Annotated in this window: 36 protein-coding genes; 12 read left to right on the forward strand and 24 right to left on the reverse strand. The window is 60.3% G+C overall.

Going from position 1 to position 57671, the window contains the following annotated elements:
- Positions 1-3 precede the first annotated feature (3 nt).
- Positions 4-1215 carry an ATP-grasp domain-containing protein gene (locus IRZ31_RS00745; RefSeq protein WP_297148479.1) on the reverse strand — a complete coding sequence of 404 codons (1212 nt, stop codon included), beginning with the start codon at positions 1213-1215 and terminating at the stop codon, positions 4-6.
- A gap of 115 nt (positions 1216-1330) precedes the next feature.
- Positions 1331-2503: an FAD-dependent oxidoreductase gene (locus IRZ31_RS00750; RefSeq protein ID WP_297148481.1), complete on the reverse strand. Its 1173-nt coding sequence runs from the start codon at positions 2501-2503 to the stop codon at positions 1331-1333.
- Between the two features lie 478 nt (positions 2504-2981).
- Between IRZ31_RS00750 and IRZ31_RS00755 the strand changes: the two genes are divergently transcribed.
- Together IRZ31_RS00755 and IRZ31_RS00760 are read left to right on the forward strand one after the other, a co-directional pair.
- Positions 2982-4211 carry a glycosyltransferase gene (locus tag IRZ31_RS00755; RefSeq protein WP_297148483.1) on the forward strand — a complete coding sequence of 410 codons (1230 nt, stop codon included), beginning with the start codon at positions 2982-2984 and terminating at the stop codon, positions 4209-4211.
- A gap of 156 nt (positions 4212-4367) precedes the next feature.
- Positions 4368-5423, forward strand: a complete 1056-nt coding sequence (locus IRZ31_RS00760; protein ID WP_297148485.1) for a GNAT family N-acetyltransferase — start codon at positions 4368-4370, stop codon at positions 5421-5423.
- A 368-nt stretch (positions 5424-5791) separates the two neighbouring features.
- On the opposite strand, the gene IRZ31_RS00765 is transcribed toward IRZ31_RS00760, so the two are convergent.
- From IRZ31_RS00765 to IRZ31_RS00790, 6 genes are all read right to left on the reverse strand, one after another.
- Positions 5792-6532: a response regulator transcription factor gene (locus IRZ31_RS00765; RefSeq protein ID WP_297148487.1), complete on the reverse strand. Its 741-nt coding sequence runs from the start codon at positions 6530-6532 to the stop codon at positions 5792-5794.
- Positions 6533-6694: 162 nt separating this feature from the next.
- On the reverse strand, positions 6695-7504 hold the full coding sequence (locus IRZ31_RS00770) for a response regulator transcription factor (protein WP_297148489.1): 810 nt from the start codon (positions 7502-7504) through the stop codon (positions 6695-6697).
- A 247-nt stretch (positions 7505-7751) separates the two neighbouring features.
- On the reverse strand, positions 7752-9110 hold the full coding sequence (locus IRZ31_RS00775) for a polysaccharide deacetylase family protein (protein ID WP_297148491.1): 1359 nt from the start codon (positions 9108-9110) through the stop codon (positions 7752-7754).
- An 81-nt stretch (positions 9111-9191) separates the two neighbouring features.
- On the reverse strand, positions 9192-10205 hold the full coding sequence (locus IRZ31_RS00780; RefSeq protein WP_297148492.1) for a Gfo/Idh/MocA family oxidoreductase: 1014 nt from the start codon (positions 10203-10205) through the stop codon (positions 9192-9194).
- Between the two features lie 287 nt (positions 10206-10492).
- Positions 10493-11617: a DegT/DnrJ/EryC1/StrS family aminotransferase gene (locus IRZ31_RS00785; RefSeq protein WP_297148493.1), complete on the reverse strand. Its 1125-nt coding sequence runs from the start codon at positions 11615-11617 to the stop codon at positions 10493-10495.
- Positions 11618-11811: 194 nt separating this feature from the next.
- Positions 11812-12192: a hypothetical protein gene (locus tag IRZ31_RS00790; RefSeq protein ID WP_297148495.1), complete on the reverse strand. Its 381-nt coding sequence runs from the start codon at positions 12190-12192 to the stop codon at positions 11812-11814.
- 513 nt (positions 12193-12705) lie between these two features.
- On the opposite strand from IRZ31_RS00790, the gene IRZ31_RS00795 reads away from it, so the two are divergent.
- From IRZ31_RS00795 to IRZ31_RS00820, 6 genes are all read left to right on the forward strand, one after another.
- Positions 12706-16086 carry an AAA family ATPase gene (locus IRZ31_RS00795; protein WP_297148497.1) on the forward strand — a complete coding sequence of 1127 codons (3381 nt, stop codon included), beginning with the start codon at positions 12706-12708 and terminating at the stop codon, positions 16084-16086.
- 617 nt (positions 16087-16703) lie between these two features.
- Positions 16704-17285 carry a VOC family protein gene (locus IRZ31_RS00800; protein WP_297148499.1) on the forward strand — a complete coding sequence of 194 codons (582 nt, stop codon included), beginning with the start codon at positions 16704-16706 and terminating at the stop codon, positions 17283-17285.
- Complete coding sequence (locus IRZ31_RS00805) at positions 17282-17935, forward strand: GNAT family N-acetyltransferase (protein WP_297148501.1); 654 nt, start codon at positions 17282-17284, stop codon at positions 17933-17935. The genes IRZ31_RS00800 and IRZ31_RS00805 overlap by 4 nt, the downstream gene beginning before the upstream one ends.
- 99 nt (positions 17936-18034) lie before the next feature.
- Complete coding sequence (locus IRZ31_RS00810) at positions 18035-18676, forward strand: cyclase family protein (protein ID WP_297148503.1); 642 nt, start codon at positions 18035-18037, stop codon at positions 18674-18676.
- A gap of 229 nt (positions 18677-18905) precedes the next feature.
- On the forward strand, positions 18906-20093 hold the full coding sequence (speB, locus tag IRZ31_RS00815) for an agmatinase (protein ID WP_297148505.1): 1188 nt from the start codon (positions 18906-18908) through the stop codon (positions 20091-20093).
- Between the two features lie 772 nt (positions 20094-20865).
- Positions 20866-23052, forward strand: coding sequence for a multicopper oxidase (locus IRZ31_RS00820; protein ID WP_297148508.1), 2187 nt, complete (start codon positions 20866-20868; stop codon positions 23050-23052).
- Between the two features lie 344 nt (positions 23053-23396).
- On the opposite strand, the gene IRZ31_RS00825 is transcribed toward IRZ31_RS00820, so the two are convergent.
- Entirely contained in the window at positions 23397-26000 is a 2604-nt protein-coding gene (locus IRZ31_RS00825; RefSeq protein WP_297148510.1) for a glycoside hydrolase family 15 protein, read from the reverse strand.
- Positions 26001-26426: 426 nt separating this feature from the next.
- On the opposite strand from IRZ31_RS00825, the gene IRZ31_RS00830 reads away from it, so the two are divergent.
- The 3 genes from IRZ31_RS00830 (at position 26427) to IRZ31_RS00840 (ending at position 34056) form a co-directional block, all read left to right on the forward strand.
- Positions 26427-30959: a protein kinase gene (locus tag IRZ31_RS00830; RefSeq protein WP_297148511.1), complete on the forward strand. Its 4533-nt coding sequence runs from the start codon at positions 26427-26429 to the stop codon at positions 30957-30959.
- Between the two features lie 313 nt (positions 30960-31272).
- The gene (locus IRZ31_RS00835; RefSeq protein WP_297148514.1) at positions 31273-32046 is read left to right on the forward strand and encodes a cytidylate kinase-like family protein; all 774 of its coding nucleotides are present in this window, start codon (positions 31273-31275) and stop codon (positions 32044-32046) included.
- Positions 32047-32271: 225 nt separating this feature from the next.
- Positions 32272-34056, forward strand: a complete 1785-nt coding sequence (locus IRZ31_RS00840) for an MFS transporter (RefSeq protein ID WP_297148516.1) — start codon at positions 32272-32274, stop codon at positions 34054-34056.
- A 175-nt stretch (positions 34057-34231) separates the two neighbouring features.
- Here the strand turns inward: IRZ31_RS00840 and IRZ31_RS00845 are convergent, their stop codons facing one another.
- Genes IRZ31_RS00845 through IRZ31_RS00860 form a run of 4 tightly spaced genes read right to left on the reverse strand, consistent with a single transcriptional unit; the run spans position 34232 to position 42213 of the window.
- The gene (locus tag IRZ31_RS00845; RefSeq protein ID WP_297148518.1) at positions 34232-37396 is read right to left on the reverse strand and encodes an ABC transporter permease; all 3165 of its coding nucleotides are present in this window, start codon (positions 37394-37396) and stop codon (positions 34232-34234) included.
- An 18-nt stretch (positions 37397-37414) separates the two neighbouring features.
- Positions 37415-38167 carry an ABC transporter ATP-binding protein gene (locus IRZ31_RS00850; RefSeq protein ID WP_297148520.1) on the reverse strand — a complete coding sequence of 251 codons (753 nt, stop codon included), beginning with the start codon at positions 38165-38167 and terminating at the stop codon, positions 37415-37417.
- Complete coding sequence (locus tag IRZ31_RS00855) at positions 38167-39132, reverse strand: ABC transporter ATP-binding protein (protein ID WP_297148522.1); 966 nt, start codon at positions 39130-39132, stop codon at positions 38167-38169. Before IRZ31_RS00855 ends, IRZ31_RS00850 begins: the two co-directional genes overlap by 1 nt.
- 30 nt (positions 39133-39162) lie before the next feature.
- Positions 39163-42213, reverse strand: coding sequence for an FtsX-like permease family protein (locus IRZ31_RS00860; protein ID WP_297148524.1), 3051 nt, complete (start codon positions 42211-42213; stop codon positions 39163-39165).
- Between the two features lie 769 nt (positions 42214-42982).
- Between IRZ31_RS00860 and pckA the strand changes: the two genes are divergently transcribed.
- Complete coding sequence (gene pckA, locus IRZ31_RS00865; RefSeq protein ID WP_363325619.1) at positions 42983-44557, forward strand: phosphoenolpyruvate carboxykinase (ATP); 1575 nt, start codon at positions 42983-42985, stop codon at positions 44555-44557.
- Positions 44558-44681: 124 nt separating this feature from the next.
- On the opposite strand, the gene murD is transcribed toward pckA, so the two are convergent.
- The 11 genes from murD to IRZ31_RS00920 all read right to left on the reverse strand — a co-directional run bounded on the left by murD (position 44682) and on the right by IRZ31_RS00920 (position 57554).
- Positions 44682-46079 carry a UDP-N-acetylmuramoyl-L-alanine--D-glutamate ligase gene (murD, locus tag IRZ31_RS00870; protein ID WP_297148528.1) on the reverse strand — a complete coding sequence of 466 codons (1398 nt, stop codon included), beginning with the start codon at positions 46077-46079 and terminating at the stop codon, positions 44682-44684.
- 181 nt (positions 46080-46260) lie between these two features.
- Positions 46261-47634 (reverse strand): universal stress protein, encoded by a 1374-nt coding sequence (locus IRZ31_RS00875; protein WP_297148530.1) that lies wholly within the window; start codon positions 47632-47634, stop codon positions 46261-46263.
- Between the two features lie 72 nt (positions 47635-47706).
- Positions 47707-48333, reverse strand: coding sequence for a potassium-transporting ATPase subunit KdpC (kdpC, locus tag IRZ31_RS00880; RefSeq protein ID WP_297148532.1), 627 nt, complete (start codon positions 48331-48333; stop codon positions 47707-47709).
- A 27-nt stretch (positions 48334-48360) separates the two neighbouring features.
- Entirely contained in the window at positions 48361-50574 is a 2214-nt protein-coding gene (gene kdpB, locus IRZ31_RS00885) for a potassium-transporting ATPase subunit KdpB (RefSeq protein ID WP_297148534.1), read from the reverse strand.
- A gap of 3 nt (positions 50575-50577) precedes the next feature.
- Positions 50578-52314: a potassium-transporting ATPase subunit KdpA gene (gene kdpA, locus IRZ31_RS00890; protein ID WP_297148537.1), complete on the reverse strand. Its 1737-nt coding sequence runs from the start codon at positions 52312-52314 to the stop codon at positions 50578-50580.
- Between the two features lie 35 nt (positions 52315-52349).
- Positions 52350-52445: a K(+)-transporting ATPase subunit F gene (kdpF, locus tag IRZ31_RS00895; RefSeq protein ID WP_112427233.1), complete on the reverse strand. Its 96-nt coding sequence runs from the start codon at positions 52443-52445 to the stop codon at positions 52350-52352.
- Between the two features lie 128 nt (positions 52446-52573).
- The gene (locus IRZ31_RS00900; protein WP_297148540.1) at positions 52574-53029 is read right to left on the reverse strand and encodes a hypothetical protein; all 456 of its coding nucleotides are present in this window, start codon (positions 53027-53029) and stop codon (positions 52574-52576) included.
- A gap of 92 nt (positions 53030-53121) precedes the next feature.
- Entirely contained in the window at positions 53122-53622 is a 501-nt protein-coding gene (locus IRZ31_RS00905) for a hypothetical protein (RefSeq protein WP_297148543.1), read from the reverse strand.
- Between the two features lie 183 nt (positions 53623-53805).
- Positions 53806-54540: a response regulator transcription factor gene (locus IRZ31_RS00910; RefSeq protein ID WP_297148545.1), complete on the reverse strand. Its 735-nt coding sequence runs from the start codon at positions 54538-54540 to the stop codon at positions 53806-53808.
- A 475-nt stretch (positions 54541-55015) separates the two neighbouring features.
- Entirely contained in the window at positions 55016-56098 is a 1083-nt protein-coding gene (locus IRZ31_RS00915) for a cobalamin-independent methionine synthase II family protein (protein WP_297148547.1), read from the reverse strand.
- A 442-nt stretch (positions 56099-56540) separates the two neighbouring features.
- The gene (locus IRZ31_RS00920) at positions 56541-57554 is read right to left on the reverse strand and encodes a catechol 2,3-dioxygenase (RefSeq protein WP_297148549.1); all 1014 of its coding nucleotides are present in this window, start codon (positions 57552-57554) and stop codon (positions 56541-56543) included.
- Positions 57555-57671: the final 117 nt, after the last annotated feature.

Below are 57671 nucleotides of genomic sequence, written 5' to 3' on the forward strand. Positions count from 1 at the left end.
GCTTTAGCGTGCTGGGGGCGCTGCCTCTTGAGGGAGAGTGGCGGGAGGACAGGGAGCGGGGTGAGGGGCCTGGAGGCGGCTGACGCGTAGCAAGGCGACGAGCAAATCGCCGACGGCGGGCAAAGGATCGGTCAAAGAGAAGACGGAGAAGGTTGTAGGACCGACCAGTGAACGGAGATAAGCCAGGGGGCTGGAGAGGCCAGCGCGTATCTCCTGGAGGCCGGCGGGCAGGTCGGTCAAGAGGCGCAGCCAGCGAACGCCATAGCGGATAGGGCCGGGAGAATCGCTAGCTTGGCCGATAGCCTGGCAATACTGCAGGTAGGGCAGGTCCAGGCCGCAGGCCACGCAGAGCGTATGCCAGCCCCAGGGGCGCAGATTGATATCGAGCAGCTTATAGCGCTCATCGCGAGGATCAAGCTTAAACTCGACCTCGACCATGCCGCTTGCGCCCATGAAGCGGAGCAGCTTCTCTGCCAAAGGATAGAGAGCTGGGACCTCGACCGCCTCTACGAAGCTAGAGCCAAGGCCATAGTCGATTGGATATTGGCGGCGGCGGCGGGCGGTCAACGCGTAGAGCAGCTGGCCGTTCTCGCAGAAAGCGCCCAGCGAATACTGAAGCTGGCCTCCACCGGGGATAAGCTCCTGAAGCAAGATCTCGTCGGCCTCCAGGACTGTGCGGGCCTGGCGATAGGCGCTTAGCAGCTCAGCATGGCTCCGTGCTTCCAGAGCCTTGAGGCGCAACGTATATTGCAGATGGACCGAGATGGCCGGTTTCACGATCACAGGAAACTGGAGATCGAGGTCTGCCAGGGCCTGCTCATCGGTGGGGTACCAGGTGCGTGGTGCCGGGATATCCAGCTCCTGGGCCATGCGATAAGTCAAGCGTTTATCGAGGGCCCAGCGAGCCACCTCCCAGGGCGGTGTTGTGAGCCGGTAAAGGCGAGCCAGTTCTGTATGGTGGCGGCTAATCAGCTCGACGGCCTCATCCTGCATAGGGAAAAGGACGGCGCCCTGCAGACTGCTGGCGGGTTCAGAGGAAAGCAAGAATGTCAGCAGCCTCTCGTCGCCGAGGGAGCCGGGCCAGCGAATACGCTGGCGCGTATAGCGTGAGAACCACGCAGAGCGTGGCACGGCATCGAGCACTGTGCAAGCGATGCCCCGGCGGCCCAAGCGGCGCGCGACTCCCAGAGCTTTGAAATCGCTTCCCAGGATCAAAACAGGGGGGAGTCTCTTCTCTCCCCCCTCAACAGATCTACCAGGCATCAGCGTACCTACCGACCTAGAATAGCGCGGTGGCCAGCTTCAAGAAAGGCAAGGCACTGAGCCGAAGCTAAGCGAAGCGGCGGTCGCGCTGGACGCAGCGCAAGATCTGGCGAGCGGGGATTTTCGCCCCGGCCACGAAACGGCAGATTGGTCCAAAACTGTGATTGGCCAGTGCGCCAGCGAAGTGGAGGCGAGGCACCGACGACTCGAACCACTCGTTGAGCACGGGATAGCCATCGCGGGCCAGGATCTGCGCCCGCAAAGCTTCGTCAAGGTAAGTCAGCTTATGAATATTCGGGCGATAGCCAGTGCCCAGGAAGAGGTGGTCGACCTGGCGCGTACTCCCGTCGCTGAGCGTCAGCTCCAGGCGCTCGCCGCGAGGAGAGGCCTTCACGACCTCCGCCGTATCCGTGATACGGACATGACCCTCTACCCGTGGGCGCAACCATTCTGCTCCTGCTGGTCGGACTGCACGGCGGTCGAGGGCATAGCGCGTCTTCTCGGGGAAGAGGCGGAAGAGCAGCGGCGAGGCGACTAGCCAGTTGAGGCCCGGGGGTCCGACATCGCTGGGGGGATAAAAGATGCGGCGGGCCGGACCAGTGCGGTGGTAGAGCGCGCGGTTAATCCAAATCACCGGACCGCGGGCGATCAATTCCACGCTGGCTCCTGCCTCATGGAGCAGGGCGGCGCATTCCAGGGCGCTCTGGCCGCGTCCAACGATAGCCACCTCGCGATTCGCAAAGCTGGAGAAATCTCGGTGGGCCTGCGTATGAGAAGCCAGCTCGGGCGGCAGGTGACGAGCGAACTCAGGCACGTAGCAGAACGGGGCAATCCCGCTGGCGACCACAACGCGCCTCGCTCTCAGGGAGCGGCCATCTGCTAGCTCAAGCACGAATGTTTCACCATCGCGAGCCAGCCTGGTGATATAGGTCGGGTCTACATCTGGAACCGCCTGACGCTGGAACCAGCAGCAATAGCTCAGAAAGAGCGTGATCGGCAACGGCTCCTGGCGTGGTGTGCTGGTGGCGGTGCAGTAGCGATCCAGACTATAGCGACCATCCGGGTCGAAGAGCGTCGAGGCGCTCCAGACTGACTTCAGGTGAAAGCCAGTGGGCATTTGCTGCCAAAACTCCATTGTACGGCCAAAGACCAGGGCGGGCTGGGCGCGCCCCTTCAGATAAGCGCCGATCGAGAGCCCGTATGGTCCGGCGCCGATGACGACTGTGGTGTCGTTGCTCACGCAAGCACCCTCCCTCTCTCGCAACTGATCGCCGCAGGCCATCAGTCAATGCGGCCTGCTGGCGAGTGCGGTCTTACTGTCTCTGACAGGATACTGCTTGTGCGTTGGGAAGCGATGTTTCTTCTGGTGAAGAAGATGTCGTGATGGCGAGAAGGGTTATGTGAATTGGTAGAGATAGCAAGCGCTCCTCTTTCGATTGCGAATATGCACTTCCTGGCCTCTTCAGGAACACATTCTTGACCGAAAGGTCAACCGTTCCGCGATCAGCAAGCGCTATCCTTACTGACTGGGCAGGTTCCTTGGCTGATAAGCAACAGCCATGAAAAGGTTGTGGGTGCAGCGGCTCCCGCACCGAGCGCCTGCGTCTCCAGGTGCTCGGTTGCAATGGCAGCCGGCCTGAAAGGAGTATCTACCCGGAGAAGCCAGTGCGCCTTGCCTATAGCGCTGGCCGGCAGCGTCGAGCGAGAGAGGTACCTTGATGAAGCTATTGGCGGTGATCCCTTATATTCCTGCTCCAACCTGGGGGGGTGGAGCGCGCAGCTTCTATGTTTTAAAGGCGCTGGCGAACAAATATTCTGTTTCGCTTATCGCGCTGAGCCGCGGAGAGAAGTCGCAGGAAACAGTGTGCTGCGGGCCGTTGCTAGAGCAGTTGCAGAGTGTCGACCTGGTCGCGTCTCCGGCCTCACGCTGGCGCCGCTGGCGACAGGCGCTTAATGTGGTGCGGGGAGAATCAAGTGCCATCGCTGACCGTTGTCCGCCTGGTTTACAGGCCGCGCTTGATCGTGCCCTGGCCACCGATGCCTATCAGGCGGTCTATGTCGATGGGGCTCTCACCGCGGCTGGCCTGCGTCTTCCTGCTTCTCTGCCCTTGCTTATTTTGCAGCATAACCTTGAGTATGAGCTGCTCTATCGCACCTATCTCGCTGAGAGGAGCTGGTTACGCAGATGGTATAACGGGCGTGAGTATCGCCTGGTCAAGCCACGCGAGCTGGCTTGCTGTCAGCAGGCGGCTGCTGTCTTGGTAGCCAGCGAGCGCGAGCGTCAGCTCTTACAAGAGCTGCTTCCACAAGCTCGTGTTGGAGTCGTTCCCAATGGGGTGGATCTCTCCTTCTTTGCTCCTGCCTCTACGGACGAGGAGGAGGGACAGCGGATCGTTTTCACCGGCTCGCTGGACTATTATCCCAATGAGCAGGCCGTTCTCTGCTTCGCGCGCCAATGCTGGCCGCTCATCCGCGAGCGGATGCCTGCGGCTGAGTGGTGGATTGTGGGGCGCAATCCGCCCCGCTCGGTACAGCGGCTGGCCAGACTGCCCGGGGTGACAGTCACCGGTACAGTACCCGATGTGCGTCCCTATCTCGCTCGCGCCAGTGTTGTCGTGGTGCCATTGCGTATCGGCAGCGGGACGCGGCTCAAAATTCTAGAAGCGCTGGCGATGAAAAAGGCAGTGGTCTCAACGACGTTAGGGGCTGAAGGCCTGGCCGTGGCCTCTGGTCGCCATCTGTTGCTCGCCGATACCCCCGGTGACTTTGTGAGAGCAGTGATCTTGCTCTTGGAAGATGCCAGGCGCCGGCAGGCGTTAGCTGAGTCTGGCAGACGACTGGTGGAGCAGGTTTATTCCTGGGAGCGCTGCCAGGAGCGTCTGACGACCCTCCTTGCTGAGGAGGAGCTTTTAGGGAGAAGGCCGCTCTTACGCGACTCGCTTCTCTAGCCAGATGGCGAGGCCAGCGAGGGAGGCCCTTGTTGTACACGTGCTGGTAGCTGGATGTCTGGCCGGAGATCAAAGTGTGCTCGCACCCACCCCGCTGACTGGTGGCAGTGGGGGCAGAGGGGAAGATGGCTACCAGGCTAGCACGGGCTAGGAGCAATGATGATGACGCAGGCAACGCGCTCTCTTTCGCAGACGTGGTCGCCGGCCTTGGCGCAGGAGGCCAGTGAGACCTTTTATCTCATGCCAGAGTGGCTGGAGTTGATTAGCCGCCTCTATGGCTACAAACTGCTGCCTTTGGAGCTGCGCAATGAGGCTGGCCAGCTCTGCGGCTTTTTGCCTCTCTGTCTCGTGCAGAACCGTCCGGGAAGCCGACGATTAGTGGCCTTCCCTTTTTCGGATTACTGCCCGCTCCTGGCTGACAGCGCGGAGCATGCCCAGGCTCTGCTTGATCAGGCGCTAGCCCTGACTGCGGATCAGAGGGCGGACTGCTTAGAGCTGCGCTGTGGCCCCAGTGAGTTGCTACAGGCGGACAGTCGCTTTGTGACCAGCGATCTCTATGTGCGCTGGCTGCTCCCACTAGCGAGGGATGCCCAGATGATGTGGTCCCAGCTGCGTAAGCCGGTACAGCGTCAAGTACGCAAGGCTGCCCAGTTAGGGGTTCAGGTGCGCCTGGCAGAGCGCCGCGAGGAGATGCTGAGCTATTATCAGCTCCATCTGCGCACGCGCTGTAAGAAACATGGCTTGCCGGCTCAGCCGCGGCGTTTCTTTCTGGAGCTGTGGGAGACTTTTGCACGCAGCGGACGGCTGCGGCTATGGCTGGCGGAGTATGAGGGACAGCCGATCGCTGGCATGATCTTCCTGGCAGCGGGCGGAACGCTGCGCTATGCCTATGGGGCCTCGCACGAAGGCTATCTGCAGCTGGCACCCAATAATCTGTTGATGTGGCAGGCAATTGAGCAGGCGTGCAAAGAGGGATTCAGGGTGCTGGACCTCGGGCGCACAGCCTGTGCGAATCAGGGCTTGATGGAGTTCAAGCGTCGCTGGGGAGCTGAGAAGGTGCCGCTGCCCTATTATTATTACCCGCGCCAGGCCGGTCCGGTTAGTACCTCCGAGGAGAGCCGTGTCTATCGTCTATTGACGAGCTGCTGGCGGGTGCTACCGCTCCGGGTGAGTGGTCCTCTCGGAGGGCTGCTCTATCGCTACCTGGGATAGGGGGCAGGGGAAGAATGCGACAGACCCCAAAGCCCAGGCAAAGATTGCGACCGCACAGGCGCCCTGCGATCGAGTGACAGTGAGACGAGAGGGGCAAGCAGAGGAGCCAGGCAGAGAAAGGTCTCTTTCGATCTATCTCTTTGCTCTCCTGCCTGCCCGGCTGATGCTAAGCGTTCCCTGCTGGCTCTTGGGCCGAGTCGCTAGTGTCCCCCCTGATCCTTTGCCTGGCCTCTGGCCGTGAGACAGCGTGCTTCGAGACACAGCAGGCGAGAGAGGCACCACGCGACTGGCCCAGCTCGCGCGAGGCGGGAAAGCGGGGCCAGCGGGGGCGAGTGTCTCTAGCCAGACAACCGCGGCACCTGGCCGGCTTAGCCGGAGGCTCGTTGTGCGTGTCCAGGAGAGCTAGCCGGGGCCTCGGCCTTGTCAGGGTGGCGTACTAATGTGTAGCCAACACCTGGTACGGTTAGAATGTAGCGCGGATTAGCCGGGTCTGGCTCGATTTTCTGTCGAAGATGGTGAATATGGGCTTTGATCAGACTGGCATCCCCGTCGTTCCCATAGCCCCAGATGTGGGCCACAATCTGCCCTGCTGTACAGACATTATTGGCATTGACTGCTAGAAGATGCAGTAGCTTGCTTTCGGTGGGTGTGAGATGCACTGTTTTACCAGAGATGCGTGCCTCGTTGTGGAGCGAGTCGATGGAAAGGGGGCCAACGGTGATGACAGCCGGGGGGCGTAAGAGAAGGGTTGACCGCCCACGCCGGCTGACAGCTCGAATGCGTGCCAGGAGCTGAGCCGGGAAGAAAGGCTTGCGCAGATAATCATCCGCACCTCCCTCCAGGCACTGGATCTCATTGTGGATGTCCCGCTCTTGGGAGATAACCAGCACAAGGGCATCGTGCCGCGTCCGCATCTCGCGGCACATGGCGAGAGCATCGGTGTCTTTAAGAGCCGTATCCAGAATCACCAGGTCTGGTTTGTGCTCTTCCCACTCACGACGTGCCTGCTCACCGGAATAAGCGCGTCGCACCTCATGCCCCAGTGTCTTTAACCAGCCTGTCAGCATTTCAACAAGATCACGGTCTTCATCAACAATAAGCAATTTCATCAAAATACCCCGTTCTCATAGCTGCCGATACTCTACCGGATTTCGTATAGTAGAAGATTTTGCCTTCTGGGAACGCTTGACTCCCTAATATTAAAACACAATGACCTGTAGGTTTACAACTCCTCAAGTGAAGTATTCTAAAAAGCAGTAACTTGTCAATAATTACTGCTCATCCCTTATTTGAGGCCCCTCAAATGAGGGATGGGAGGCAGCTTGCGTGCGATTGCTGGCCCCGAGCTTGCGCAGAATATGCTGGACATGCTTCCCTACTGTGTAGGGAGAGATCGAGAGGCGGGCGGCGATCTGCTTATTGCTCAGACCGAGTCGCAGGAGGCGAAGAATTTTCTGCTCCTGCTCGGTCAGGTGAGGCAGGGCCGCTGACCTGCGAGATTCTGTGGAAGCTGGCTCGGAGTGGTATTGTGGAGAGCCAGCCTGAGTCTGATCCATAGCGACTGCCGCCGGGCCAGTGGCGGAGGTGGTCGCAGACAAGGTAGCGGCCAGGCGGTAGCACTCCCAGATCAACAGACGGATAGCTGCGCTGGCCACATGGGGGGTCAGTGCCAGCTCGCCCTTGTGCAGTCCTTCCAGACAGGCAAGCACCTGGTGACCAGGGGTATCCTTGGTCAGGTAGCCACTGGCGCCGTTGAGCAAGGCGCGCAGGAGCAATTCATCGTTGATACGGGAGGCGAGCAGAACCACATGAGGAGGTGAGGGTGCTTCATTCAGGCGGCGTGTCAGTTCGATGCAATCGCCATCTGCCAACAGGCAATCGATAAGAACCGTATCCACGGTGGTCGTCGCTACGGTCTCTAGCAGAGCGGCGCAAGAATTAACCTCCGCGAGCACTTCGAACCCCTCACTGGTTGCCAGCAGACTGTGCAGCCCTCGGCAGAAGATATCAGCTTCATGGGCGATGACTACGCGCTGAGTCCTCCTGTAAAAAGACAACTGCTGTCTTTCTTGAGGCGGCATACGCTTATCCTTTTCCTCATGGCTCTAGTCAAGGTCATTTCGTTAACCCCCTAAGTATGGACGTAGTAGATCGAAATTTTTTACAGATGAAGTAGCTGGTGAGTATTCTTGCTGACTTAAGAACCAGGAGCGCCAGACGATGCCAGCGTGTCGCTCTTTCCGCTGTTCTACGAAACTGCCTGTTCCCCCTTCCTCCTTTGGTCCAATCTGGTCCATGAGCCTTCACTGTCCTGTGTGTCAGGGCTAGTTATAGAGAGAGACGACTGGCGCGGGCAACCTCAACGATGCGGAGGAAGAAGTCCTGAATTGTTACCGAGTCAATATCACTGCTGATGGCCAGAGCGGCGCGATAGGGGGCGGGCCAGGGGGCGAAAGACAGCAGCGGTGCCGACAGTGCTTCGAGCTGGTCAACGAGCTGGCGGCGGTGCTCCCGCTGCTCCCTGGGAGAAGCTCCCAGGCCGGCGGGCAGATCCAGAAAAAGGCTGTAAGTGGTGGCCTCCTCGGGGCTGGCCTGAGTCACAGCGTAGCCCTGCTCTTGGAGGAAGGCCATGACTGCTGGCGGAGTCGCTGGCGAGAGAGCAATGGCGGGACAGCGCTCGGCCTCAACAAGCCACTCTTGTCGTTGCAGTTCCCCTGGAGCCGTCTGCTTGTCGGTGCTTGTAGTGGAGCGGGCGAGCACCGTGAGCTGTCGGATCTGAACGTGGGCGCGAGGCGTGCTGAGCAGGCAAACCTGCCATCGTTGAGGGCCAGCGGGGGTAAATTCGAAGCGGAACCGGGAGCGCTCGCGCCACCAGCGAGCAATCTCCTCCAGGCGAGCGATCCAGACTGGTTCCGGCTGATGGGTGGCATAGTCGAGTAGGTCGTGGAGGGCGGCCTGGCAGAGTAGACCCCGCTCAGGATGGAGGTTGAGTGTGTATAGACCACCCAGGGTGTAGACGCGCGCCATGACCGCGGACCAGATGGCGGCGATGCGTTGCGGGTCGGTGATGCGCAGGCGGTCGAAGAGCATTTCATCATCGGGAATGCTCGTGGGCAGGCGCACCAGCGATCCTTCGCAATGTGGGCGCAGGTCATAGATACTCGGGGGTACTGCTTGAAACAAATGCAGGGATTTCTCATAGCCGCTACGCAGCAGAGGTGAGAGAGTTTCCAGATCGATCACATCGTGAATGACCGCCTCATTACTTTCATAGGTGAAGCCCAGCGAGGCGAAGATCGCCAGCGCCTCCTCGGTCCAGCCCAGGTAAGGGTTGCGGAAGCCGGCGAAGGAGATCTGGCTATTGCTGAAGACGGTGATGGCCAGGCGTGTTTGGCGCTCCTGCTCCTGGCGTGTCAAGGTGCGATAATCGTTGTGGACGTAGCCGTGAATCCCGATTTCGGCACCGCTGGCAGCGATCTGGCGCAGCAGGGAAACGTGGCGACGCAGCACCACGGCGGGGATAAAGAAGGTAGGATAGGCTCCATACTGACGCAGCGTTGCTACCAGGGCCTGCAAGGAGCGGGCAGTGCGATGCTCCGTCAGGCCAAAGCGAGCGAAGACTGTCCAAAGGCGACGCAGAAAATTATGCGCGCCTTTCGTGCGCAAAGAAAAGGCGACCAGATTCATTGCGACTTTGCTTCCTTCCCTGATTCAGCGCGCTTGGGTTCAAAAAGAAGTGCATAAGGCCTCTGCTGTGCTGCTCTGAACCTAGCTGGCCGGGCTGACCACTGTCAGAGGCTGGCGTGTTTGGTGGGCCAGTTCTTGCTGAGCTGCTGCCAGAATGCGGACGACCTCCAGTCCAACCAGGCCATTTGCACGCGGCTGCCTGCCTGTGCGGATCGCCTCGGCGAAGTCCTCACACTCCAGGCGGAGTGGCTCAACCCAGTCGATATGTGGAATGGTGATTTCGCCGTTGCGGTAGGAGACAACTGGATCGGCGTGTACATCAGCCCCCTTGTTATAGATCTTGAGCATCTCGGCGGGGTTTGTATCGTCATAAACCGCCATGCGCTGGTCGCCGATGATGGTGACGCGGCGGATCTTGCAGGGGTGGAGCCAGCTCACATGAATATGGGCCGTCATGCCGCTGGCGAAAGTCAGATCGAGATGAGCGATATCTGGGATACGTGGTTGGATATGGGCGTGGGCCTGCACGCGCACCTCTGCTGGCTTCTCATTGAGCAGATAGAGCAAAATGGAGATGTCATGTGGGGCGAGATCCCAAATGACATTGGTGTCCTGACGAAAGAGACCCAGATTCACGCGGATAGCCTCGAAACAATAGATCCTGCCCAGATCATTATTGCGGATCAGCTTGCGCAGCTCATTGACAGCCGGGCTGTACTCGAAGGTATGACCGACCATCAGGATGCGCTGTCGTTCCTGGGCCAGGCGGACCAGCTCCTCAGCCTCGATCACGCTCGCGGTCAAAGGCTTTTCGACTAGGACGTGTTTATTGTGTTGCAAGGCAGCGCGAGCAAAAGTGTAGTGGGTACTCACTGGAGTGGCAACGATGACGGCATCCACGTCGGAGCGATAGACCTCCTCCACGGAGGTAGTAAAGCGAGCCCGCGGATGATGGCGCAGAGCGGGTGAAAACTGGCAGGCGGGATTGCTATCGGCAATCAAAGTGACGCTGGCATAGGGGAGCGACTCAAGGTTGCGTGCCAGTCGGGGACCCCAATACCCCCAGCCTATGATAGCGAAGCGCAGTGTTTCCATAACGGTCTACCTCTTCCATTCCGTGAACCATACATAGCCCTGGCCAATGACAACCAGTCGACAGCTGGGTCAGGCGAGATTGAGCTTACTACCAGGTAGTGATAACGGCGCGGGCTGACGTCCCTGTCAGCAGCACGTGCCGGGCAAACGACGGTCTTGTGCTCTGGGCCGTAGCGCTGTGGGTCACCTCGCAGGGAGGCCCAACCGAGGGCCAGAAGGCTGGCCAAGGATGGTGGGGCCGGGGCCTTCTCGTTCCCTCCAGCCTGGCCAGGAGCGGCGTAAACAGCCTAGCGGTCAGCTACAGATGTGCACTGCGCCAGGCTTTTGTGGACCGTCTCCACCACATAAGTCAGCTGCTGCTCCGTTAGCTCGGGATACATTGGCAGCGAGACAACGCGAGCAGCACAGGCCTCGGTCTGTGGGAGATCCCCGCGTTGATAGCCGAGATAGGAGCAGGCTGGCTGTAGATGCAAAGGATGCGGATAGTGGATACCGGTGCTGATGCCCGCCTGCTCCAGCAAGCGACGAAATTGATCGCGCTGCTCAACCTGGATCACATAGTAGCAATAGACATGGGTAGCCCAGGCCCTTGTCACGGGTAGGGCCGCCACGGCTGTGTGCAGGTGCTCGCTGTAGAAGTGAGCATGTGACTGGCGAGCGGCGTTCCAGCGTTCCAGATAGCGCAGCTTCACGAGCAGCACTGCGGCCTGCAGCTCATCGAGGCGGGCGTTACTGCCCAATAGCTCATGGTGATAGCGGACGCGTGAGCCGTGATCGCGCAGCATACGCAGGCGCTCCGCCAGCGCTGCATCGTTGGTCACGCAGATGCCGGCCTCGCCATAGGCACCCAGATTTTTACTATAGTAGAGACTGAAGCAGCCGATATCGCCCAGGCTGCCAACGCGGCGACCCTGGTAGGTAGCGCCGTGAGCCTGAGAGGCATCTTCGATAACGCGCAACCCGGCGCGGCGCGCAATAGCCAGCAGCGGCTCCATTTCAGCGGGATGGCCATAGAGATGCACGGGCAACAGCGCGCGCGTGCGGGGTGTCAGAGCTGCGCTGACCTGTGCGGGATCAAGCGTATACGTTTGGGGATCGATATCCACAAAGACCGGCCTGGCCCCGACCTGGGCGATTGCCTCAATGGTAGCGATAAAAGTATTGGCTACGGTGATTACCTCATCGCCGGGGCCGATGCCACAGGCACGCAGGGCCAGCGTCAGGGCATCGGTGCCCGATGAAACCCCGATGCCGTAGCGGCAGCCGCAGTAGGTGGCAAATGCCTCCTCGAAAGCAAGGGTACGCGGTCCGAGGAATAACTCCATGTCGGCCAGAACCTCATCCAGGGCTGCCTGGACCTCCTCCTTGATCGTCTGATACTGCGCCTGCAGGTCCACCAGTGGTATGTGCATAGAAGCCAGCCTCCTGAAATAGCCGTGGTGGCAGCTACCGTAGCAAGCGAGCCAAGCAGTGATGTGTCGCCAGGGTAGGTGGCTGCCCTGCCTCTTTTCAAGAAGCACAATAGCACCCACCGGTTTTTGCCTGATGCTTATGCTGGTTGAAATGCGGTGATGCCAGAGAGGCTGCAGCTGTCAGTCACCTGGTCTCAGAAGCGGAGTGGGAGGCGTGACAACGTGCTGAACTGCTGGGGATGGAGAAAATAGGCAGGGTGCATAGAGAGACTCGGGTGACGTTGATCGCGCTCAAGGCGCCTGATTGCCAGGCGCAGCGAGGACGGAGAAACGAGCACCGGGAAGACAGTACAGCCGGTGATCTCTTCCAGCAGCGCATAAAAAGCGGCGTTGCCTGAGCGAGCCAGGGCCACGGTGGCCACGCCCTGGGCCACTCCGATCACCAGGCACTGGTAGCGCCTGGCCACCGGCAGAGGAAGCCAACCTCGGTAGCGCAGAGGGACATACCTCAGCGAGGGTAGGCGTGGGAGGGGTCCCTGGCGAACGAGATAGGCCATCTCTTTCAGTGTCCCCATGCTGGCAACGCTCTCTTTTCCCCATAAGGGGGTGTCGCTAGCCAATTGACTAGCTATGTTATCCTCTTGTCCCTGCTGCGTGGCCTCCTCCTGCCCTGAGCGGCTATACTGGCTATGCCAGGTGGATAGACTATGCATGCTGGAGGCATCCTGTTACGGAACCTTTTCTTTGAACCGAGAATGTAGTGGCACGTTCCTGCTTTTTCGCCTGCGTTAAGAAGTGTAGTTTTCAGGCGTGCTGATGAGATGTTGATTGGGAAAAAGATATGGTGTTGTCTCTTCCAGTTGTGTAAAGACTCCGTTTTTTCAGAGATGACAGAGGCAAAGGCTGTAGCAGAGTGGCGACCAGCCGTGCCGGCTGTGAAGATGTACTTGCTGGATCTGGAGGAAAGAGAGCAGGGACCGTAATAATGCTCTTGCAAATGTGAAGGGATGGGGATAGAGTAGAAAAATAATCGCTTTCCTCAACGCAGGGAAGGGATCATTGCAAGCTGAAAACAGCCGTGTACAGCTATGAGCATGTCTTCCGGGCAGCTGGTTTTCCGTCTTTTGGGTGTTCCCGAAGTACGCATTGCCGGTAAACCCTTGGTTTTGCATCATCAGAAAGCGCAGGCGCTCCTCTACTATCTGGCGGCCACTGAAGGCCCTCAGCCACGTGAGCATCTGGCGGCCTTGTTATGGAGCGATGTGCCTGAAGATAACGCCCGCCATTCGCTGCGCTCCAATCTGTATGTCATTCGTCGTACCCTTCAGTCGTATGGCATGGCTGAGGCGCTGGTGGTTGATGGCCCCTATGTCTCTCTGGCCGAGCAGCTGCTGGTGTGTGACCTGCACCGTTTCCGGCATCTCTTGCAGGAGGGCAGCAGGCAAGCTCTGGCGGAGGCGGTGCAGCTGTACCGCGGGCGGCTATTGCAGGGCTTTACGCTCAATGGGGCACCGCTCTTCGATGAGTGGCTGCAGGCGGAGGAGGCAGCTCTTAGCCGGAGCTATCTGACGGCGTTGAGCCGCCTGGCGACCTATGCTGAGCAAGAAGGGCGTTGGGAGGAGGCCATAGAATACCTGCAGCGTCTGGTCCGCGAAGACCCGTTCTCCGAGGCTGAGCAGCGCCGGCTGATTGAGCTGTCTCTGCGCTCTGGCTCTCTCGGCAGGGCCTGGCTGCAGTATACTCAATACGAGAAATTTCTGCGACAGGAGCTTGGCCTCCCTCCGCCTGTTGATCTCCAGGAGCGCATGAGAGAGGCTTTGACAAGACGCCGGATCACTGGTGCCGGTGGTGGTAGCAAAGCTGGTAGGGCCGGATCGGGGTGCTCTGCTTCTGGAGGGCCTGGCTGGATGCTGCCTTTTGTAGGGCGTGAGGAACCGCTGAGCCATCTGCTGAAGCTGGCTGCGCAGGTGGCGAGAACGGGTCAGGGGGCAACTGTCCTGGTCCAGGGTGAGGATGGTAGCGGCAAGACGCGGCTATTGGATGAGCTGATGGCGGGGCTTGAGACGCTCTCGGTGCGTTGGATCGTGCTGCAAGGGGCCTGTTCGCCGTTTGATGAATTGCTGGCCTACGGCCCTTTTTGGGAGGCCCTGCAGGGACTGGGCTTAGATCCTCTCACCGATGCGCTAACGCCGGCCTCACCCGCTCTCGGAAGCGCTCTACCCGAGGAACAGGGGCGCTTTATGTGGTCCCTCTGGCAGACGCTGCGGGCCCTGGCGCAGACGGCTCCCTTGCTCCTGGCGATCGACGATCTCCATTGGGCCAATAGCTCGACACTCCAGCTTTTTGGCTTTCTGGCTCTGCGTGTTCACCAGCTGCCGATCCTGCTCATAGGGACCAGCGCCTCGGTTGAGCTGATCCCGGCTTTGCAGCGTTTGTTGACGCTCGGGCGACGACATGGGCGTGTGCAGGTGCTCTCACTGGGGCCGTTGACGCCGGAGGCGGTGGCAGCGCTGGTAGAGGCGCTAGGCATTGTGACCTTGCCGGTGGCCTCCACCTTCCCGTCCTGGTTATACGAGCGCTCGGGAGGAAGCCCCTTTATCTTGCTGGAGCTGCTGCGGCAGCTGCAAGCTGATGGGGTCCTGAGCGAGAGCGCCGGAGGACTGCGACTAGACGTGCGGCGCTGGTTGCATTGGCGAGCCATGCATGCTCTTCCCGAAACCACTTATGATTTAGTACTCTGGCGCTTGATCGATCTCGATGGCGAGGCGCGCACGCTGCTGGAGGTCCTGGCGATCGCTAATCAGCCCTTGCCTCTGGCCCTTTTGCAGGATATGCCCGAGATGCGTGAGACCCCCCTCTTGGCTACCATAGATCAGTTGCTCTGGCGCGGTTTGCTCGTAGAGGTTGCTCCACGCTGCTATGGACTCTCACATGCGCTCTTGCGTGAGGCTGTTATGCATCGGCTTAGTCAGGTGCGGACGCAGCAGATTCACCGTGAGCTGGCGGCCATTCTGGAACGGTGTCCAGCGCTGCAGCAGGATTTTCCGCGGCGGCAGATTGCTCTCCATGCGGTGATGGGGGGCGACAGTGAACGGGCCCGGCGCTATGGACTGCAGATTCTGGATGAACTGGCGCGCGAAAACGTCAGCACGGAGGTGGCCCTCTTCTTGCAGCAGCTCTACGATCTGGTGGCCCCGGCAGCCGCTCTGGAGGAGGAGCTGCGCCTGACGATGGCGCTGGGACAGGTCTACCGTGCCCTGGGACAGCTCCAGCAGGCAGCTGCCTGGTACCGACGCTACTTGATGCTGGCGCGCCAGCTGAATGATCGCGTAGCCTGGAAGAGCGCCTATTTCGAGCTGGGGGAGCTGGCGCTGATTATGAATGACTATCGTGAGGCTATTGCTTGCGCTGAAGCCGGGCTGGCGGTGCCTGATCCTCTCCAGGAGAGCGAACGGCTGGCGCTGCTTGCGGCTGGTCAGCGCTTGCTTGGCGCGGCGCTGGCAATGGAGGGCAGCGATCTCGTAGCTGCCGAGGAGCATCTTCAGGAGGCGGCGCGTGCGCTCCGCCAGTGTGGCAATCTGGGCGACCTCTGCGCAGCTCTCTTTGAGTTAGGCAATATTGCGGCCCAGTATGGCCAGTTGCGTCAGGCTCTGGGCTTCTATGGGGAGGCGGCTGAGGCTGCTCGGGCGACCCATAACTATTATTTTCTAGCCCTCTCCTACAATAATGCGGCCTATCATCATCTCCTCCTGGGAGAACTGGAGGCGGCTCAGGCGTCTTTAGCTGAGGGGCGAAGAATCGCTGAGACCTACGAGCTGCTGGGCGCCCTGCTCCATCTCTCAAGTACGCAGGGGGAGCTATATCTCTATGCGGGAGAGTGGCGTGCCGCAACCGAAGCTTTTAGTCAGGGGCTGGCTCTGGCTGAAGAGCTGGGCAATCTTGAACGGCAGGCAGGGTATCGAGGGGGCCTGGCTCTCTGTGCGCGCTGTCAAGGGCGTCTGGAGGAGGCGACTGCCCTGCTAGAGGAGGCCCTGGCTCTGATCGATGAGTATGGCTATCACCATCTGCGCACGCGCCTCCAGCTCTGGCTGGCTGAGATCTGGTTGCTGCGTGCTCAACCTGCTGCGGCTGCTCCCTATCTGGAGGCGGCCCTGGCCACGGCTCAGCGTCAGCAACGCCGACTACTAGCAATGCGAGCGGCAGCTTTGTGGGCCTGGTATCGTGCGGCATGTGGAGCCTGGGAGGAGGCCGAGCGACGTTTTCACGAAGCTGCCAGGCTGGCCGAAGAATTGGAGCTGCCACTAGAGCGGGCACGTATCCAGGTGCTCCAGACTCAGGCGGCGCTGCAAGCGGGATCGCCTGCGCAGCGCGAGAAGGTGCGTGTTCTCCTGCAGGAGGCACAGGACACGCTAGAAAAGTATCAGGCGCGTGGCGAGCTGGCTCAGCTGCCGCTGGCTGCGACATTTTAAGCCTGGCCAGGCATTGACGCTACGTTGACAGTCGACGCCTATGCTAAGTAATGGCAGCTTGCCAAACGCGCGTGGAGGGCTACTGGCAGATCTTCGTGTTGGCCCGAGCGAGATCATCGGGGCTCTCCGCGCGCGGTCCCGCAGCTCTTCTGGTGGCTATTGCTCTCCGCGGCGCAGCTGTCATTTCAGGACCGAGGAAGGCGGGAGTGCGGGAGAGTGCGGCATAGCTCTCTCCCAGGTAAAGCCACAACACCAGTGGCACAGCAGTTGAGGCGTTGTCTGGCTTTCCCAAAGTTGCTAGCTCCTATCTCGAAGATATCTTCCACCAGTCGCACCGAGACCCTCTCATCGCTGCTATCCAGGTTTTGCTGGACGCGGCAGTGAATCCGCCGATTGCAGCTCTACCTGGCCAGGCGAGTGCTGGACCAGAGGCGGCCTTAGCAGTCCTTCGTTTCCGCCTGATCTGGGCCTGTCTAAGGCTGGCCGGCGTGAGCTTTCTCGTGGGGAGGGAGCGCTCCCCAGATCCGCAGATAGTTGATCTCGCAAGTTATCTTTCCTTGAGAATATAATATAGCAAGCTGGTAAACACGAGATTGCACTGTCAGGGAAAGTGAGACATGGCAAAACTTCAGGTACAGGGAGTTCACCATATTACCTTTGTTGGCTCCAATCGCGAGGCTATCATCGAATTCTACCGGGACTTCCTCGGCATGCCCCTCATCATGGAGCAGCCCAATCTTGATGTGCCGGAGGAGACCCACCTCTACTTTGATGCTGGTGATGGGCGTCTGATCACCTTCTTTGTACGACCAGACCGGGCCAATGATCCGACCCCCAATCCCGAGGGCATTGGAAACCTCCATCATTTGGCCTTCACGGTCTCGCGTGCCACCTACAATCAGGTCGCCCGGCGACTCAACGAGCGCGGCATCTGGAACACAGGCAACATCGACCGCGGCTTTATGGACTCGATCTACTTCCGTGATCCAAACGGGCAACTGTTGGAGATGGCCTGCTACAAATTTGAGCCGCCGCAGGGCTATACCATCGCCGATGTGCTGGCGACGGCTCACAAGCTGCGTATAGCGGCGGGGGCGTACAATATTCAAGAGGAGCATCTAGCTGAAGCAATTGCCGAACTCAGTCAGCGACGCGCGCCTGCGGCGGTGGAAGAGGGAGTGGAGGCGCGCACCCGATGAGTCATGTGGCTGCTTCCGTTGTGGAACACACAGGAACGTTCTGGTCTCTCGATCTTGACCGTCCGATCACGACCAGTTTGCCGGCGCGGCTACCAGCTACTTTTCTGCAGGCTGGCCCGGAGCGTGCTGAAGAGCTGGCGATGGCGATGGAGGTGGCCGATCCCGCTGTAGTAATGGAGCGCTTTGCTCGCGGGTGCCAGTGTTATGTGGCCTATCTGGACGGGGGAAAAATCCTGGCTTCCTATGGCTGGGTCTCCGTCAATCAGGAGGAGATAGGTGAGCTGGGACTCACGATTCGCCTCCGGGCAAGGAGGGCTTATATCTGGGATTGCGCCACCTTGCCGCCATACCGTGGCCGACGGCTCTATCCTGCTCTGCTCGTCTATATGGCCAGGGTATTACGAGAGCAGGGCCTGCGCCGTCTCTGGATAGGGGCTGACGCCAGTAATTATGCCTCACGGCGTGGCATCGAAGTGGCTGGCTTCCAGGCGGTGGCCGACGTGACGCGCATTGCCGGCGTCGAAATAAAGACGCGCTATCTGCTGCGCCCCCGACCTGGAGTGCCTGAGGAGGTGCTACAGGATCTGTGCCAGTCCTTCTCACAAGAGGTTGAGCTGGTCGTGCCGCCAGGTGAGAGCCGGTCGGCGTGATCGAACGGCGGGTAAGACTGAGAGGGAGAGCGAGAACAATCAACCGGTGAGGGATAATAAAAAGCAACTGGCATGCGAAAGGAGGGAAAGGTCAATCTAATGCAATTCATCGACCTTTCTCATGCAATCGAGCAGGGAATGACGGTCTTCCCTGGTGATCCGGAGCCGATTGTTGAGGCGGTGGAGACCGAGCCTCCCTGGCAGGTGTCGCGCCTGGTATTGGGGACGCATACCGGTACCCATATTGATGCCGCTTCTCATCTGATGCCGGAGGGGAAGACCATTACGCAGTATCCCCCGGAGCGCTTCCTGCTCACTGGCATTGTGGTGTCCCTGGAAGGATGTGGAGAGGATACGCCAATCTCCGTGGAGGAACTGCGGCCTCAGCTGAAGGCGCTGCCAGCTGGCGGGGCGGTGCTGCTGCGCACTGGCTGGGACCTCTATTGGAAGAGTGAGCGCTACTTACGCCATCCCTATCTCTCCCCAGAGGCTGCGCAGCTGCTGGTCGAAGCCGGCGCTTCGCTGGTAGGGATCGATGCCCTCAGCGTCGATTCCAGCGTGCAGGGTACCCGGCATGCTCATACTACCTTGCTGGGCAATGATGTACTCATTGTCGAGAATCTGGCGCGCCTGGATCGGCTAGTTGGCGGCGTCGTCTATCAGTGTTCCTTCCTACCCTTGCCGCTGCGGGGCCTTGATGGTTCTCCAGTACGCGCTCTGGCCTGGCGCGCTGCCTCGTGAGCATCTGTGGCCCGTCGTTTAGCCTGCTGACGAGCAGCACGGCGGGCCAACCCGACCAGAGCGCGCTGCGCGGCCCGTTAGCTCGTCGGGCAGATCCTGGTCTGAGTCTGTCCAGGAGCAGCGGCTTCTCTTTGTCTCCTGGAGCGGTGATCTTCTCCCGAGATTCTCACTTCAAAGGGAAGAGGACTTTATTTCTCGTTGCGCGGAAACTGGAAAGGATAGTCGTATCATGGTGGACAGAGCGAGCAGCGATCGTGGTGAACAGCAAGAGGGGCATCAGAAACTGCGGAGCGAGGACCTGCGGGGCACATGGGCTATGCGCTGGCAGGCTCAGCAGCAGGAGGGGGCGGAGGTCAGCGTGCGGCGAGAGCAAGCCCGGCGTTATGGACTGGAGGCGGCAGCCAGCGTTGAGGATCGCAACCTCACCCTCTTTCGGCGCGAACCCTGGACGTTAGGCGGAGGGACGGGGGAGGCTACCTTTCTGCAGGTGCCCTTTCTTCGCGATATGCAGCAGCTTGGGGGGCAGGATGTGGTCATCGTTGGCGTGCCCCTGGACAGCGGTACTACCTGCCGGCCAGGCGCGCGCTTCGGGCCGGCGGCCATTCGTCGTGCCTCTGCTCTCAGCTATGGCTACAATCCCGAGCGGGGCGTTGACCTGCATGAGGCCCTCGTGATGGTCGACGTCGGCGATATCCAGGTCATTCCCGCTCACATCGAAAAAAGCTTTGATCAGATCACCTCCGCCATCAGTTACATTGCCGAACGCGGAGCTTTTCCGGTTGTCCTCGGCGGCGATCATTCCATCGGCTACGCTACCCTCCGCGGAGTCGCGCCGCACGTCGAGGGCAGACTGGGCGTGATCCACTTCGATCGGCACAGCGACTTGAGCGAGCGAACCTATGACGAGCGCATGCATGCCTCGCCTTTCTTTCACGCCACCACGCTGCCGAATGTTCCCCCGACCAACCTGGTGCAGATCGGTATCGGCGGCTGGACCGGTTCTAAGAAGGGAATGCGCCTGGCTCATGAGCGGCAGGTAACCGTGATCATGCTCGATGACATTGATCGCTACGGCATCGAGCGCGTGATGGAGTACGCTCTAGAGGTAGCCTGGAAGGGGGCAAGGGCGGTTTGGCTTTCCTTTGATATTGATGTGGTGGACCCGGCCTTTGCCCCGGGCACGGGGACGCCCGAGCCAGGGGGATTACTACCACGTGAGGTCTTCAGAATGGTACGTCTGGCGGCACGTGAAGGTCTACGGGGCATGGAGCTGGTGGAGGTCGCCCCACCCTATGATGTGGCCGATCTGACAGCTCTGCTTGCTGGACGGATCATCATGGAGGTGCTGGGAACTTTAGTGACACAGGGCAAACTGGGGCATCGCAGCGGGGCGAGCGGTGCGGAAGAGCGCCGCTAGCTCTGTCTGTTGCCGACACAGGTATTCTATTATCAGAGGAGCAGCGCTCGATAAAGAGGGGAATGGCCTGCAGCGCTCCCACCTCCAGAAGCATGGCCATTTATGGCTAATTGCCCCGGAGAGCTTGAGAAGAGCCAGCGACCCAACTGGCTGATTGCCGCGGCTGGCTTTTTATTTATGCTGAAAGCCTTGTGTTGTCGATAAAGCCTTTTTTAGCACTCTGAAAGAGAGAAAGAAAACATTCTCTTGACAGAAGGTGATGGTTTCCTTACACTATCGATGGACGATAGGATTCTCCATTGAGATGCTGGTGATATCTAGCTTAATAGAAAGAGGGTGTGAGCTTTCTTGAAAAGAGGTTCTGATTGACCTGCCTGCAGGGCATTGATGCCCTCCATCTACAATGGATAGTCAACGCATCTATTGTGCAATCCCCGCTTCAAAGCCTGGCCTTGCGCGAAAGGATTTCGCGGGAGCATCCCCATGAGAACAGAGGAGACAAGCAACGGACGCTTATTCACAATGGCGCAGGCTTCTTCTCGCGCCGCGGCAACTGCCCTGCCCTGGTGACGGTGGCTCTGCCGCTCCTCACAGCGTTCGCCTCAGCATCAGTATGCCTTTAGTGCTGCTCGGTCCCCTCTCCTTTGCGCAGATCAAGGGCTGCGGGCCAGCTCATTTGCTATCGGGCCTTGAGACTGCTCCTTAGTAGCTCGCGTCTTTTGCAAGGGCTTCATGGTATCGAAGGAGGACCCTTGGAAAGGAGCATCAGCATATGGCAACTCGCAGACAGTTACTCAAGGCTGGGGTCGCCCTGGGTCTTGGCAGCCTCTTCCCGCTCTCACTGTTTACGGCTTCGCGCGTCTCAGGCTCAGTTCAGACTGCTCAGACACCCTTACCGGGGGCCGAGATTCCACAGTTTGTTGAGCCGCTGCCCACCTTTAGCGGTTTCCGGGTCAACACCTCTCAGTTTCAGGTGCGCATGGTTGAATTTCAACAGCGCATTTTACCGGCCAGTCTCTATGCACGCCTCAGTCCGCCGTTCAATGCCGGTACCTATGTTTGGGGTTATCAGGTGGACGGGCGTCCGCCGCACTATCCTGGCTACACGGTTGAGGCAAAGCAGGGAGTGCCGACGGTGGTGACCTATGTCAACGCGCTGCCACTGCCGGCCCAAGCGCAGCTTTTGCCGCTTCTGACAGTGGATCAAACCATTCACTGGGCTGATCCACTGGAGCAGATGGGGTCGACCGCGCCCTTTGTCGGGGCCTTTCCGACGGTGGTTCATCTCCACGGTGGTGAAGATCCGTCCGCCTTTGATGGCGCTCCCGAAGCCTGGTTTACCTCCGATGGACGGCACGGCAGAGGCTACTGCAGCTATGTGCCGACGGCTCCAAATGCCGCGGTTTATTGGTATCCGAATGGACAGCCGGCGACGACGCTCTGGTTCCACGATCACACGCTTGGCGTGACGCGTCTCACACTCTTCTCTGGACTGGCGGCCTTTTATCTGATCCGCGATGCCTATGATACAGGGCAGCCGAACAATCCCCTTGGTCTACCGAGCGGCGCTCAGGAAATCGAGCTGATGATCCAGGATCGCCAGTTTGACACGCGCGGTCAGCTGCTCTTCCCCGACGGTACGCCGCCCGACAACCCGACTGGCCTCAATGGGCCGCCGCCCAATCCCTCGATTCATCCGTACTGGATTCCCGAGTTCTTTGGCGACGTCATTGTTGTCAATGGGAAAGCCTGGCCCTATCTGAATGTAGAGCCACGGCGCTATCGGTTTCGCTTTGTGAATGCGGCCAATGCGCGCTTCTTCCAGATGCGGCTGATAGATGCCCTGAGCCAGGAGCCAGGGCCGATCTTCTGGCAGATTGGCACGGATGGAGGCCTGCTTGACAGGCCAGGCAAGCTCAATGACCCTCAAGATAGGGCCTCGCCGTCGCTCTTGCTGGCCCCGGCAGAGCGAGCCGATGTGATCATTGACTTTGCCCCCTATGCTGGTCGGACCTTGCTCTTAATCAACAGCGCGCCTGCGCCCTTCCCTGACGGTGACCCGCCTGATCCGGCCACCAACGGGCGAATCATGCAGATTCGGGTCTCGCTGCCCCTGTCAGAGACGGACAGGACCTACAATCCGGCCAGCGGCCTGCCGCTGCGGGGAGGCATCAACCAGCCGCCTGCGCTGGTGCGCCTGGCCAATCCTCGAACGGGCATGCTGGCGGAGGGAGTGAAGCCTGCGATCAGACGGCAGCTGGTGCTTGTTGAGGTAGAAGGACCGGGCGGGCCTGTCGAGGTGCTGGTCAATAACACCAAGTGGAGCGGTATGCGCGAGGGGAGCAGTCAGCCATTGCCTGGGTCTCAGCCCGACGGGCAGGGGCAGGGGATTTACCTGACCGAGTTGCCGCGTGTTGGGGCAACTGAGATCTGGGAGGTCGTGAACCTCACTGAGGATGCTCATCCCATTCACATTCATCTTGTCCAGTTCCAGCTGCTCAATCGCCAGGCGTTGGATATCGAGGGCTATCGAGCGCGTTACGACTCACTCTTTCCTGGGGGGACCTATAACGGTCTTCGGCCAGATGGTTCCTGGGGGCCGGTACAGTACCCACCGGGGGTCTTTATTCCGGGCTATGGTCCTCCATTGCCCTATAGCCGGCCAAACGCCAGGGGAGCGCTGGGTGGCAATCCCGATGTGACGCCGTATCTGCGTGGCCCGCTGCTGCCTCCTGACGCTGGTGAGGATGGCTGGAAAGACACCATCAAGATGTATCCCGGCCAGGTCACGCGCCTGGTCGTGCGCTGGGCGCCGATCACGACGCCAGTCAATGAGGTTAGCCCGGGCCAGAATCTCTATCCCTTTGATCCTACCCAGGGGCCAGGCTACGTCTGGCATTGTCACATCCTTGATCACGAGGATAACGAGATGATGCGCCCGTATCTGCCAGTGCCCTAGAAACTCTGCTGAGCTGGCATCGCCTGGTGTTCCTCCTTACACTCTTTGAATTCGGTGCCATGCTCTTCTGCATGAAGGGGTGGCGCGTCTACTCATTCGCCAGGAGCTAGCTGCGCCAGCGAGAGAAGGAAGGAGCGGGGGAATATCACTGAGGCAGTGAAGTGGGCGCAGTTCCCTCGCTCCTTCCCTACCAGGGCCAACAGTGCTCGTTGGGGAAAGGGAGAATATCTAGCCAGCGTTGCCAACGAGTTGGACCCTGATCCAGGGCCGGGCCGCGCTGCTGCCGATGATCAGCCACAGCCAGGCCCGGCCCTCCCTTTGTTCACTGGGCGGGGCCGGCCTGCTCAGGCAGTGATAGGAACATTCCAGTTCCCGCCGCCGTTGTTGTCCCAGTTATTCGCGTCGTCATGGAAGGCGAAATTGATCTGGGTGGCATCGGTCGGCACGCTGATCGTGACCTGCCAGAAGCCATCGCTGCGCTTCACCAGGGCGGCATCGGGAGGAATGTTCTGCCAGCCGTTCTCGCCCCAGCGGATATAGACATGGGTATGTGAGGCCAGCCAGCCGTTATAGTAGATTGTCAGTGCCTTGCCGGGATGGAGCTGATTGGGGTCATAGTCGACCACCCAGCCGCTATGAGGCTGGTAAGCGTTTGTCACATAGCGACTGTAGGTGATCGAAGGCATGTCCACCACGCGGTGATTGGCCTCAGAGAAAAGCAAGACGATATACTCGCCCATTGCCCAGTTGAGCGGGTTCATCGACTTCGTTGGGGTACCGGGTGTATAGCCGCTAGGGGCGGCCACATCCCAAATCTGTTCGGGGATCATGCCCGAGGCGTTGGCCGCGGCCATGAGCGCGCTCAGGTAGAGATCGGCGTCACCGCCGGCGGCGATGGTATAGATCCCGCGCTCAGCCGTTAGGACTGGCCACAGGCGTCCGATGCCCGTACCATTGTAGTTCGAACCATCGCTATGCTCACCGTAGCCATCGTGGTTGTAGCGGAACCAGTAAGGGTAGCCATTGATCGTCTCCTTGATGGTGGCATCGATCACCGGCAAGGAGAGCGTAATATAGGGCGAGTTGGCCGGCATCACTCCCAGACGCACCAGCTCCAGGAAGCCGGCATCCACAATTGTCCGCTCATCGTAGGTGCCCCCGCCGTTGGCGATCGTAATGGAGGCGCCATCATTGGGGTTACCATTGCCATCGATGCGCTCAAAGTAGTAGCCGCCCCCCAGTGGTCCAGTGGTCGTGAAGGTCCAGTTTTGGACCATGCCCTGATAATAATCGGCGGCATTGGTATAGCGCGTCTGATCGGTCGTATCTCCGTTGATACGGGCGATATCGGCGGCGCAGAGCAGACCGGCGATCTCTGCCGCGATTGTCGACGGGCTATAGCCGCTGTTCTCCTCCCAGCGCTCTTGGCCAGTGCGCGGGCCATTATTGACGATATAGTCGGCGGCCTTCTTGATGTGGTTCACAAACGTGCTGTTATCAGTCACGCCGAGCTTCCAGGCCAGGATGATCGGAAAAGCCTGCTCATCCATCTGGATGCCGTTCCAGTAGGGTGTTCCATTGACATAGCTATTCTGCGGGAAGTGTCCATCGGACTGCTGTTGAGTATTGAAAGCCCATTGCACGGCCCGCAGGGCGTCCGCGCTGTCGCCGGCCACAATCAGGGCGCTAGCGATCTTGTACATATCGCGCTCCCAGACCAGGTGATAGCCGGCGTCGCTATCGCCATTGCTGTCACCCCAGGGAACGCCCAGGCCGGCCACAAAGGCCCCTGTCTGCTTATCCTGCGAAGCCTTCAGCACATTCGCAGCCAGGTAGTACTCCTGCTGACGGGCCTGCTGGATCGCTGTCGTGCTGCCGACGGCTGGCGGGCTGGTGAGACTGTTATCGAAGCTATTCCACTGGGTGACATAGGTCGCCAGCATGTTCGAGGTATCGCTCAAGGTGGCATTGAGCGTCTGCTCAGCGACCGTAGCAGCGGAGGTACTGCCGCTGGTCTGACCGAAGGAGAGGACGAGATTAAAGGTGATCGAGGTGGCGGTACTCGTATTGACGCTGCCGCCGTTGGAGAGATCGAGCAGGCCTGTCTGGGCCGTATTGCCATTGCTGGCCAGGCTATACGTATAGCTCATCGTATAGTCTGGGCAGGTGCTGCTGCCGCAGTTACTAGAGGCCTTCAGGTCGGTCCAGCCATCGTTGACCCCGACAAAGCCTGAGCTGGTCATGCCGGAGACATAGGGGATCGAGGCCGCCAGGGCACTGGCATAGTTACCTGAGCTATCGGTTGTCACCAGCATTGTGCGACCGTTGTAAGTCTGGGTCGAGCTGGTATTGTTGTTGCCGGCATTGTGAATGGCCGGGTTATAAAGGACATAGAGCAGGTAATTCGAGAGGGTGCCACTGAGGGCGGTAAACGTCACCTGCTGAATCAGCGAATTGCGAGCAGGATCGGTGTAGATGATCTTCGTGATGCGGTAGCGTCCGTTGTTGGCGGTGTTCGTCACCTGCCAGGCCAGCGAGTGGGCATTGTAGAGCTGGACAGTGGAGGTGGTGGCGACCTTCTCCTCGTCGACCCAGGTATGGCCGCTGTCGCCGATCAGGAACTGCAAATCGGTGGTGTTGGCCGTATCGGCAGTAGGGAAGAAGACCTCGCTGATGATGCCGTTGTAGCCGGTGAACCAGACATCGCTAGTAGTGTTGGCAGCGGTGCCAAGGAAAGCCTTGTTCGAGGGCGCCCAGATAGAGGAGTAGCCTGGGCCGTTGGGCGCCGTACCTGCCGCTCTCGCCTGATGGGAACCGCTAGAAAGAAGCAGCGCACAGACAAGCAGGAACGCCAGCAGGCCAGAGCGCCCGAGGCGGAAGAACCAGGCACAGGCAGCGTGCCAGTGCACAGAGTCGGGTGGTGCTGCATCATGCGTATTGCTGCCCATGGAGTCTCTCCTTTGTTCTGTTCGGCTTTGACTGATCGGTCAAATGGTCATCTGTGACTCACATTGATCGAAGAAGCAGCTTCCAGGTCCATCCTGGACCGGAAGTCAGGGCAGGCACTCTTTTCCTGCCCTGGCTGACACTCTTCAATTGAAGCAATAATCATGCCAAATTTCTGTGTGACACACTTCGACCCGGGAAAGACCCGCTGAAACCGTGAGAAAGCCTGGAAAGAGCTGACCGTGCGAGATCCTCTCAAGGTGATTATCTTCTGTGAGCTGGATCACTTGACAATAGCAAGCAAGAGGAGTAACCTTCTCTTGCAGGCTCATGTGCTGAACATATCAGACACAATGAGCGTGCGAAGGGGATCTTTCACTCTTGACTGATCATTGGGGCCTACCTGGAAACAATGGAGGAGCCTGGCGATGATGCGTCAGGGCCAGCGACTTGGCAATTACCACCTGATTCGCCTGCTAGGCAGCGGATCATATGGGGCGGTCTATCTGGCCGAGCATCTCTACTTGAAAACTCAGGTTGCGATCAAAGTTCTCACGCAGCTTCTGAAAGAAGAAGATGAGCAGGCTTTTTTGCACGAAGCCCAGATTCTAGCCCGCTTGCGCCACGAACACATCGTGCCTGTGCATGAGTTTGCCATCGAGCGTGGTCTGCCCTATCTTGTCATGGAGTACCTGCCGGAAGGGACCCTACTCGACAGGCATCCGCGCGGTACGCGTCTTCCTCTTCCTACCGTCGTCAGCTACGTTTACCAGCTGGCAGGCGCTTTGCAATATGCCCACGATCGGAATATTGTTCATCGGGATGTCAAGCCGGCGAACGTCCTGCTTGGGAGCAAAGGGCTGCTCTTAAGCGATTTCGGGATTGCTCTGCCGCTGTTAAGGAAAGAAGGGGTTGGCGAGTCGGCACCAGTTGGTACGCTGCCCTATATGGCTCCCGAGCAATTCCGCGGGCGGCCAAGCTTTGCCAGTGATCAGTATGCCCTGGCCATCATGGCCTATGAGCTGCTGTGTGGCGCGCGACCTTTCCAGGGTGGGGCTGCTGACTTGATGAACCAGCACCTCACCAAAGAGCCACCAGCGCTGCGTGAGCATGATCCTGCACTGCCGGAGTCAGTCGACCGTGTCATTCGCCGTGCCCTCGCCAAAAAAGCGGAGGACCGCTATCCGGCCATCATCCTCTTCGCCCGCGCCCTGGGGAAGGCTGTCAGTGAGGCGATGTCGAGGGAGGAGATCGACAAAAGCCTGACCTGGCGACCGTTAGAGGTACGGTCTCGTTCACGGGCTGGCGACGCTCAACACAGTTGGAGCGTGATTCTGGCCATCCAAGATGAGCAGTCTCCCATTGGCCAGCGCCTTCAGCAAGAGCTGCAGGAGCGTGGTCTGACCGTGATCATGGCGCAGCGCTATGAGCAAGCTGATGAGCTGAAGCTCCGACAGGTGATGCGTGCAGCTCAGCTCGTGCTGGTAGGACTTACGGCCCAGGATCAGGCCCTGCCTGTTTCTGAGCAGCTTCTGCAGATGGCCCACCTCTATCAGCGTCCAGTGCGCTATCTCCTGGTAGGCGCAGCGCCCCCGGCTGGGAGCACCTGGCCGCTGGCAGAGATGGTGCCGCCGGCCCTCCTCAGCGATGGAAGCGGTGCCCGCTATCGACAAGCCCTGGATGAGATTATACAGCAGATTGAAGATGGACAGTGGGGAAGGCAGCGTCAGAAGCAAGCCATAGTTACGCTGGAAGAGGAAGGGAAGGCGCGCAATCCCTACAAGGGGCTGCGAGCCTTTACTCAGGAGGACCAGGGTGATTTCTTTGGACGAGAGCGGCTCGTGCAGGAGCTACTCGCGCGGCTCGCCACTCTGCTGGGCCAGGACCCGGCTCAGTCCTCCTCTGCGCGCCTGCTGGCTCTCATCGGAGGCATCGGTGTTGGCAAATCGAGCCTTCTCATGGCTGGCCTGCTCCCCCGGCTGCAAGCTGGGGCGCTACCAGGTAGTGAGAACTGGCGCTATCTCTCCGCCTTCAGGCCAGCCTATCGGCCACTAGAGGCGCTCGCGGAGGTGCTGGCCGCCGGCGGCAACCAGCAAGAGAAGGAAACTATTCACACGGCCCTTGTCCAGGGAGATAGCGCCGCCCTGCACCGATTGGCCCTCACCCTGGCCCCTGATCATTCCTATCTTGTCCTGGTAATTGACCAGTTCGAAGAACTGTTCACTCCCGAAGTAGCCGAAGCTGAGCGGAGGCGCTTCATCGATCTGATCGCCACCGCGGTCTCTATCCCTCATGGTAAGCTGCTCCTCCTCCTCACACTGCGCGCTGATTGTTACGATCGGCCTCTAGCCTACCCGTCCCTGGCGCAGCTCTTGCAGGGACCAGCGCATTGTCCGATAGGGCCTATGACCCTTGATGAACTGCGGGCCGTCATCGAACAGCCAGCCCTGCTGCCCGATGTCCAGCTGGTCTTCGATGAAGATCTGGTGGCCGACTTGCTCCTGGATATCCGTGACCAGCCCGGTGCTCTGCCTCTGCTGGAATTCACCCTGGACCAGCTCTTTCAGCAGCGGCGCGGTAGCCGTCTCACGCGGCGCGCTTACGAGGCCATTGGAGGAGTACGTGGCGCCCTGGCCCGCCACGCCGAGACCACTTACGCTTCTCTCCCCTCAGATCGCCATCGCTTCCTGGCGCGCCAGCTCTTCCTGCGCTTGGTGCAGCCAGGACGAGAGGGTCAGGCTCCCATGCGCCGCCAGGCGCGCCAGAGTGAGTTGGCGCTCCCAGATGAGCAGGAGACTCGTCTGATGCAGGAGACGTACGAGGCCTTTGTGGCCGCGCGCTTACTGACGGTCGAGCGCCGGGCGGGGGAGGTGATGTTAGAGGTCAGTCATGAGGCTCTGCTGCAGGAATGGCCACAGCTGGTGGACTGGGTGCGTCAGGCCGGCGAAGATCTTCCTCTGCAACAGAGGGTGAGCGCTGATGTGCAGGAATGGTGGCGGCGCGGCAAGCCGCGGGACCGCCTCTACCGCGGTTCGCAGCTCAAAGATGCCTTGCGCTGGCAAGAGCGTGCCTCGCTGAGTCTCCAGGAAGCGATGTTTCTGCGCGCCAGTCGGAGAGCCAGAACACTGGCGCGGGTCAGGCTAGCGCTGGTCGTTCTTCTCATCCTGGGCCTGCTCATTCCTGCTAGCTGGCTGCTCTATCAGCAGGTAGCGCCACTGCAGGTGACCTCGCTCCAGGACGACGGACCAGGCTCGCTGCGACAGGTCATTGCTGAAGCGAAGCCTGGCCAGACCATTAGCGTGCGGCCTGGCCTGACCGGTGTTCTCTCTCTCACGCACAATCTCGATATCGGCAAGAGCCTCACCATTCGGGGGCCAGGAGCTGCCAAACTCACGATTAGCGGCCAGCCGGGCCTCGAAGCCAGCTATGCCATCCGCATTCTGGCTCGGACAAGTGTCACTTTCAGCGACCTCAGCTTCAGTGAGCGACAGCCAAGCCCAGGTGATTTCTTCCTCAATCAGGGGAATCTGACCTTGCAACGCTGCCGCATTGCTCAGATTACCATTTCCCCCGTCAGCGAGAGCAATGGGCCATCCCTGCCCGGAGGCAGTGCGATCGAGAATAGCCAGCAAGGCAATCTGACCCTGCTACAGAGCACCATAACGCATGTCCAGGCCAGCGGAGTTGAGGCCCACGCCGCAGCTATTCTCAATAATGGAGGGAAGGCCACTCTGAACGCGAGCCAGATTACGGGCAATAGCGTTAAGGATAGTGGGACCAGCAGCAACGGTGCAGCAGGAGCGGTTATCGTCAGCCTCGGAGGCAGCCTGACCCTGAACGGCAGCAACGTTTCTGACAATCAGGTCAGCAGCCAGGAAAGTGCCTTCGGCGGCGGCATTTTCGCCCTCAATAGCACCGTTCAGCTCATCAACACGCGCCTGGTTGACAACAGCATCGTGGCAGCTCAGGACGCGGCAGGCGCAGGTCTACAGGCCTCTGGAAGCAAAGTAACTCTTAAGAACACGCTGGTCAGCAACAACAAGGTGCAGGCCCATTTCGCTGTCGGGGCGGGCCTCTTCCTGCTAGGAGGGCAGCTGACCATCATGGAGAGCACGGTGAGTGGCAACCGTGCCAGTAGTCAGGATGACCGCGCTGCGGGAGGAGGCGTGTTTGCCGAAGGGACGCTGACGATCAGCAACAGTACTGTCAGCCATAACGTGGTGATCTCGACCTCCTCGGTCAAAGAGGCTGCCATTGGCGCCGGCATCGGGGTTACAGGTAGCCTGGTCATGACGGCCAGTACCGTGGCAGACAATCAGGCCCAGGCCCCAGCCAGTGATGCCGAAGGTGGAGGCCTCTTAGCGCTCTCTCTGTCTTCATCTTCGGGATCTTCGGGCGTTCAGAAGACTATGCTCACGCTGGTCAATTCCACGCTTTCGGGTAATAGTGTACAGGGGAAACGGAGAAGCTCTGGAGGCGGCTTGTTCATCAACGAGAGCGATGGCCGGCTCGACTTCTGCACTATCTATGGCAACCACGCGGCTGCCGGAGGCGGCCTGTTCATCTTACCAGGGAGTGGAGAGGGACAGGATTCACAGGTTACACTCCTGAACTCCCTGCTGGCCGCTAATACTGCTAACATGGCCCCTGACCTGTTGGGGCAGGTGACGAGCGGAGGCTATAACCTCATTCAGCGAGCCTCTGGGGCCAAATTTCTCGACCCTTCTGGACGTCACCATCTTGATCTCGTCGACACTGGCTCGACCCCACTCGACATTGATCCACTGCTGCGTGCCAACGGGGGACCCACACAGACACATGCCCTGCTGGCGGGTAGTCCTGCGATCAACCGTATTCCTGCCGCCGACTGCGATGTCGCGATCGATCAGCGCGGCCTGCGACGACCACAGCAGGGAGCCTGCGATATCGGGGCCTACGAGTATAGCCCCACAGCGCAGTGAGAGAGGGCGCGATGCGCCTTCGACTCTGCCTGCTGCCTGCCCAGGCTCCCTGCCCGGCCCGCTCCTCGGCTCGGGCCGGGACTGTCATCAGCCACAATCATGTTTGCCCTGCCCGCTTGTCTCCGCTCCTTGCGCCTGCTCGCTCCTTGCATCCCCGTTGTTCAACTGCCGGAATCGCTGACCTTGATCATTTAGTTTGAATGTAGTATAGTTGGTAAGTGAGATAATTTGAATATCGAATTAAAGGCCGGTCGCTTCCGGGTGCTGGCGCCTGGGGAGCGTTGGCACGGCGGCCAGGCGAAGGAGGAAGGGTATGAGCGGAGAGTCTGGTAGCATTGACCAGATGAGAGCCGTGACCATTTCACGTGAATATGGCAGCGGTGGGGGTGAGATTGCCAGAAGACTGGCTGAGCGCTTAGGCTGGCATCTGGTGGATCACGAAGTTGTGGTCCAGGTGGCGCGGGAGCTGGGGGTCAGCGAGGAGGAGGCTGCTGCACGTGATGAGCATGTCGAGAGCCTCCTTTCGCGCATCCTCGCCAGCATGCAGGGTATTGCGCCAGCGGTCTATCCGGCCATTTACGATGAGAGTACACCAGTAGCTCTCTTTACCAATCCCGACGAATATCGCGAAGCCGTCAATCGCGTCATCAGGGGAGCCTTTGCCGTTGGGCACGTCGTTATTGTCGGGCGCGGGGCCCAAGTTGTGCTGAGAGAGCGGCGAGATGTCCTGCATGTGCGCATTGTGGCCTCGCTGGAGAGGCGTGTACCCTATGTGATGCGCCGTGAGGGTCTGGATGAGCACGCGGCGCGCTCGCGTATCCAGAGCAAGGATCATGATCGCGAGCGCTATCTGCAGACTGAATATCGGCGGCACCCCGCCGATGCGCATCTCTATGACCTGGTGGTCAATACCGATGTGCTCGATCTGGATAGCGCCGTCGATCTGATTGTACTGGCCCTAGAACGCAAAGCGCGCCGTCTGAACGTGCCGGAACAGGAGCTTGGTCCAGGGGCGGGTCTGGCTCCCTACAGTGGACGCCCCGGCGATCTGCGCCCTCCTTATGAGCGAGCCTCGGACAGGGTCTAGAGAGGCTCTGTCAGGCGGCCAGCAAGGACGACGTGAAGCGGCACAGAGCGGCGCCAGCCCCGGGCACCAGGCAGGACCAGGAGCGGACCGGGCTGGCGCCCTTCACAGGCATTGCTCAAAGCCGTCCCCAACGCTGGCGGCCTTTTTCTCTGGTTGTTGTATTCATAAAGTGAAATGTATCGTTTGAAGAGTATGTAGAGCAGGAAGAAGGTGAGCGAGAGCGGTATGGCACGGAGTGAGACATTAGAGCAACAGGTACAGATCAGCGGAGAGCGGCCCCAGCTTGGTCCACATTACAAGTGGATTGCGCTATCGAACACCACGCTGGGCATGTTGATGGCGACCATCAACTCCAGCATCTTGCTCATTGCGCTCCCGGCGATTTTCACCGGCATCGGCATCAACCCGCTAGCGCCTGGGGAGACCAACTATTTCCTCTGGTTGCTGCTAGGCTATATGGTTGTCACGGCCACGCTCCTGGTGACCTTTGGACGGATCTCCGACATGGTCGGGCGTGTCCGTATGTACAACCTGGGGTTTGCCATCTTCACCCTGGGGAGCATCCTCCTTTTCTTAACGCCAGGCAAAGGCAACGCAGCGGCTCTGGAGCTGATCATCTTCCGCCTTATCCAGGGTGTGGGCGGTGGCTTCCTCTTTGCCAATAGCACAGCCATTCTGACCGATGCCTTCCCGCCGCATCAGCGAGGCATGGCGATGGGCATCAACCAGATTGCCTCGATCCTCGGCTCCATCATCGGCCTGATTCTAGGCGGCATCCTGGCGACCATCAACTGGCGAGTTGTCTTCCTGGTCAGTGTGCCCTTTGGCCTCTTCGGAACCGTCTGGGCCTACTGGATGCTGCGCGAGACAGCCACCATTCGGGGCCATCAGAAGATTGACTGGCTGGGCAACATTACCTTTGCGCTGGGCCTGACCATCTTACTGATTGGCATCACCTATGGCCTTGAACCGTACGGCAATCAGCCGATGGGCTGGACCAATCCTCTGGTCATTTTGGCGATTGTGGTCGGGATCATTCTATTGGTGGCCTTCGTCTTCGTCGAGCTGCACGTCAGCGATCCCATGTTCCGTCTGGACCTCTTCAAGATCCGCATGTTCACCGCGGGCAACCTGAGCAGCCTGCTAGCCAGCATTGCACGTGGTGGCCTGCAGTTCATGCTGATCATCTGGTTGCAGGGAATCTGGCTGCCACTGCACGGATACAGCTTTGAGGAGACGCCGCTTTGGGCCGGCATCTACATGCTGCCCCTCATGATTGGTTTTATCGCCTTTGGACCCTTGAGCGGCTGGCTGTCCGACCGCTTTGGGGCGCGTCTCTTCGCGACTCTGGGCATGGTCATCCAGGCCCTGGGCTTCCTCTGCTTGACTTTCCTGCCAGCCAATTTCGACTACATCTGGTTTGCGCTGATTCTGCTACTGATGGGCATTGGGCAAGGGATGTTTGCGGCCCCTAATACGACGGCCATTATGAATAGTGTACCAGCGGAGAGGCGCGGCGTGGCTTCTGGCATGCGTTCGACCTTCCAGAACTCGGCCACAGTCATGAGCATTGGCATCTTCTTTAGCGTGGTGACCATTGGCCTGGCCACGGCTCTGCCCCCAGCGCTGGCCTCGGGTCTCACCGTTGCTGGGGTCCCGGCGGCGGTGGCGGATAAGATTGCCCATCTGCCGCCTACCTCGGCCCTCTTCGCCGCTTTCCTGGGCTACAACCCGATGGCCACCCTGCTGCCGGCTGCGGTGCTGCAGCACATCGCCCCGGCGCAGCGTGCCCATCTGCTTGGGAAGGACTTCTTCCCCAATCTCATCGCCTCGCCGTTCATGGTCGGTCTGCGGGCAGTCTTCTACCTCTCGCTCGTGCTCTGCCTGCTGGCGGCAGTAGCCTCGCTGCTGCGTGGTCGGCGTTATATCCATGACGTCGAGGCCGCTACGCTGGCAAGCGAAACACAGCAGATGTCTGCTGCTCCTGCCCAAGGAGGGGCTAAGGACTAGGAAGAGTGCCGTTGGCGATTGGCAGGAGCCATGTGCGAGCGCGGGACCGGGACCGGAGGCAATCCGGCTGGCCCGCGCTCGCCTCATTTGGGCGGGGTGCTATCTACGCTGCTGGGGCCGCTCTCCTGTGCTGCAGCCTGTCTGTCCACAGGAGGCGTGGCCCTGCTGTCCGTGACTAATCCTCGTTCAAGCGCAGGGTGCGAGCCACGGTCAGGCGTGTCACCAGCGATACAATCAAGATCAGCGCGAGTAAGCAGATGAGAGCTAACGCGGCCAGCAATGCGAGCAAAGTCGGTGGAAAAATGAGCTGCACAGCGGGCACACGCTGCGAGACGTAGAGGGCGGTACCGCCGAGAGAGGAGCTGGAGCTAGTGCTCGGGGCGCCGGTGAAGATCAGTGCTGGTACCACCAACCAGACGAGTACGAGGCCGAAGACGATTCCCAGGGCAATCGCCATCACGTAGATCAGCCCTTGTTCCCAGGCCAGCGTCGTGGCGAGCTGGCGGGTACTGCTACCCAGGGCGCGGAGCACGGCAAATTGTAGGAGACGGCTGCGGGTGCTCTGCCACGAAGCTAGCAGGTTCCCGACGAGTGCGAGCAGCAGAGCGGCGATTACGCCGAGTGTCAACAGGCCCAGGAGATCAAGATAGAGCGGCTCGTAGCGTAATTCCTCTAACAAAGCGCGCCGATCATAGACCTGTGTTAGCTCTACATCGCTGTTAGTCAGCAGAAAGCGGAGATGTCGCAGATCCGCGGCATTCTCCGAGGTACGCAGCCAGACATAGTTGAGCGGGAGCAGGTCGCTGCCAGCGGCGAGAGCTGGTCCCTCGAAAATATCCGCGTAAGTCCGGTAGTCGACCAGGACACCCCCGGCAGGAATGCCGTTAGCGATATTGCCTTGGGGACTGGAAAGCACAGTAGGGATCGCCTGCACCTGGTTGACCACTACAAAGGAGGTCTCGATGGGTGGCGAGCCGGGAGTCGCGGTCACTGTCAGCGCCAGGGTTGAGCCAGTGGAGAGATGCAACGACTGGGCGGCAGCTTCATCGATGATGGCCGGTACCAGGTGATGAGCCTCGCCCCAGCTGCGGCGGGCCTGCAAGAGGGCGATCAGCGTAGGCAGCGCCGGGTCGGAGCCTTGCCGCGGCCAGAGAGCTGCCTGCGCAAAGGTTGCGCTATCAATGGCCCGCAGGGCAATGGGGAGCTGCAGAGAGCCGCCAGCGCTGGCGGTGGTGGCAAAACCAACGGAGGAAGCCAGTACCCCGGGCAGGTGTCGATAGGAGCTAGTCAGATCCCCTAGATCGTCCAGCCGACCGGTGAAAGCCAATGGCCCGCTGAAGTCGGCCCCTACCGTGTAGGTGGAGACATCCGAGGCTCGCTGCGTCTGTGAGCTGAGAAAGACTAGACTGAAGATGGCAAAGGCTGTCGCCAGGGCCAGCAGCAGGGTCATGCGCGCCGGCTGGCGCGGAGAGCGCTCTAGTTGAGCCACTGCCAGTAGAGGAGCAGCCCCGCGCCGTCTCGCTGCCAGTCTGCTGGCCAGGGCCAACATGTGTGGCAAAAGGCGTAAAAATAGCAAGATGGCGGCTAGTAGCAAGCAGACTGCACCGAGGAGTGAGAGCGGAGAGAGCAAGAGCAGGCGCAGGCGGGCATCGAGCACATTGCTGTTCACGAAATAGAGAGAGAGGCCGTAGCCAGCCAGCATCAGGAGCAAGAAAACGATATCGAGATGCAGGCGGCGCCAGAGCGGACGATGGCTTGCTCGCGTCATTTCACGACGCAGGCTGACGACATTCGAGCGGAGCGGGCGCCAGAGTCCGGTGAGCAAAGCCCCCAGAGCGGCAAGAGCAGTCAGTCCTGCGGGCCAGCCCAGGGACGACAGGAGAGAATGCCAATCCTGGGACAGCAGACTCAAGACGCTCGGGCTAGTGACTGGTAAGAGACGAGCAGCCAACCACTGCACCAGCAACCCGGCTCCACCCAGGCCCAACAGCAGGGCGAGCGCGCCCAGCAGCAGGCCCTGGCAGGCAAAAAGGCCAAAGATCTGGCTGCGGCTCAAACCGCGGCTGCGCAGCACAGCGATCGCCTCGCTCTGGCGGTCGACCAGCAAATCGGCTATTACGCTCACGAAGAAGAGCAACAGCGCCACGATGAGCACCAGGATGGCAGTGATTGGTATGCTTACCAAGGCAATACTATTCTGATATTGTGAGAGAGTATCAGAAGGCAGGGAGACCGTTGTGCCTGTCACAAATGGCTCCTGCGTCAGGGCAGCCGGGCTATCCTCAGCGCTGCGGTTGGCCACGTCGAGCTGCAGACTATGCGCACCGGTGGTAAGGGCCGAGAGCTGATCGATCGTAATGCGTGTTGGCTGCAGCTCATAGAGCCAGTAGAGCACTGGTTGAGTCGTAAGAGGAGCGGGATTCTGCTCGCCTTGCAGTTGTTGATAGAAGCTATCGAGCACCGTCACCAGGGTAGTGGTATCGGCCAACGCCGTATAGTCCGCCCCTTCTCCATTGAGGCCCACCCCCTGATGATCAGCGCTCAGGAACGTCTCCTGATGCCAGAACGGATCTTCGTCCAGGCTGGTCCCGTGGTACTGGTTGGCGAAAATCCCCGTGACGTGGAGCGTCAGCGTGCGAATGCGGCGCCAACTGGAAGGAACCTTACCGGTCAAGCCTGGGAAATCGTAGACCAGCTGAATAGCCAGAGTTTCACCGACGTGGACCTGCCAGCGCTGGGCCTCCTGCTGGCTGAGGGCGATGGCCAGGCTGGCCCCTGTGGCGGTCACCTGACGCCGTGCCTGATCCGCAGTCAGTGCTGGGGGCAAGCTGCCCGAGACGACGGTCAGGTGCTGAGCGGCCTGGCTGATAGGCTGTGTAAAAAGGGCCAGGTCATCAACGGCGGGATTCAAGCGCTGACCATCGCGTGCCACCACCTTCTGCCAGGGAACATCGAGCGAGAGGTGCAACGGTCCGACGTAAGGGCCAAGATACTGATGGACATCCTGATCGATAGCGTCGGTGATAGGGCTAAGCACAGCAGCATTGATCTGCTGTGTTGTCGCCTGTACGAACACCGCGCGATTTTGGGGGCTGGCCAGCAAGACTGCCCGCAAGCTCGCCGTCATAGCCAGCGTCGAATAGAGCGGTCCTGAAGCAGCGAGGATGACTGCGGCCAGCATGCCAAGCCCGGCAACCAGCAACAGGCCGCGGCTACTCCGTGTACGCCACCAGGCCAGGCGTAAGACGGAAAAGACAGGGGCTGGCCTGCCGCGCCGTGGTGGGGCTGGTGGCTGAGATGAGGGTCTCTGTACTGGCGAGCTGCGCTCGGTGGTGGCCATCGACTTCTACCTCCTCTCCTAGAGCTGCCAACCTGGCTCACGTAGGACTCCATCTGAGATCTCAAGCACGCGGTCGGCCAGCATCACGGCCTCGGGATCATGGGTAGCCATCAGCAGGCCGATCCCTCGCTCATGGGCCACCTCCCGCAGCAACTGCATCATCGCGCGGGCCGTGGTCGTATCCAGGTTGCCCGTCGGCTCATCGGCCACAAGCAAGCGCGGCTCATGTACCAAAGCTCGGGCCAGGGCCACCCGCTGCTGTTCGCCGCCGGACAGCTCAAGACCGCGATGGCGCAGACGGTGAGCCAGCCCCACGCGCTCCAGGGCTGCCTGTGCCCGCTGGCGGCGCTCCTTCGACTCCATATGCACCAGGCGCAATGGCACCTCGACATTCTCCTGAGCTGTCAACGATGGGAAGAGATGCGCGTTTTGGAAGACCATGCCGATGGCCTCCCGACGCAGACGAGCACGGGCCTGCTCGTTCAGGTGGCGCAAGCGCTGCCCGAGCAAGATCACCTCACCTTCGGTGGGATCGTCAAGACCGACCAAAATATTAAGCAGGGTGGTCTTGCCCGAGCCGGAGCGTCCACGCAGGATCACAAACTCTCCTGGCTCGATGCGCAGCGTCACGCCGCGCAGGGCCTGCACCACACTCTGACCGCTACGAAACTCCCGCCTGACGTTGTATGCCTCAACCACCGCCGGCACCGGCGACTGAAAAGCTCGACTGCCCCGGAGGGGACGCTGATCAAAGTCAAGCTGCTCTTCCATTACGGCTGCTCCTCCCTCGGCTCGAAGCTGCTCGCACCTACTGCTGGTCCTCCATTGAGCAGGCTACCGACGGGCCAGAGTTCTACATGGTCGTTAGCAATCACAATCTCAGCGCGTCCATGAAAAGGAATCCGCTCCAGGGCCTCCTTGGGAAGCTGAAGCCGTCCCACACGGTCAATCAGCACCGACTCGCGGTGGGTCTTGCTGGGCAAGGCGATCACCGCGCTGGCCGCGGACACATGAGAGGGAATGCTCGGCAGCGGTGTCTCACGGCGCACGGTCTCTGTGCTCGTACGTCCATCGCGAATAGCAATCACCCGGTCCACATTGGCGGCCAGAGCCGGATCATGGGTCACCAGGACGATAGTCAGGCCCAGCTCCTGGTTGAGGCGGCGCAACAGCTGGAGGATCTCGCCCGCCGTCTGCGAGTCCAGCTCTCCCGTCGGCTCATCGGCCAGCAAGACCTGGGGCCGATTGGCCAGAGCCACGGCAATAGCTACGCGCTGCTGCTCTCCACCTGAGATCTGGGCTGGCAGGCGCCGGGCAGCCGCTTCCAGACCGATCAGGTGTAGCAGCTCACGTGCCCGCTGAAGACGCTCGCGGCGCGCGACCCCACTTAAGAGCTGCGGCAGCTCGATATTCTCCTGCAGGCTCAGCTCTGGCAGCAGATTGCGCCCGCTCTGTTGCCAGACATGACCAACCACAAAGCGTCGATAGAAGAGGCGCTGTCGCTCGCTCAGGCGTGCCAGATCGTAGCCGGCCACCAGACAGCGCCCGGCACTGGGACTGTCGAGGCCACCCAGGATATTGAGCAAGGTCGTCTTGCCTGAGCCGGAAACGCCGACCAGAGCCAGCATCTCGCCGGGCTGGACCTCCAGATCCAGCCCCTGTAAGGCCACTACCTCCAGATCAGCCACCTTATAAATCTTGACCAGATTGTCACAGACAATGACCGCTGACGTCATAGAGACTCCTTAACATTGCAGCCTACCTATCTAATCCTCGCTGACTCGCAGCACATAACTCACAGCAGGGCGCGAGACTGTGCGCATCATCATTCCCAAAGCGAGGATGAAGAGTCCCAGCAGGAGGGCGGGAATGGTAGGGAGCCAGGCAGGGATCGCGAGTTGCACAGGCGGCATACTCTGCGCCACATAGAAAGCCCCCGAGGAAGCCGCTGCCGGTGCATTGCCGCTGGTAGCAGTAAAAACCAGGGTCGGCACGCTCAGCCAGGAGAACAAGGCTCCCAGGCCGATGCCGAGAGTCAGAGCGAACACATAGATCAAGAGCTGCTCCCAGGCCAGCGTCGCGGCGAGCTGCCCAGGACTGCTGCCCAAGGCCCGCAGCACGGCAAATGCCGTCAGACGACGGCGCACGCTCAACCAGGAAGCCGTCAGGCTTCCGAAGAGAGCCAGCAGCAGTGCACTGGTGGCCCCGATTGTCAATACTCCGATCAGATCCAGATAGAGCGGAGCGCGCAGCAGCCCGGCGCGTAGCGAGCGCCGATCAAGCAGCGGCGAAAGCGCCAGCGCCCCTTTGCTGAGTTGCTGGCGCAGCGCAGCCAACTGGCTGCCATCGTCCACCGTTCTCAGCCAGGCGTAATTGAGCGGGGCCGCCTGGGCGACGAAGGCTTGCTGAAGCTGGCTCTGCAAGACCGAGACATAGGTCCTATAGTCGATGAGTACGCCACCTGCCGGGATATCGTCGCTTGACGAGCCGCTCGGCAGAGATGAGGAGACAATGGTCGGAATAGCATCAACCGTCGCTACATCCTGAAAAGCGAGTGAGATCTGACCGTCGCTGCTATTCAGCGTAAAGGTCTGATCGGGCTGGATCTGCAAGGACCGAGCGGCGTTGACATCGACAATAGCGGGTATTACATGGGCGACTATCGCCCTCTTTCGGGCTGCGACCAGCGCTTGCATCAGCGTGGGCAGAGGTACGGCGGAGTCCGCCCGCGTCCACCGGGCTGTACGGGTGAATGTCTCAGCATCAACCGCCCGTAGGGCAATTGAAAGATTCTGAGTGCCGCCCCCCGAGAGTGTCGTTGCGTGACCGAGCGAAGCCGAGAGCACACCCGGCAGTCGGCGATAGGCCGCTGTCAGCGTTGCCAGTTCGTTCGGCGCATGAGGCTGCAAGAATGCACCGCTGAAATCGGCACCTACCTGAAAAGCGCTGCTATCGTCGCTACGCTGAACCTGCGAAGCCAGCAGCACCTGGGTAAAAAGCAGGCAGGCGGTTGCCAGAGCCAGCAACAGCGTCATACGCAGCGACTGGCGTGGAGCGCGCGCCATTTGGGCCAGGGCCAGCAGCGGAGCCAGGCCACGGCGGCCTGCTGCCAGATGGGCTGCGGCAGTCAGCATCAATGGCAAAAGACGTAGGAGCAGCAGCAGACCAGCGATGATCAACAAGACTGCTCCCAGTAGCGTAAGTGGAGCCAGCAAGATCAGGCGAGTATGGGCATCGAGCACATTCGAATGCGTCAAATAGAAAGCCATTCCATAGCCGGGCAACATCAGCAGCGCGGCCACCACATCGAGATGGAGGCGCTGCCAGAGCGGGGCCTGGCTTGTGCGAGCGGCCTCGCGGCGGAGGGCCAGCACATCGGAGCGCGTCGCACGTCCGATCGTGAAAGCCATCGTTAGCAGGCCCACCAGGGTGGCAGCCAGCGCATAGCCGCCGAGCGAAAACAGGGTCTGCACTGGCTGGCTGATCAGCAGCTGCTGCGTGAGTTGCCCGCTGTCTGGCAGGGACACATGGGCCAGGCTGAGCACCAGGGCGATGGCCAGGAGCGGACCGCCAACCAGGGCCAGCATTGCCAGCAGCAGGGCCTGAAGAAAGAACATGCCAGCAACCTGCAGGCGGCTGGCGCCCCGGCTGCGCAAGATAGCCACCGCCTCACTTTGACGATCGATCAGCAGATCGGTCATGATCGCGATAAAAAAGAGCACCAGGGCCATCACCAGCGTCACCAGAGAGAACAGAGGGATCGTGGCCGTGTTCATCTGATCGTAAAACTCCTGCAAGGCGTCGCTGGGCAGATTCACCTGCAGGTGCTCTATCAGAGGCGGAGTATTCAGCCCTGGGTTGTTGACAACCTCGCTTTCAACCTGATCGATATTGGCAAACAGCAGATGGAGATCGCTAATACTGGCCTTCTGAGGATCGATGCGGTAGAGCCAGGAAAGCGTGAAAGGTTCCTCCAAAACAAGACCATGCGTTTGCTGTCCAAAGCGGTCGAAGAGAGCCAGCAGACTCTCGGTGGTCGTCAGGAACGTCGATTGTAGGCCCAACTGCTGGCCGTCGCTCACTCCACGAGGGGAAGCCGTGAAGGTGGCACCCTGCCAGAACGACGGGTCGGTGTGGGGTGAGAAGATTCCCACCACACGCAGTGTCACATTGTAGACGATGCGCTGAGTAGGAATCTCCACATAAGCAAACTGCACCGTAAAGGTCGAACCGGGGCGAGCCTTCAGCTGGCTGGCTTCCTGTGAAGAGAGAGCGATCTCCAAGATATCCGCCGTGGGGGCGGGCAGCGTCGCCTGGGGAAAGCGGCCTGTCAGCAAGGAAGCATGAGTGGCCAGGCTGGCCGCTGGTTCTGCCACCAGCTGAACCTCGCTGCCGCTCACGATCTGGGTCTGTGTGTCTAGAAGCGGAACGGGGGGGGTAACAATGGAGAGATTAGCGGTGCTCAAATAACTGCCAAGTAGGCGCTGGAACTCCTGATCAAGCAGAGCAGAAGCATGGCTGAGTCCAGAGACAGAGAGTTGTTCAGCACTGCTCTGTACGAGGATATCGGCGCTTTGGGGCTGAGAGTGGAAAGCTTCCTGCAAGCCGAGGGAGAGCGTCAGGGCGGAGTAGAGAGGTACAGTGCAGATAATCATGACTGCTGCCAGCAGACCCAGCGCTGTCAGCGAAAGCAGGCCCCAGGTGCGACGCAGGCGCCAGAAAGCCAGCCTGACAAGCGAGCGCGAAGCGGTTTCGCCGCCGTTGCCGACAGTGGGAGCTGGGCCAGCGGGACGAAGAGCGGGTAGAAAGCGAGCCATCTTCTTGCCTTCCCGATGCGATGCTAGACAGCAGGCGATCCACCTTTAGCCGGGCCGTGAGCAGCGCCTTCCCTCCCTGGAGACGGGAGACAGGCGAGCGTGTCCAGGCACCCTCTGTTAACAAGGAAAGGAGCAAGAGGTAGTGAGAGCAATAGGCCGTCCCGGAGACATGTGGATACCCTGCCGTCCCTCTATAGAAGAAAACGAATAAATGAGCTGAAAGTCGCAAGTATCTGCCTCTGAGGGGAGAATGTGGGTAGCGAAGTGGAGCGAATGCCTGCGAGGCAGGAGATGCTGTTGAAGTCTGCCGGCTCCGTCCCAGCGCGCAGAAGGGCTGGTGAGTGCCAACAACCTATACAAGTTTTTTTGCCAATGGATAAGCAACCGTTAGGTCAAAAACGCCGGCGCAGCTCGCTGCAGCCCGGTCCATGCTGTTGTCTGGCGTCTGGAGAAGCCGGGCGAACAGTGCCAGATCCACGGCTCAATGGGTTGCTTTGTCCCGGTCAAGTTTGATAAACTAACGACCGGTAGGGGCATCAACGTTGCTGTGCGGACGCTCAAAGACGGATACGCACACGCGCGTATGCCGAGCGCCGGGCTTGCCTGAGCGCCTTGCTTCTCTTTATTCATTGTGCTTGTTGGGCATATTTATCGGGCTATGCCACTGATTTTTCTTAGTCTCCGCTCAGGAGCCTGTGCGGGTAGGCATGCGGCGGGAGGACAAAGCCGTTGCCAACGTGCCCTAAAAGGAGAACACTCTATGACAATGATGATGAGCCGGAAGGCCCTGGAAGAATATGGGCTGATGAACCTGGGCAAGATCCACTGGAATCTTGCCCCGGCCATCCTGGTTGAGCATGCTCTGGCACGCGGGGAGGGAGTGCTGGCCTCAAACGGCGCGCTTGCTACCAAGACCGCCCCACATACGGGGCGCTCTCCCAAGGATAAATACATTGTCTCGAATGAGGAGTCGGCGTCACGCATCTGGTGGGGTGAGAATAATCACCCGATGGCGCCGGAGCATTTCGAAATGGTGCGTCGCAGCCTGGCCGCCTATCTGCAGGGGCGCGACGTCTATGTGCTGGATGCCGCTGCCGGGGCTGATCCGGCTTACCGCATACCGCTGCAGGTCATTACGGAACTGGCCTGGCATAATTTGTTCGCGCGTCAGCTCTTCCTGCGTGTGAAGGATGAGGATCTGGCCAGCGAGCGCCCGGGCTTCACGATTCTCTGCGTGCCCAATTTCCATACTGACCCTCGGACCCACGGCACGCGCTCAGAGACGGCCATCATTATCGACTTTGAGGAACGCCTGATCTTGATCGCTGGGACCCACTACGCCGGCGAAATGAAAAAAGCGGTCTTCACGGTCCTCAATTTTATGCTGCCGTCCCAGGGAGTTCTGCCGATGCACTGCTCGGCCAATGTGGGGGAGAAAGGCGATGTCGCGCTCTTTTTCGGCCTCTCGGGTACCGGTAAGACGAGCCTATCGGCTGATCCAACACGTCGCCTGATTGGCGACGATGAACATGGTTGGGGCGATACGGGGATCTTTAACTTCGAGGGCGGCTGCTATGCGAAGTGTATCAATCTCTCACGCGAGCATGAGCCGCAGATCTGGAACGCCATGCGTTTCGGTGCCATCTATGAGAATGTCGTCCTCGATGAGAAGACGCGCGAGCCGCGCTATGAGGATGCCTCGATTACCGAGAATACACGCGCGGCCTACCCGGTCGATTTTATCGACAACGTAGTCCTGGAGGGTCGTGCCGGTCATCCCCAGGCGATCATCTTCCTCTCGGCGGATTCCTTCGGGGTACTGCCTCCGATCTCACGGCTGACGACAGAGCAGGCGATGTACTATTTCCTCTCCGGCTACACCAGTAAGCTGGCGGGGACGGAGTCAGGAGTGACGACGCCGCAGGCGACATTCAGCCCGTGCTTTGGGGCGCCTTTCCTGCCGTTGCGTCCCGGAGAATACGCCAATCTACTGCGTGAACGCATTGTTGCCCACAAGGTGCGCTGCTACCTGGTTAATACGGGCTGGACCGGTGGTCCCTATGGGGTGGGGCGACGCATCAACATCAACTATACGCGGGCGATGGTGCGAGCGGCGATCAGCGGCGAGCTGGAGGGTGTGGAGACGGTCACAGACCCCGTCTTCGGGCTGCATGTGCCCGTGGCCTGCCCCGGCGTGCCCGCGGAGCTGCTCAATCCTCGCGCTACCTGGCCTGATCCTGAAGCCTACGATCGCCAGGCAGTGGAGCTGGCGGCGCGCTTCAAGGAGAATTTCAAGCAGTTTACGCTGCCAGGTGAGGAAGTACGCTCCGCCGGGCCGCGCTGAGCCGCTCTCTGCGGCCTGGTCGGGTCGGCCAGGCAGAGACTGGAGGGCTGCACTTCGCTCTCGCGGGTGCAGCTCTCTTTTGCATTGGCGGTCTTAGTCCGTATTGGAGGCTGAGCTTCCCCTGCTAGTGATCGTGCTCTGGCTCCTGCTGCTGTCCTTTGCGCTCCTGCAAAGCGCGCACATAGGCGATGAAGCGCCGCCCTCGCTCGAATTCGTTCTGGAACATGCCAAAGCTGGTGAAGCCAGGCGAGAACAGCACGACGTCGCCTGGCTGGGCCAAAGCCACAGCGGCATCGAGGGCCTCCTCAAAGCGGTCGAAGATCCCCCGGACCGGGTCAGGGCGTCCCTGCCTGGCAGCTTCAGCGCGCAGGGCGGGCAGCAGCTCCTCCGTGCCGCTGCCCTGGAGCAGGAGCACAGCGCGGCAGCGAGCCACAATCTGGGCTGGCCAGTCTTCCAGCGGCAGGTGTTTGCTGTTGCCACCGGCGATCAGGATCAGTGGCTCATTGAAGGCCAGCAGGGCCATGCGCCCGGCGATCGGCGTGGTGCTGGTTGTATCGTTGATATAGCGCACGCCATCGATGGTGGCCACCTCCTGCAGGCGGTGTTCGACGCCGCGGAACTGGCGCACGGTGCTGGCGATGATCTCGTCGGGAATCTCTAGCAGGCGGGCGACAGTAGTGGCCAGGAGCACGTTTTCCAGATTGTGACGGCCAGGCAGAGGAGTGTCGCGGAAGGTAAAAGGCTGCAGCGCGTTGGAGCCACGGGGAAAGCTGCCACCGCGTTCAAGGCTGGCGAACCAGGTGCGGCCCGGGGCCTCCTCGCCGAAGCGGCGTGTCCAGGGATTATCGTAGTTGAAGACGGCCAGGTCTTCGGGCCGCTGATGGCGGAAAATATTGGCTTTGGCTGCGCCGTATTCTTCCATGCTGGCGTAGGTGTCGAGGTGATCGGGGTAGAGATTGGTCATGACGGCCACAGCAGGGCTGATGTGGTGTTGCTCGAAGCCCTCCAGTTGCCAGCTTGACATCTCCAGGACCACCAGGGTTTCGGGCGTGACCTGGGGCAGCAGCGAGAGCGTTTCAACGCCAGCAACGTTGCCGCCAATGACCACAGGCTTGCCGGCGGCGCGCAGGATCTCGTAGATGAGCGTGGTGGTAGTGGTCTTGCCACGTGTGCCAGTGACGCCGATAGTGCGTCCCGGACAGGCAAGCATAAAGAGCGCCAGCTCCATCTCGATCTGAGCGCCGTGAGCGCGGGCGATCTGCAGGTAGGGTGAATTGCGTGGAATGCCCGGGTTGCGGATAACGATTTCGGCCCAGCGAAAGTCTTCTTCACGGTGTGCGCCGAGGATGAACTCAATGGGAAGGCCCGCCAGCGCGCGAATGCTGGGGGCCAGCACGTCCGCCGGCTTCTTATCGGTCACGCGCACAATGGCGCCCTGCTCAGCAGCATAGCGGGCTGCAGCGATGCCTGAGCCCTGCAAGCCCAGCCCCATGACCAAAACACGTTTCCCGCGTAGCTCCATCCGTCAACAGCTCCTCTTCTCCGCTCCCCCAAAGAGGGAAGTCTCATCAGCAGTATACAGGAGGTTGTATAGCAGCCTGGGAGCGAAGCTGTCAAGCCCCTGCCCGGGAGCGGAAACGCGGCTGCCTGCCGGCCTGGTCGTCAACCATGTGAACCGCGCGTCTGCCAGCCAGGCCAGGCGCCTATGTGCCGGATGAAGCGCTGTCCTCCGCCTCTGCTTGGCTAGCGGGACGACGCGGCACAAGGTGGATATCGATGTCGCTGCTCAGGCGGAGCAGGCGATTGACCAATGAGCCGCGCAGCAGCTCCTCCCAGCGGCGGCGTGTTGGGAGGCCCAGGACGATCAGGGTGACGCGGCGCTCGCGGGCGATGGTAGCGAGCGCCTGGGCGATGTCGTGGCTGCGCACATGGAGCACCTCGGCCCCCAGGTCCTCAGCGAGCAAGGCATGTTCTTCAAGACGGCGCCGCGCAACCTCTTCCTCAGCGCGCAAGCGACGGCCATATTTGAGCAGGCGCACCAGGCGTGCCGTCATGGCGGAGAAGCCGGTTGGCTCAACAGAGACAGCGATCAGCTGAGCCTGGAGGCTGTGCGCCAGGCGCCAGGCATCGCGGATCACCTGGCGGCTGTGAGGACGGTGATCAAAGCCGACAAGGACGCGCTCGCAGGCCGGCCAGAGCTTGTTGATCCTATGCGAAGCCATGTATTGCTGCAGCTGAGCCTCGGTCTTCTCTGCGGTGCGCCGGAGCGCCAGTTCGCGCAGAGCCGTCAGGTTCCCCTCGCGGAAGAAGTTGCTGAGGGCAGCATCGATGCGTTCGCGGGGGTAGATGTTGCCGTGCTTCATGCGCTGGCGCAGGGCATGGGGCGAGATATCGATCAGCTCAACCTCGTCGGCCTGATCGAGAATCCAGTCAGGCAGCGTCTCGCGCACCTGCACGCCTGTAATGTTGGCCACAATATCGTTGAGGCTTTCCAGGTGCTGGATGTTGAGGGTGGTCACCACATCGATGCCGGCCTCCAGCAGCTCCAGCACGTCCTGATAGCGCTTTTCGTGCCTGGAGCCGGGGACATTGGTATGGGCCAGCTCATCGACCAGCACCACCTGGGGACGTCGCGCCAGGATGGCCTGCAGATCCATCTCTTCAAGGGTCAGGCCGCGGTAGGCGATCTTCTTGCGAGGGATGACCTCCAGATCGCCGATCTGCTCGGCGGTACGTGGGCGCCCGTGGGTCTCGACGTAGCCGATGACCACATCAGTTCCGCGACTCTTGCGCCGGTGGCCCTCGTTGAGCATCGCATAGGTTTTGCCCGCTCCCGGGGCGGCGGCCAGGTAGATGCGCAGGCGCCCGCGGCGGCCCGAAGAAGGCCGTGGGGGGTGCGCCGCCGTTGCCGGGGTTGGGCCTGTTGCTGGTCTGTGGTCGCTGCCAGCCGTAGCGGCCCCCTGTTGGGGTTGCTGCTGCCCGGCCAGATCCTCATCGCGCAGGCCGTAGCGCTGCAGCAGTTCCTCGGGAGAGGGGCGCCTATCGCTGGAATCACGGCTTGCTCTCTGCTCGCTCATCGTTGGCAGGCTCCTCCCTGCTGTGCTGTGGGCTTCTCCAGCTGATCCATCCCCTCTGTCACTCGGCCAGCCTTAGTGTTTGAGGGCATCGAGCGCCAGGTTCAGATCGAGTACATTGACATGAGGCTCGCCGAAGATGCCCAGAAAGCGCCCCTGAACATGACTCAGTACAAGCTGGCGCACTGTCTCCTGACTTAGCCCGCGCGCCTTGGCCACACGCGGCACCTGGTAGAGCGCGGCAGCTATCGAAATGTCGGGGTCCAGGCCAGAGCCGGAGGCCGTCACCAGATCGGCGGGCACCGGCCCCGGTGGAGCATCTGGATTCTCACGTTTCAGCTCAGCAATACGCTGCTGCACTGTCTGCACCAGGACCTTGTTGGTGGGCCCGAGATTGGAGGCGCCGGAATTCTCTGCATTGTAGGGCTGGAGGTGGCTGCCGTCGTCGCTCAGCGTGGCCGAGGGCCGTCCGTGGAAGTACTTGGGCGAGGTCCAATACTGCCCGATCAGCTCTGAACCGACCAGCCGGCCATCGGCATAGCGCAGGCTGCCGTTGGCCTGGTAGGGAAAGAGCAGCTGCGCCAGAGCGGTGACCACCCCTGGATAGAGTAGCCCCAGCAGAATAGTCAGGAGCAGCGTTAGCATCAGCGCCGGGCGGAGATACTCACGCAAGAGAGACTTCAATGATAGATGCAGATGCATGGTGCTTATCCCCTTGAACAAGACGGTTTAGAGCGTTAAGTGCAACAGCGAAAGCAGCAGATCGATGAGCTTAATGCCCACGAAGGGGGCCACGATGCCGCCCAGGCCGTAGATCAGCAGGTTGCGCCGCAGCAGTGGCCCGGCACCGATCGGGCGGTATTTCACCCCGCGCAGGGCCAACGGGATCAGCGCGATAATGATCAGAGCGTTAAAGATGACCGCCGAGAGCACCGCGCTGTGTGGGGTAGCCAGGCCCATAATATTGAGGGCATTCAGCTGCGGATAGGTGGCCGAGAAGGCCGCCGGGATAATGGCGAAGTACTTCGCCACATCGTTGGCGATGCTGAAGGTTGTCAGCGCACCGCGCGTGATCAGCAGCTGCTTGCCGATCTCCACGATCTCGATCAGCTTCGTCGGATTCGAGTCCAGATCGATCATATTGGCGGCCTCTTTGGCGGCCTGAGTCCCGCTATTCATGGCGACGCCGACATCGGCCTGCGCCAGCGCGGGGGCATCGTTGGTCCCGTCGCCGGTCATAGCGACCATGCGTCCGCCGGCCTGCTGCTCGCGGATCAGCTTCAGCTTGGTCTCCGGCGTAGCCTGAGCCAGGAAGTCATCGACGCCGGCCTCGCGAGCGATCGCAGCCGCAGTCAGGGGGTTGTCGCCTGTGATCATAATTGTACGAATGCCCATGCGGCGCAGCTGCTCGAAGCGCTCACGCATGCCGCCCTTGACAATGTCCTTCAGCTCGATCACGCCCAGTACGCGGGCCTGTTCCTGGTGATCCTGGCCGGTGTGCCAGGTCTCAGCGACCACCAGAGGCGTGCTTCCGGCGCGGGCGATCTCATCGACTGTGCGCTGCAGCAGCTCACCATGTGTATCATCGCCTCCGTGTTCACGCGCATAGGCTATAATCGCCTCAGCAGCCCCTTTGCGAATGGTGCGCACAGGAGGAGTCGCCTCCTCTTCGTCCTTGATGCTGGCAGCCTGCCCGTCGGCATCAGCCAGCACGTCAAGGCCGCTCATGCGCGTCATAGCTGAGAAAGGCACGAAGCGACTGGCCTGCTTCTGGAGACTGGTCTCCTCGCCGATTCCGAAACGCTCGCGGGCCAGCGCCACAATCGAGCGACCCTCGGGCGTCTCGTCGGCCAGACTGGCCAGCAGAGCTGCTCGGGCCAGAGCCTGCTCGTCGATGCCGGGCAGGGGGAGAAAGCGTGTTGCCTGGCGATTGCCCAGGGTAATAGTTCCCGTCTTATCGAGCAGCAACACATCGACATCGCCGGCGGCCTCTACAGCGCGTCCGCTCATGGCCAGCACATTGCGCTGTACCAGGCGATCCATGCCCGCGATACCGATGGCGGAGAGCAGGCCGCCGATTGTCGTCGGGATTAAACAAACCAGCAGGGCGATGAGGGTTGCAATCGAGACCGGGCTTCCCGAGTAAATGGCGAATGGCTCCAGCGAGACCACGACCAGCAGAAAGATGATGGTCAGGCTGGCCAGCAGAATATTGAGGGCGATCTCATTCGGGGTCTTCTGGCGCTGCGCTCCCTCGACCAGGGCGATCATGCGATCGAGAAAGGTTTCGCCGGGATTGGCGCCGATGCGCACGATAATCCAATCTGAGAGCACGCGTGTCCCGCCGGTCACAGCGCTACGGTCGCCGCCGCTCTCGCGGATGACCGGGGCCGACTCGCCAGTGATGGCCGATTCGTCGACCGCCGCCACCCCCTCGATCACCTCGCCATCGCCAGGAATGACATCGCCAGCCTCTACCAGCACATAATCGCCTTTGCGCAGGGCGGGTGCGGGCACCTCCTCCCAGGGAGCCGAGCGCTCGGGACGGCGCAGGCGCTTGGCCATTGTGGTCGTACGCGCGCGGCGCAGTGTCTCAGCCTGAGCCTTGCCGCGTCCCTCAGCCATTGCCTCTGCGAAGTTGGCGAAGAGCACCGTAAACCAGAGCCAGAGACTGACGGCCAGCACAAAGAGCGTCTCGTTATGTAAACGCTCAGCAGGGAAGGTCGGCCCGGGGGCGGTCAGTAGCAGGCGCACGAACTCGATAGTCGTGATCACGCTACCGACCTCCACCACGAACATCACCGGATTCTTGATCTGCCAGCGTGGATCAAGCTTACGGAATGCATCCAGTAAGGCATGGCGCACGATCTGCGGATTGAAAGACGAGACGGCTCCTTTGCGCCGTGTCTTCCACGGTCGCACTTCCAGTGTGTGGCTACTCATTCTTTAAAAGGTCCTTCCTGCCAGCATCAGCAAGTGTTCAACAATTGGCCCGAGGGCGTAAGCCGGGAAGTAGGTCAAAGCTCCCACGATCAGGATAACTCCCACCAGAAGCGAGACGAAGAGCGGCCCTGTCGTCGGGAAGGTGCCTGGTCCGGCGGGGACCACGCGCTTACTGACGAGCGAGCCGCCAAAGGCCAGGATGGGGGTCAGGAAGGCGAAGCGCCCGATCAGCATGGCAAAGGCCCCGGTCCAGTTGTAGAAAGGCGTATTGCCAGCCAGGCCGGCGAAGGCTGAACCGTTGTTGCCGTTTGAGGAGGTATACAGATAGAGAATCTCCGAAAGGCCGTGCGGGCCGGTGTTTGTCGTCAACGCAGCCAGGCCCTGGGGCAAGACGCTGGCCACGGCGGCAAAGCCCAGGATCGTGGCCGGGCTAATCAGCAGTGCCAGAGCGGCCATCATGACCTCTTTACGCTCGATCTTCTTCCCGAGGTACTCTGGCGTGCGCCCCACCATCAGCCCGGCGATAAAGACCGTCAGGATGGCGAACATCAGCATGCCGTAGAGGCCCGAACCGACACCGCCGAAGATCACCTCACCCAGGGCTATATTGGCCAGAGGTACCAGACCGCCAAGCGGTGTATAGCTATCGAGGAAGCTATTGACAGCCCCACAGGAAGTAGCGGTTGTCGTCACCGTAAAGAGCACAGAGTCAGTGATGCCGAAGCGCACCTCCTTCCCCTCCATGTTGCCGCCGGGCTGCAGGGCGGAAGCCTGCTGGTTGACCCCAAGATGCGCGAGTAAAGGATTCCCGCCTTGCTCGGCGGGCAGGGCCACAGCCAGGCCGAGGACAAAGAGGATGGCAGCGGCGGCCCACAAAGCCCAGCCCTGACGGGTATTGCCGACCATGCGTCCGAACATGTAGAACATGCCGGCACCGATGCTGATGATCGCCAGCATCTCGATCAGATTCGTCAGGGCGGTCGGGTTCTCATAGGGGTGGGCTGAGTTGGCGTTGAAGAAGCCGCCGCCATTGGTCCCCAGCTCTTTGATGATCTCTTGGGAGGCCACTGGTCCCTGAGCGATGACCTGCAGCCCTCCGTCGAGGGTATGGACGACCGTGTAAGAATTGAAATTCTGAACCACGCCCTGTGAAACCAGCATCAGGGCCCCGACCAGGCAGATGGGCAGCAGGATATAGAGCGTGGCGCGCGTCAGGTCAACCCAGAAATTGCCAAGGTGCTCGGCGCTGCGGCGCGCCAGACCGCGCACTAAAGCCACGGCCAGGGCCATACCGGTGGCCGCCGAGATAAAGTTATGATAAGCCAGACCGGCCATCTGGGTCAGGTAGCTCATGGTCTGCTCACCAGCGTAGTTCTGCCAGTTCGTGTTCGTCGTAAAGCTGGCGGCTGTATTAAACGCCAGCTGTGGCTCAACTGGCCCCAGATGCTGCGGATTGAGCGGCAGCCATTGCTGTGTCCGCTCCAGCCCGTAGAGCAAGAGCATGCCAGCCAGATTAAAAACCAGCATGGCGATCACGTAGCCGGTCCAGCGTTGTTCCCGTGCGGGATCAATACCGCAAGCGCGGTAGAGGAAGCGCTCTAGCGGAGCGAAGACCGGCGACAGCCAGGTGCGCTCGCCGTTGAAAACTCTGGTCATATAGAGACCGAGCGGCTTCGTCAGCGCTAAAACTAGCGCTAAGAAGAGCACGATCTGTACAAGGCTATTGAACGTAATGAACATTGCGAAAGGCCATCCTCTATAGATGAGTGAGAGGTTTAGAAGCGTTCTGGCTTCAGCAGTGCGATGAACAGGTAGATGAGCAGCAGCAGCGCGCTCAAACCAGTCAGCAAGTACTCTAGTGGTGTATTCATCGAAGTGCTCCTCTGTACGTCAACATGGCCTGCTCACAAGCGCTCGCAGGCCAGCGTGAAACCGACGAAGATCAAGAATGTGAGCAAGGTCACCAGCACAATCAGCGTATCAAGCATAGAGCCACTCCTCAGAAGCTGGCCTCTCTGTATCCGGTAGAGCGGAGAGAGAGATGAGCAACCTGCTCCCCCCGCTGGTGTGCGCAAGCTCTGGCAACCAGCCGCAGCACAGCGCCAAGCGGACAGAGACGAGGCAGACAAGCAAGCGGACGCAGCTCAGATCTGTGCCACATCTGAAGCGGATTAGCAGACAACAGGATGACTGGGAGACAGGGATCACCCTGCTCCGTAGCCCGCGGCGCGAGTAAGCCACGCGCGTGGGCCTGGCGCAGCAGACCCCAGCCAGTGTCGTCGCTCAGCGCCAGATCGACGATTAGCAGGGCGGCTCTTCTCCCTGTAAGCTGAGCCAGGGCAGCCGCTGCAGTCTCGCAAAGCGTTGTCTCGTAGCCCTGGGCTTGCAGTGCCCGCTGCAGCAGAGAGCCGAGGAATGCATCACTTGTCGCAATCAAGATATGTTCCGTTGCCATTGCTTAATATATACCTCTGCTCTATTGAGCATAACAAAACCAACGAACCGTGATTGATAGCTCTCTAGCGTCTCTGGCCTTAGTGAGGCTATCTAACGAGCGCTGCCAATGCGAGCCAGTCGTCCAAGGCTGTGGACTCTCAGCCAGGCGCAGAGCCGTTGTATAAGTGAGAGACCCTCAGACTGCTCTGGCAGGTAAAAAAGCATCAGGGGCACCAGGCGCTCACGCACGAGCCGCTGGACCTGTGATGCGGGCAGCAGAGCATCGCCGTGCGGACGACGGATGACGAGAACTCGATCGCAGGCAAACTCGTGAGCAAAGCTCACAATGCTTTGCCCGACATCGTTGGTCAATAGCTCATAGGCTTCGCCTTTGACCCTGTAGCGCTGGCGCTTCCAGCGCACCACTTCCAGGAAATCCTGTGACTGCTGCCAGTGCTCGGCGCGCAGCTTACAGGGCGAGCGTGTCGTTGCTCCTGGCAGCAGAGAGAGCGCGATCAAGCTTGCTCCCTCCAGAGCGGCGAGACGCATAATGGCATCGATCGCCTCTACATCGACCTCCCAGCTAAAGGGGAGTAACCAGCGTCGGCTCATCTTGATTTGTCCCTTCTTGCGGCTTCGCCATCGCATCGCCGCCGATAGCGAAGCCTTGGCACTTCTCTGCTTCGGCTTGCTCTCAGCTAGAGTGTAGATCAGGATCGCTCAGGATGCGTTCCAAGTTTGCCCCACTTTGCTCAAGCTTTTCTCCAGAGGGCGGAGCAAGGACTCAAGACAAACTCAAGACTCCGAAGGGTCAGGTTCACGAGCGGCCTCGACCTCATCGCTGAAGCGGTAGCCCACACCGGGAATGGTCAAGATTAAGCGTGGATTGCCGGGTCGAGGCTCGATCTTCTGCCGGAGCTGTGCCACATAGACGTGGAGGCTATGCATGCGATCATGTGAGGCTGCCCCCCAGAGCATTTGCAGCAACATCTGGCGTGTCAGCAGCTTACCGCGATGGGTTACGAAGATTCTCAGCAGCTCATACTCGGTCGGGGTCAGGGCCACATCGTGTCCACTGAGCAACACCCGGCGATTTCCCAGGTCGACCACCAGTGGCCCGATGCGCACCTGCTCCTCCGCGGAGTGTCCATTTTGTCGCTCCAGCCGGCGCAGGGCTACGCGGATACGGGCCAGCACCTCGGCGATCCCGAACGGCTTGGACACGTAGTCGTCGGCTCCCAAATCCAGGGCTTCTACCTTATCGTGCTCACTATTTTTCACCGAGAGCACAATGATTGGCGTCGACGAGACAGCCCGGATACGGCGACAGACCTCCAGGCCGCTTACATCAGGCAGCAGCAAATCGAGCAGCACGAGATCGGGATGAGCGCGGCTGAACAGCGTCAGCGCCTCCTCGCCGCTGCCGGTACACTGGACCCGGTAGCCGTGAGCAATCAGACTGCGCTCCAGAGCGCCGGCCAGTTCCGGCTCATCCTCGACCACCAGGATGGTGGCCCCAAAGCTTGCCATAGTATGACACCTCCCGCAGCCAGGCAGCAGAACCAGACCATCTGCGTCTCCGCTGCTACTGGACCGTTTGTCCTTAACTACCCTCAGCAAGGGCCAGTATAGCCTGAGAACAGTCAAAAAACGGGCAGAGGTTCGGGGTCTGGTTCTCAGGATTTCCTCAAAAAATGACCCTGTTCTGCCTCGATGCCTCAGCCCCTGGAAAGCAAGCTGCCAGCTATGTCGAGCCGAAAGAAGGGGAGGCCTTGCGCAATCAATAAGGATGAGGTTGGAGAAAAGAAGAGAGTGGGAGCCGGGCAGGACCGCTGCCTGCCCTCACAGCCGTGCGAGGCGGGCCATCGAGGGCGGGCGGCGGCGATGGGTCAGGAGCAGACGCAGGGAGTGTGGCCCGTGGCCGTCCTGGCCCATCGTCGCCTGGCCGAGAGAGAAAGAGGAAGGGAAAAGCCAGACGTCAGCGGCCTGTGTCTGCGTAGGAGACTTAGCCCCAGACCTCGCGCGCCACACTCGCCACCAATTCCAGCTTGCGGCGCTGGTCTTCGAGCGACAGGCGATTCCCTTCGATGGTAGAAGCGAATCCACACTGCGGGCTAAGCGCCAGCCGCTCCAAAGGAATATAGCGCGTCGCCTCCTCAATACGCCGGCGCAGCTCATCGCGGCTCTCCAGCTGCGGCTTCTTCGTCGTCACCAGGCCCAAGACCACAAAGCGGTCCTCTGGCATATAGCGCAGTGGCTCGAAGCCGCCCGAGCGCTCATCGTCATACTCCAGCAGGAAGCGCTGGAAATGCGTCTTCTGGAAGATGCGAGCGATTGGCCCATAATCGCCGCTGGCATAAAACTTGCTTTGATTATTGCCGCGGCAGATATGGATACCGAAGGTAATTCCCGGATGGCCATCGATAATGGCATTATCCAGCTCGATGCAGCGATCGATGAGCTTCTCGGGATCGTTGCCGCGCTGGCGATAGCCCTCGCGGATCTGGGGGTCGAGCAGGGCAGCGTACTGAGGGGCATCGATCTGGATATAGGTGCAGCCCAGGCGGATCAACTCCTCGACTTCGCGGCGAGAGATATCAACGATATCGGCGAGGTAGGCATCGAGCGTAGGGTAAGCACCCTTCGACTTCTCGGGGTCGTAGTAGGCTGCGGCCTGCTGGGCGCTAATCATGGTCACCTTACCAGCGTGCTTCTTGCGCGCACGCAGATAGACCCATTCTTCGCTGCACATGTTGCGTCGCCAGCGCAAGCGATCTACCACCACTGGGCGGCGCATTACCAGCTCCTCGCCGCTTTCATCACGGAAAGGAATAGCCCAGCCGCCATACTTATCAAAGCCGTCGAGAGCCTCGATGAGATGGCCGAAGAAAGCATAACGTCGCTGCTCTCCATCGGTAATCACCTCGATGCCGGCCTCCTCCTGCAGCGCGATCGCCTCATCAACGGCCCGGTCCTCGATCGCCTTAAATTCGGCGGCGCTGATCGCTCCCTCCTCTAACTGCTGGCGCGCTTGATGGAGATAAGGGGGACGGAGCAAACTGCCGATTACTTCGCTATGGTAGACCATTGCGCTTCTCCTTCTTCATGCACTTCTCGTCTTCTGGCTCACTGACTGACCACTCTCCCTCTGGTCCGCGGTCGTAAGCGGGGAAGGGTTTTACCGGCTGTCTCGGCCAGCCCCCGGCCAGGCAGCGGCTCTATCTCACCCGCCGCTCGCAGATGGACTGGCGACCGACGATGTGCCGTTCGGGCCTAATCAGCGAACGCGAAAAGCGAACAGCCAGCAACATCTCAGTCTAAACTGAGTGGGCGGCAGGCGAAAAGCCACCGCCTCAGATCCTGTCGTGGGAGGCCCGATCAAGAAACGGAGCGGCCTGGAGCGCACGGAAAGCCAAACCACTGTTTGGCCCGATAGCCACATGTAGCAACCAGTGGAGATCAGCGACATGGTTACTGGCCAGGCCGGTCACAGCAGATCAAGAGCGAGAGCGATCCGCTCTTGTCCCCTCTCAGAGGGGATCGAAGACAGGAGCTGGGGTCTGTCCACCCTGACCGGCCTGCACTGTCTCGATGACCGGCGTTCCGTAGGTCTTAAAGCTCTCTGGCAAGGCGCCGCCCCAATAGACGCCGCGCCCGCGCTGCTCGCGGCGCCAGACAATCGGCTCCCAATCGGGAGCAAAAGCAAGGTAGCCGCCGGAGTAGACTTCGACCCGATTGCCGCCTGGCTCGTACAGGTAGAGGAAGAACGCCTGTGAGACGTTATGGCGCGCTGGTCCCGCCTCAATAAAGATATCATGTTCTGACAGAATATCGGCGGCGCGTAGCACCTCCTCGCGGCTATCCAGCCAGTAAGCGATGTGATGCAGGCGTCCATGCGCGCCGCTGAAATCGCGCATATAGGCGATATCGTGAGTGAGCGGCGTCACACTGAGCCAGGCCCCTTCCTCAACACCGTTCTCCTCCGGTTGCAGTAGCTCGCGCAGACGGAATCCGAGCTGTTCCTGCAGGAAGAGGCGATTGGGTGTGATATCGTGGCACATCAGGTTCACATGATCGATGCGCTTCACCCCCACGCCGTGGCCGGTAAACTTCTGAGGCTGATTGTAGAGGCGGGAGCGTAGCTCTGCCGAGGCCAAATATTTTTTAGCCTCGTAATACAATTCCATGATATGCCCATCGGGATCAGTAAAGCGGTAGGCGCGCCCGTGGCCGACATCGCCATCGATCCAGCCCTGGCCGTAGCCCTGAGAAGACAGCGCCTGAACGCGGCGTTCCAGCGCCTGGGGGCTGACGGTGCGCCATCCGACATGACCGAGGCCGGCGTGCGGCGCCTCGGTCAGCTTGAGAGTACAGTGTTCGTAATCGCCGTAAGCGCGGAGGTAGACCGACTGGCCCTGGCGGTCGGTCACCGTCATCCCGAGTATCTCTGTGAAGAACCAGAGGCTCTCGGCAGGTCGAGGGGTAAGCAGCTCAACATGGCCCAAGTGGGCAACATCCCTGATTGGCTCCTGAAAATCCGTCATGGGGCCATCTCCTCTCTTGGTTGCGGCATTGCAGCGCGGCGGAGAACAGGCTCTGACCTTGCCTGCGGCTGCGGTCGGCCCTGCTGAGCACAGCACAGGATGGAGATCTGTCCTGTG

The sequence above is a fragment of the Thermogemmatispora sp. genome (genome assembly GCF_019683635.1).
In the GTDB taxonomy this organism is placed as follows: domain Bacteria; phylum Chloroflexota; class Ktedonobacteria; order Ktedonobacterales; family Ktedonobacteraceae; genus Thermogemmatispora.

Coding starts and splice junctions, on each gene's coding strand:
- IRZ31_RS00755 (WP_297148483.1), top strand. CDS start 2,982: ATGAAGCTATTGGCGGTGATCCCTTATATTCCTGCTCCAACCTGGGGG.
- IRZ31_RS00760 (WP_297148485.1), top strand. CDS start 4,368: ATGATGATGACGCAGGCAACGCGCTCTCTTTCGCAGACGTGGTCGCCG.
- IRZ31_RS00765 (WP_297148487.1), bottom strand. CDS start 6,532: ATGAAATTGCTTATTGTTGATGAAGACCGTGATCTTGTTGAAATGCTG.
- IRZ31_RS00770 (WP_297148489.1), bottom strand. CDS start 7,504: ATGCCGCCTCAAGAAAGACAGCAGTTGTCTTTTTACAGGAGGACTCAG.
- IRZ31_RS00775 (WP_297148491.1), bottom strand. CDS start 9,110: ATGAATCTGGTCGCCTTTTCTTTGCGCACGAAAGGCGCGCATAATTTT.
- IRZ31_RS00780 (WP_297148492.1), bottom strand. CDS start 10,205: ATGGAAACACTGCGCTTCGCTATCATAGGCTGGGGGTATTGGGGTCCC.
- IRZ31_RS00785 (WP_297148493.1), bottom strand. CDS start 11,617: ATGCACATACCACTGGTGGACCTGCAGGCGCAGTATCAGACGATCAAG.
- IRZ31_RS00790 (WP_297148495.1), bottom strand. CDS start 12,192: ATGGGGACACTGAAAGAGATGGCCTATCTCGTTCGCCAGGGACCCCTC.
- IRZ31_RS00795 (WP_297148497.1), top strand. CDS start 12,706: ATGAGCATGTCTTCCGGGCAGCTGGTTTTCCGTCTTTTGGGTGTTCCC.
- IRZ31_RS00800 (WP_297148499.1), top strand. CDS start 16,704: ATGGCAAAACTTCAGGTACAGGGAGTTCACCATATTACCTTTGTTGGC.
- IRZ31_RS00805 (WP_297148501.1), top strand. CDS start 17,282: ATGAGTCATGTGGCTGCTTCCGTTGTGGAACACACAGGAACGTTCTGG.
- IRZ31_RS00810 (WP_297148503.1), top strand. CDS start 18,035: ATGCAATTCATCGACCTTTCTCATGCAATCGAGCAGGGAATGACGGTC.
- speB (WP_297148505.1), top strand. CDS start 18,906: ATGGTGGACAGAGCGAGCAGCGATCGTGGTGAACAGCAAGAGGGGCAT.
- IRZ31_RS00820 (WP_297148508.1), top strand. CDS start 20,866: ATGGCAACTCGCAGACAGTTACTCAAGGCTGGGGTCGCCCTGGGTCTT.
- IRZ31_RS00825 (WP_297148510.1), bottom strand. CDS start 26,000: ATGGGCAGCAATACGCATGATGCAGCACCACCCGACTCTGTGCACTGG.
- IRZ31_RS00830 (WP_297148511.1), top strand. CDS start 26,427: ATGATGCGTCAGGGCCAGCGACTTGGCAATTACCACCTGATTCGCCTG.
- IRZ31_RS00835 (WP_297148514.1), top strand. CDS start 31,273: ATGAGCGGAGAGTCTGGTAGCATTGACCAGATGAGAGCCGTGACCATT.
- IRZ31_RS00840 (WP_297148516.1), top strand. CDS start 32,272: ATGGCACGGAGTGAGACATTAGAGCAACAGGTACAGATCAGCGGAGAG.
- IRZ31_RS00845 (WP_297148518.1), bottom strand. CDS start 37,396: ATGGCCACCACCGAGCGCAGCTCGCCAGTACAGAGACCCTCATCTCAG.
- IRZ31_RS00850 (WP_297148520.1), bottom strand. CDS start 38,167: ATGGAAGAGCAGCTTGACTTTGATCAGCGTCCCCTCCGGGGCAGTCGA.
- IRZ31_RS00855 (WP_297148522.1), bottom strand. CDS start 39,132: ATGACGTCAGCGGTCATTGTCTGTGACAATCTGGTCAAGATTTATAAG.
- IRZ31_RS00860 (WP_297148524.1), bottom strand. CDS start 42,213: ATGGCTCGCTTTCTACCCGCTCTTCGTCCCGCTGGCCCAGCTCCCACT.
- pckA (WP_363325619.1), top strand. CDS start 42,983: ATGATGAGCCGGAAGGCCCTGGAAGAATATGGGCTGATGAACCTGGGC.
- murD (WP_297148528.1), bottom strand. CDS start 46,079: ATGGAGCTACGCGGGAAACGTGTTTTGGTCATGGGGCTGGGCTTGCAG.
- IRZ31_RS00875 (WP_297148530.1), bottom strand. CDS start 47,634: ATGAGCGAGCAGAGAGCAAGCCGTGATTCCAGCGATAGGCGCCCCTCT.
- kdpC (WP_297148532.1), bottom strand. CDS start 48,333: ATGCATCTGCATCTATCATTGAAGTCTCTCTTGCGTGAGTATCTCCGC.
- kdpB (WP_297148534.1), bottom strand. CDS start 50,574: ATGAGTAGCCACACACTGGAAGTGCGACCGTGGAAGACACGGCGCAAA.
- kdpA (WP_297148537.1), bottom strand. CDS start 52,314: ATGTTCATTACGTTCAATAGCCTTGTACAGATCGTGCTCTTCTTAGCG.
- kdpF (WP_112427233.1), bottom strand. CDS start 52,445: ATGAATACACCACTAGAGTACTTGCTGACTGGTTTGAGCGCGCTGCTG.
- IRZ31_RS00900 (WP_297148540.1), bottom strand. CDS start 53,029: ATGGCAACGGAACATATCTTGATTGCGACAAGTGATGCATTCCTCGGC.
- IRZ31_RS00905 (WP_297148543.1), bottom strand. CDS start 53,622: ATGAGCCGACGCTGGTTACTCCCCTTTAGCTGGGAGGTCGATGTAGAG.
- IRZ31_RS00910 (WP_297148545.1), bottom strand. CDS start 54,540: ATGGCAAGCTTTGGGGCCACCATCCTGGTGGTCGAGGATGAGCCGGAA.
- IRZ31_RS00915 (WP_297148547.1), bottom strand. CDS start 56,098: ATGGTCTACCATAGCGAAGTAATCGGCAGTTTGCTCCGTCCCCCTTAT.
- IRZ31_RS00920 (WP_297148549.1), bottom strand. CDS start 57,554: ATGACGGATTTTCAGGAGCCAATCAGGGATGTTGCCCACTTGGGCCAT.